Source organism: Pontibacter sp. YIM B11418, from assembly GCF_059278805.1.
Map to the genome: position 1 here is coordinate 1 of NZ_JCAEMH010000006.1, position 57,671 is coordinate 57,671.

Genomic DNA, 57,671 nt, shown 5'->3' on the forward strand with positions numbered 1-57,671 from the left:
TAGCCCCAACAAGTAGTTCAGGGGCAAGCCTCTTCCGACTTAAAACCCATAACGCGTCGCCCGGTTCCGTGCAACCACGGCTTCATTGTGGGCACTCCGTACCCAACGAAGCCTTAGTTGTTAGCTTTGGTACTTTCAACTAGTGAACAGGCGCGTGCTTTATTCAAAATCCCATATGACGCACTACAAATCATTTGAAACCGAGCGCCTGCTGCTGATACCTACTTCGGAAGAGGATGCGGCTTTTATGTATGAGCTGCTCAACAGCCCGACCTGGATCAGGTATATAGGGGACCGGAACGTGCGGTCTGTAGAGGAGGCGGCCACCTACATTCGCAACAAAGTAACTGCCCAACTAGAGCGGCTTGGGTATGCGAATTACACTGTCATCCGGAAATCAGATCGGGAAAAACTAGGTGTTTGCGGACTCTATGACCGCGAGGGGCTCGATGGGATTGACATTGGCTTTGCGTTTCTGCCGCAGCACGAGAAGAAGGGGTATGCGCTTGAGGCTGCCCTGGAAGTAAAGCGGGCCGGTATAGAGGAGTTCGGCGTTTCTCAGATGAAGGCAATCACATCAAAAGACAACGTGGCATCACAAAAGCTGCTGGAGAAACTCGGCCTCAGGTATAGCAAACAGGTACAGTTACCTAACGATCCGGAAGAGTTGCTGTTGTATGAGCTAAAGGTCGATAATCTGACGCTTCACCCGAAAGAATGAGTATTTCCAACTTGAATCAATCCTATACCGCCGCAGGTTGGCATCTATCATAGCAGATACCCACTTGTTAACGCTGGTATAAAACAAAAAAACCGGCCTTCAAGCCGGTTTTTTTATATCCAGAGGTAATCGCGCGGATTAGCCTTTGATCACTTCAGTTTCCTGCACAAGGTCAGTTGCCGGGGCGTTCTGCTCGGACACCTCAACGCTGGCAAAGTTGTAGGCTGGGCAGTATGTCTTGCAGGAAGTCATACCCAGTGCCAGGATGAATGCGCCGAATGCTGCTAATTTCTTCATGGTAAAATATTTAAATAAACGATGGTAAACCAAAAATACAATTTTTACTATAAATGCAAAACAGTATACGCAAATTTAACGACCGTAGCCTTAAATTTCGTATCCCAATATGTTCAGCATCGACTCATAGGTCTGTTCTGGCGCAAATTGCCAGCTTTTGAGCGTACCGTCTTCCTCTCGATCCACCAGAATGTGCTGCGGCGAAGGGATCAGGCAGTGCTTAATGCCGCCGTACCCACTCAGCTGCTCCTGGTAAGCACCCGTATGGAAGAAGCCAATATACAGCGGCTTATTATCCTTCGGTACTTTCGGCAGGAACACCTGGAACGAGTGCATCTCTGAGTTATAGTAATCCTGGCTGTCGCACGTCATGCCGCCCAGCTGTATTTTGCGGTACTCCTTGTCCCAATGGTTGATCGCCAGAAGCGGCCAGCGCTGGTTCAATGCCCAGGCGTCCGGCAGGTTTGTGATAAACGAACCATCGATCATGTACCATAGTTCCTTGTCGTTCTGGAGTTTCTCATCCAGAATAGAGTAAATGTTGGCCGCGCTTTCGCCTACCGTAAAGATGCCGAACTCCGTGAAAATGTTTGGCTCCGGCACACCCTCCTCCTGGCAGATGCGCTTGATGGTGCGCAGGATCTCCTCAGTCATGTACTGGTAGTTGTAGTCCGCCTGAATGGAGGTTTTGATCGGGAAGCCACCGCCGATGTCGATGGTGTCAAGCTCCGGGCATACCTTCTTGAGCTCGCAGTACTTGTGCACAAAGCGGCTCAACTCCGACCAGTAGTAGGAAGTGTCCTTTATACCTGTACTGATGAAGTAGTGCAGCATTTTGAGCTCGAAGCGGTCGTCTGGTTTGATCTGCTGCTCATACAGGTCGATCACGTCGTTGTAGCGCACACCCAGGCGCGAGGTATAGAACTGAAATTTCGGCTCTTCGTCAGAGGCGAGACGCATACCTACCTTGGTCTTCACTTTTACGTGCTCCTTGTAGTAGTCAATCTCACCGATGTGGTCGAGTATCGGCATGCAGTTCACAAAGCCATCGTTGATGAACTCCGTGATCCACTCTCGGTAGCGCTGGCGTTTAAAGCCGTTGCAGATGATGTACGTGTTCTTATCGATTTTGCCCTTTTTGTAAAGTGCCTTCACGATCTGCATATCGTAACCAGAAGAGGTTTCGATGTGGATGTCGTTTTTAAGCGCCTCCTCCATTACAAAAGAGAAGTGCGAGGCCTTGGTGCAGTAGCAGTAGGTATAAGTACCCTTGTAGTCGAGCTTCTGAATACCGTCGTTGAACAGACGTTTCGCCTTCTGTATCTGCGAACTAATCTTGGGCAGGTATGTTAGTTTTAATGGAGTACCATACTGTTTGATCAGGTCCATCAGCGGGATGCCATTGAAAAACAATTCATTGTTCTCCACGGTAAACTCGTCTGTAGGAAAGTCAAAAGTCTGGTGAATCAGGTCGGTGTATTTATCCATTCTGGTGCTTGTGGGCTTAAGAAAACATGCAATATTGTTCGTTATTTACCATCTTTGCAAAAACTTTGTTTAAATTATAAGAATCGTTCAGTTATTTATTCCTATCACGCTCATTAAAGCGCGAAAATAAATGGAGTAGAAGAGCGGTGCGTGTGCATATTTGTTTTGCTCGCCGCGGCATGGGCAGGTCCTTTTTATCCTGCTTTCTTCGCCATCCTGAAATGATCCTTGTAACGAGAATTAGGCGCTTAACCTCCGGGGGTTGAAGCCCTTTATCTTAGACAAATTTTTTAACAAAATGCCAGGTAGCGGTAAGGGCGTCTTCTTTTGACAGTGAAATATTCTTTCAAAACTAAAGATACCCGAACTTGATTCAGGAGTAGTAGAGAGACGGCAGCCAGGGAGAAGAAAATGCTGAGGAGTCCAGGCTGAATAACTTTAGACCACCAATTTGCCTATGAAAAAGATTAAACTGATAGAAGTACGCTCAGAACTTGGCGCAGGCACGCGCGGAGCCAATATGGGGATAGACGCACTACGGGTAGCCTGTTTGGACAAGGGTTGCGATTATTTCAAGCGCTTCAACTCTATCAGTGTGCCTGACCTGAACTATACCCTGTTCGAGAAGGACCTTTTTCCGAATGCGCACCGCATCGACAGCATCCTGGCTGTGCAGAAAAACATTGCCAGTGCCGTAGTGCAAACGCTGGAGCTGGACATGTTCCCCCTGGTGCTTTCCGGTGACCACTCCAATGCGCACGGCACCATAGCAGGTATAAAAGCCGCCTATCCCGACAAGACCCTGGGTGTGATTTGGATAGACGCGCACGCCGACATCCACTCGCCCTATACCTCGCCTTCGGGCAACGTGCACGGCATGCCGCTAGCCATGGCCCTGAACATCGACAACCTGGAGCGCCAGATAAACGACCCCGAGCAGGAAACGATCTTTTTCTGGAATTCGCTTAAGAAACTGGGCTTCGACGGCCCGAAACTCAAGCCGGAGCACCTGGTCTACATTGTGGTGCGAGACACAGAGGAGCCGGAGGATTATCTCATTCAAAAGTACGGCATCAAGAATTTTACCTATGCCGAGTTTGCCCAGAAAGGGCCGGAGCAGGTGGCCGCCGAAGCGCTGGATCGACTGCGCGACTGCGACATCATCTACGTGTCGTTCGACGTGGACAGCCTTGACTCGAAGTTTTCGAAAGGAACAGGTACGCCAGTGGAAGTAGGCCTGACAGTGGAAGAAGCACAGCGGCTCAACTACCACCTGCTGCAGGACTCGCGCATTGTGTGCTACGAGATGACCGAGATAAATCCGACACTCGACACCGAAAACACCATGGCCGAGAACGCCTTCGATATACTGGAGACCGCCACCGACGCCATTTTACACCGGGAATTTAATAAAACAGCTATACATTAATCTACTTAATGCAACTTCAAAACGCCATCAGCCAGCGCATCAGCCAAGCATTGGAAGCTTTGTTCGGCCTTACCGTTGACGCTTCTACCATTAGTCTGCAGCCTACCCGCAAGGAGTTTTCCGGCAGCTTCACCTTTGTAACTTTCCCATACACCAAACAGGCCGGCAAAGGCCTGGAGCAGATCGGGGAGGCACTTGGTGCCTACCTGAAAGAACATGCAGAAGAGGTGAAGAATTACAACGTGGTAAAAGGCTTCCTGAACCTCGAGATTGAAGAGCAGGTATGGGTGCGCCTGTTCCGCGACCTGATGACCAACCCGAGCCACGGCCAGGCATCGGACTCCGATAAAAAAGTGATGGTGGAATACTCTTCGCCAAACACGAACAAGCCGTTGCACCTGGGCCACCTGCGCAATAACTTCCTGGGCTACTCCGTGTCTGAAATCATGAAGGCCAATGGTCACCACGTGATGAAGGCCAACCTGGTGAATGACCGCGGCATCCACATCTGCAAATCGATGCTGGCGTACCAAATGTTTGGCAATGGCGAGACACCGCAAAGCAGCGGCATCAAAGGCGACCATCTAGCTGGCAAGTACTATGTGCTGTTCGATAAAGCCTACAAAGAGCAGATCGACGAATTGGTGGCGCAGGGTATGGACAAAGAGGAAGCTAAGAAAAAAGCCCCTTTGATACTGGAAGCCCAAACCATGCTGCAAAAGTGGGAGCAAGGCGACGACGAAGTGGTATCGCTTTGGAAGACCATGAACAGCTGGGTATACGAAGGCTTCGACGCGACCTACCGCAACATCGGCGTCGATTTTGATAAATTCTACTACGAGTCCGAGACCTATACCCTGGGCAAAGAGCGTGTAGAGGAAGGTCTGCAGAAAGGCGTGTTCTTCAAGAAGCCGGACGGCTCGGTGTGGGTTGACCTGACTGATGAAGGGCTGGACGAGAAGCTGCTGCTCCGCTCAGATGGTACCTCCGTTTACATCACCCAGGACATGGGTACAGCTGAGTTGAAGCACAATGACTTCCCGTACGACCAGTCCATCTACGTAGTGGCCGACGAGCAGAACTACCACTTCCAGGTGCTGAAGGCGGTACTCAAGAAACTGGGCAAGCCATATGCCGAAGGCATCTATCACCTGTCTTACGGTATGGTGGATCTGCCGTCCGGCAAAATGAAATCAAGAGAAGGTACCGTTGTGGATGCCGACGAACTGGTGCAGGAGATGATCGACACCGCCCGTCAGCAGACCGAGGAACTGGGCAAGATCGAAGGTTTTACGCCGGAAGAGGCTGCTAAACTTTATCATACCCTGGCGATGGGAGCCCTGAAATACTTCCTGCTCAAAGTAGACCCGAAGAAGCGTATGCTTTTCAACCCGCAGGAGTCAATTGATTTCCGTGGTAATACCGGTCCGTTTGTGCAGTACACGCACGCCCGTATTTCGGCCATCTTGCGTAAGGCTGGGGAAATGGGCCTCGCCGTTGATGCCGCCTCGTTTGGCGACTTCAAAAACCTGCACGAAGCAGAACAGGAAGTGATCACGCTACTGGTAGGTTATCCGGAAGTGGTGCAGGAGGCAGGCAAGCTGTATGCCCCATCTGTGATCGCGAACTATGCCTACGAACTGGCCAAAGCTTACAACCGTTTCTACCAGGAGATCTCCATCTTCAACGAAACCGATGAGCAGGCCCGTAACTTCCGCATCGCTCTCTCAGCCATGGTAGCCCGCTTCGTGCGCGAAAGCATGAGCCTGCTGGGGATTGAAGTACCGGAGCGGATGTAAGGTAGAGGTATAGTTAATAAAAGTATGGCACATGTAGCGGTCATCTCCTGCTACTCTTTCAGAGGAGACACTCAATATGCGCGAATCATCACTGAAGCACGTATTTAGGAAAGTCCCCCTTTGAAGGGGGCAGGGGGATGACAATCGTGCATCGATAAAATTTTGTACCATGCCGCATAACAGCCACTACAACCAACAACTTAAACCACTTGCCAAAGCTCTCCGCAAGGATTCAACAAAAGCAGAGGTAAGGTTGTGGTGTGAGGTGTTAAGCAAAGGCAAAACAGGCTACACTTTCTTACGGCAGAGACCAGTCGGGCAATATATTGCCGACTTTATGTGCAAAGAACTAAATCTAGTTATTGAAGTTGACGGCTATTCGCATAACTTTAAACCGAAAGAGGACGAAGAGCGGGATAAGGTATTAATTGAACTAGGTTACTCTATCCTTCGCTTTCATGATGAAGAGGTGATGAAAGATTTACCTAATGTCCAAAGAGTGATTGATGCTTACATAGAGGACCTGCAGAAGTAGGTCATCCCCCAGCCCCCTTCGAAGGGGGACTTTTTCTCTAGCCCGATTTCATAATTGTTTAATAACAATAGCAAGACAAACCGGTTAAGCCACAAATACCCAGATCTTAAGCAAAACTAAAATGAAGCGCATCGCACAACTTTTGACAGTATGCCTTGTATTAGGTGTATCGACAGCCTGCACAGGCGGATCATCCAACACAAACCAGGAAAAAGATATGGCAACAGAAACTAACCAGACGGCACAGGCCAACGGCTTCTACACTTTCAAAATAGAGAGCCTGGAAGGGAAGGAGATTGACTTCTCGAAGTTCAAAGGCAAGAAAGTGCTGGTAGTGAATACTGCCTCAGAGTGTGGCTATACCCCGCAGTACGCCGATCTGCAAAAGCTGCATGAGACGCATGGCGACAAGGTGGTGATCCTGGGTTTCCCGGCAAACAACTTTGGTGGCCAGGAGCCAGGTTCCGAAGAAGAAATCGCAGCCTTCTGCCAGAAAAACTATGGTGTGACCTTCCAGATGATGGAGAAGGTATCGGTGAAAGGAGGTGACCAACACCCGCTCTACCAGTGGCTGGCTAAAAACAGTCCGAACAATGACGAGCCGGGCTGGAACTTCAGCAAATACCTGATCGATGAGAACGGCAAAGTAGTCGCCTTTTTCCCATCCAAGGTGAAGCCGATGGGAGAGGAGATCCTGGCAGCCATTCAGAAGTAATGTGACAGGTATAGCCTGCGGGGCTATACCTGATTTTATAGCAAATACCTTGAATACAACACAACACATCCCGCAGAATCCAGGTCTGGTAAAGGCCTGGATTTCCGCTTTTAGGCCGCGCACGCTACCGTTGGCTTTTTCCTGTATCGGTATGGGCGGTTTTATGGCCGCTGCCTACGGATCTTTCGACGCCATGGTAGTAGGCCTGTGCGTACTCACGACGCTCTTTTTACAAATACTCTCCAACCTGGCCAACGACTACGGTGACTCTATACACGGCGCCGATAGTGAACACCGCGAAGGGCCGAAACGGGCAGTACAATCGGGCATTATTAAATCGGGGCAGATGAAGAAGGGTATGGCCGTGTTCAGTTTGCTCTCGCTGGTAACAGGCTTACTGCTGCTCTGGGTGGCTTTCGGAAAGGAAGGAATTTACCTGTTTTTGATCTTCCTTGGATTGGGCCTGGCCTCTATCTGGGCGGCTATCAACTACACGGCAGGTTCCAACCCTTACGGCTACGCCGGGCTGGGTGACGTGTTTGTATTCATCTTCTTTGGCCTGGTGGGCGTGCTGGGTACCTTTTTCCTGCAGACTCGGGAGCTGGAGCCGCTGGTGATACTTCCGGCAATGGTTTGCGGATTCTTCTCAATGGCGGTACTCAATGTGAACAACATCCGGGACATTAACTCGGATGTACTGGCTGGCAAGCGCTCTATACCTGTGCGGATCGGCCCGCAGCGTGCGCGCATTTACCACATCATTTTGCTGGTGTGCGGTGTGGCGAGTGCTTTTGCCTATGTGCTGTTCCACTTCTACAGCGCCTGGCAGTTCCTGTTTGTGCTGGCCCTTCCGCTGCTGATATCGAACGGTGTGAATGTATGGCGCAAACAGACATCTGCCGAACTGGACCCCTACCTGAAACAAATGGCCATCACCACGATGCTCTTTGTGCTGCTCTTCGGCTTAGGACAAGTGTTGTAGCAAAATGCCTTGGCGGCTATACCTGCCATACCTTGCGCACACTGCTTCCGTAAAGAGGTATTTACCTTTTTAATCTTGATTACATGGAAAAACGCAAGCTTGGCAATTCTGATCTTGAAATTGCGCCCCTGGTTTTTGGTGGAAATGTGTTTGGCTGGACGGCCGACGAGCAAACCTCTTTCCAACTGCTGGATGCCTTTGTGGAGGCCGGATTTAACTGCATCGATACAGCTAACTCGTACTCTTCCTGGGTGCCGGGCAATAAGGGTGGTGAGTCTGAAACCATCATTGGTAACTGGCTGAAGCAGCGCGGAGGCCGGGAGCAGATCATCATTGCCACTAAAGTCGGGGCCAAGTTGGAAGGGAAGGGCGGCCTGGGCAAAGACTACATCCGGCAACAAGTGGAGGCTTCCCTCAAACGACTCCAGACTGATTACGTTGACCTTTACCAGTCTCATTACGACGATCCGGAAACACCCATTGAAGAAACGCTGGAAGCCTATTCTAAACTGATGCAGGAGGGAAAAGTGCGCGCGATCGGCGCGTCCAACTTCAGCGGCGAGCGGTTGGAGCAGGCGCTGAAGGCAAGTGAGCAGAACAACCTGCCACGTTACGAGAGCTTTCAGCCGGAATACAACCTCTACGATCGCGAAGTCTACGAAAAAGAGATAGAGCCGATCTGTTGCCGATATGGTCTGGGTGTGATCAACTATTACGCGCTGGCCAGCGGTTTCCTGACAGGCAAGTATCGTTCTGAGGCGGATTTGAGACAAAGCCCGCGAGGCCATGGGGTGAAAAACTACCTCAATGAACGTGGATTTCGTATTCTGCAGGCGCTGGATGAAGTGGCCGAGCAGTACAGCACATCGCCGGCCAGCGTTTCGCTTGCCTGGCTAATGGCGCGGCCCAGTATAACGGCTCCTATTGCCAGTGCTACTAAACTTGGGCAACTGGAGGATTTGGTGAAAGCAGCCGGACTTAGACTGGATCAAACCGCCATTAAAAAGCTGGATGAGGCGAGTTCCTATTAAATTGAAGCACAGGCATAGTCATAAAACAGCAAGGGCCGCTTTTTTAGCGGCCCTTGCTGTTTTATGACTATATCAGAAGGATAAATAGTTACCATTTAGCTCGTTTCATCCAGAGTAAGCAGGCTTAAATCTTACTGTCATTCTGTCCATAAACTTGGTTGAAATAGAGGAGCCCAACCCCCGGGAGGTTAGGCCTACACTATTTGCGACCAAGATCCTTACAGGATGAAAAAAAACTGAATGAAGAGTCCCCGCGGTTGCTGGAGGATGTTTGACAATTTAGGCCATTCTATTTAAACAGGTATATCTGCTCGCTCCCACACAAATAATAAGCGATAGGTATAGCTTGAAATGTAAATAGATGGATCAGCTGGCCAGTAATTCGCTGCTCTTTATGCGCCTGCCACCTTTTTCAAGCAGGTCTTTTCGGGCTGCTTCGTAGCCTTCCGGGCTGATGGCGCGAATGGCGTCTTCCAGCACAAACGTGTCAAAGCCTTCGTCCAAGGCATCTTTGGCGGAGTAGTACACGCAGTAGTCGGCAGCCAAGCCTGCCAGGTATAGCTGGGTCACGCCTTTGCCGCGCAGGTAGTCGGCCAGCCCGGTGGACTTGAGGCGCCCGTTGTCATAAAAGCCGCTGTAGCTGTCAATCTCGGGGTTGGTTCCTTTCCGGAAAATCGCTTCTATTTTATTTACTTCGAGGGCAGGGGCCAGGTCGGCACCAGCAGTACCTTGCAGGCAGTGGTCAGGCCAAAGCACTTGTGGCAGCCCAAGTAACTCAGTCGTCTCGTATGGTTTCTTTCCTTCGTGGTTGGAGGCAAAGCTCTTGTGGTTACCCGGATGCCAGTCCTGTGTCGCCACGATTAAGTCAAAATGGTCTTGGATCTGGTTTACAATCGGGATGATCTGATCGCCTTCCGGCACACCCAGCGCACCGCCGGGAAGGAAATCGTTCTGTATATCAATCAGGAGTAATGCCTTCATAATTAAGCTATCAGGTATAGGGATCCGCTAAAATAGCAAATTTGGGTGAATTTAAAGCCCTTCCGTCATGTTAGCCAGCGGCGGCTTGTGGTTCTCCTGGTATATCTCAAAGTAGACGGTGTCGCCAATCGACTCTACCACATTGGCCTGTTTGATCACATCCTGGTAGGTATCGTAACAGTTCAGCGCCTTCTTCATGATCTCTATGTCCTCAGGCCGCAGTTTTACTTCACAATCGATCAGGTCGGGGTTGCTGTGCTTCATCAGGAATTTGCCGGATTGCAGCGGTTGTTCTGTTTTGTTGGGCAGGGTCAGGAAGGCCAGCCTTTTTAGGTAATCGACCCCACTATCTTTCAGCTCCAGGTATACCCGCTTGACCACGGCATGCATCACCAGGTGGTCGTGAAAACCGCTCACCCCGTGCACCGGGTACGACACGATCACCTGCGGTTCCAGCTGACGGATATGCGCTTCCACTACCTTTTCAATCTCACGCGGGTCCATCTCTGCCAGTTTACCGTCGGGCAGATTGAGCACGGTCATACCTGTGAGGCCCAGCACTTGTTCTACCGCCAGCATCTCCTTATACCTGACGTTCCCCATTTCTTCAACGCTTAGGCCTAGCTCGTGCCGCACCTTGGTAGCACCACCCTTGGTGAGAGTAAGCAGGTATACCTGGTGGCCTTGCTCCAACTGCTGCCACATGACAGGGGCCGGACCGAACGACTCGTCGTCTGGATGGGGGAAAATGTAGACGATGCGCATGGAGGCAATCGTTTTATGTACAGAGTACTTAAACGTGCAAAAGCGCAGGCATGGCTGGAAATGGTTGCCTAGGTGAGACCAGGAGCCACCTCATAGAGCGGCTCCCGGAACTCACCTAACAAAATCTTAGTTTGCACCGCTTCCGCCTTGTTGCTCACCACCTTTCACATCATCGTTTTTGATGCCACGTTTCTTGCGGGCAATGTCACCCTTCAGCTTGCCGAAGCGGTAGTTGAAGCCCAGACTGTAGCGACGCATTAAGAAGATATTCTCCTGGTTCTGGGTGAAGCGCGGGTCGTTGATCTCATTCAGGGAACGGCGGTTTTTCTGGAATGGGCTGTTCACTGAGAAGCTGATCGTTGCCTTGTTGTCTTTCAGGAACTGCTTGTTCACCGAAATACTGTTCCATACATACCCGGCCGAGCGACCCTGCAGCAGGATGCGCGAAGAGTAATAACCTATGTTGCCGCTTGCGCGCCAGCCTTTCTCGAAGCGGTAGCTCGAGTAGCCAAACACATTGTAGGTGAAGCCCTCGTTGTTCTGAGGCAAGCCGCCGATCACGCTGCTCAGTTTCACATAGTTGGTCGTGGAGTTCAGGTTGATGCTCAGCTTTTTAAACAGGGTGGTGTTGCCGCTCAAAGAGAAACCGTATGTCTGGTTGCGGCCGATGTTGCCATAGGTAGTGCGGGCCACCGTATCAGCTCCAAGCGTGGTGTAGCTCTGGATGGAGTTGTTCGTGAAATTATAGAAGATGCTCGCGTTGATGGACGTCCCTTTCACGAAGGTGTTATAGGCCAGGTTAAACACATTGTTCGTGGCCGGGTCCAGTTTCGGGTTACCGAAGCTGATGTTGAGGGGGTCGATCTGGTTTACGTACGGGTTGAGGTAGTAGAGGCTCGGTCGCTCGATGCGCTGGGTATAGGACAGGCGCATGGTGCTCGTTCCCTTCAACTTGCGCGACAGGGTGATGTTCGGGATCAGGTTGAAATAGTCTGGAGTAGCCACCGTGCCGGATGACTTGAAGTTGGCGTCCAGCTTGGTCTCTTCCAGACGGGCACCGGTTTTCAGGCCCCAGTCGCCTTTTTTGAGGCTCAGCGAGGTATAAGCCGCATAGATGTCCTGACGGTACTCAAAATTATTGCTCAGGTTCGGATCAACGACAAAGTTGCCCGTCTCCGGGTCACGGTTGCTGTAAAAGTAGTCGCTGCTGTTGAGTCGGAAGATCGTTTTCACGCCCAGTTCAAGCGTGTGCTTTTTGATCGGCTGGACGTAGTCGGCCTGCATGGTGTGTTCCACGGAGCTGCCGTCATTATCCGTCTGGCTTATCTGACCGTTGAAGTTGAGCACCGGGTCCAGGATGAAATCAGAGCCACTGCCGTTGCCACTGTTGCTTAAACGGTACGAAAGCGTGAACAGCTGGTCTTTGCTTTTCTTGAACGTACGCTGGTAATCCGCTCCAAAGTCGCTGCCCTTCCATCTGAAATCGCCATTGTTGAGACGGGTATAAGCCTGTGACAGCGCTCCGGTGGCATCGAACAGCTCGACACGCTGCGTCAGGAGGCTATTGCCTGTGTTCAGGTTCATGCCAAAGTTAGCCGTGAATAGGTTGAGCGTGTCCATTTCATAGCTGAACTCGCCGCTGGCGTACTGGTAAGTGTTATCGTTTCGGCTTTCACCCATCTGCTCCAGTACGGTTTGGCGTATCTTGTCTTCTCTGTACAGATTGTTGCTATTTGCGGGACTGTTATAGGTGCCTGTTCCAAAGTAGCCGGAAAAGCCTGCTTTGCCAGCTTTTACCGTCAGGTAGCCGCCAACGTTCGTTCCTTTGGGGGTAGAAGCCTGCACATTCACCGAGCCGTTATAGCCGCCAATGTTTTTCTTATGCGTGATGATGTTGATAATGCCGCCCACGCCCTCAGCCTCGTACTTCGAAGGCGGGTTGGTGATCACTTCGATGCTTTTGATGGTGTTGGCCGGCATGCTTCTGAACACATCCTTCGGGCTGCGAACAAACAGCGAGGAGGTTTTGCCGTTGACAAGCACGCGGTAGTTACTGTTGCCGTTCAGTTTGATGTTGTCTTCCGCATCCAGACTCAGCAGCGGTACCTTGCGCAGCATGTCCAGCGCCGTCATGGTCTGGCTTTCGGGGTCAGCATCTACATTGTAGGTAATTTTGTCGATGTCCTGCTCTACCAGTAGCTTTTCCGTCACGATCTGCACTTCCTTCAGTTGCCTGGCCGATGACACAAGCGACAGTTTGCCCAGATCGATGGTGGTGCCGGTAAAGGCCGGGATTGGCAACACTTTGGTTTTGTAGCCTACATAAGAGAGAACCAGCTGGTACTGCTTCAGTTCCAGGGCTGTCAGTTCAAAGGCGCCGTTGTCTTTTGTGAAAGTGCTCTTGACGGCCTGGTTTTTTCCCGCTTCCTGCACCACCACTGTCACATAGTCCAGCTTAGCCTGTGTCGCAGAATCGGCTACTATACCTTTGATGGTGCCCGTTGGTAATGGAGTTTGGGCAAAAGCTGTGCATGTCAGGCACCAGAGCAGCGCCAGCAGTAAAGTTTGTTTCATTATAGAGTAAAATTGATTGGATGACACGATCATTACCATTAGGTTGTTCCAGCTTGCCTCAACACTTTGCTTCAGCCTGAACTGAAAACAGTTAACGTGGAGCTTAATGGTAACGATAAGAAAGGTATTAAATAATATATATTAATCTGTGAATATTATACAAAAGCCCGTTTTCTATAGATGAAAATAAGTGATGCTGCTGACGGAACTGCACATTTAACAGAAAGGGCCACCCCGGTAGGAGTGGCCCTTTCTGTTTAGTTATTGTCTTGCGGAACCGGTGGGTTGCTGTTCTGCGGGTTTGCGTTGCCCGGTTTGTTTCGATTTCGGTTCCGGTTGCGACTCTTGTTGCGGTTTGGTTTCTGGTCGCCTTCCTGTCCATTTGCTGTAGGAGCAGCCTTCTCTGTTTTTGGCTGCGGGTTGGCTGCTTTTATCGGTCGGCTATTTCCATCAGGTCGCGGCGCTGTACCTTCCGGCTTTGGTCCTCTGCGTCGGTTGCGATCTCCGCCACCGCCTGCGCCCGAACGCTGGCCACCGCCCTGTCTGGCACCTGCGGATCGTCCGCCGCCCTTTCCTCCGCGGCCAAAATCACGGCGTGTCGGATCGAAAACCGGCGCTGCGCCGAAACCTTCCGGAAGTGGCAGTTTCGGAAGGTCGCGCTCGATGAGCTGCTCTACCTTGCGCACGCGGTACATGTCGTTCTCGTTCACAAACGTAATGGCCATACCTGTAGAGGCGGCACGGGCCGTACGGCCCACACGGTGCACGTAGTCCTCGGCATCCTGCGGCATGTCGAAGTTCAGTACATGGCTCAGACTGTCGATGTCTATACCTCTGGAGAGGATATCGGTCGCCACCAGAATCTTGTATTTTTTGTTTTTGAAGCCTTGCAACGCCTTCTCGCGTTCATCCTGTGTCAGGTCCGAGCTTATACCTTCTGCCGGGAAGCCCATCTTTTGCAGGGAGCGCACGATCTGGTTCACGTTCGACTTGCGGGACGTGAAGATGATCATGTTGGACACTTCCAACTCACGGATCAGGTGCTCCAGCAAAGGAAGTTTCTGATTGTCGTAGGTCAGGTACAGGCGCTGGTCTATCCCTTCGGCAGGCTTTGAAATAGCCAGGTTGATCTCTTCAGGCTGTTGCAGGATCTGCTGTGACAAGTCGCGTATTTTCTTCGGCATAGTAGCCGAGAAAAGGAGCGTCTGGCGCTCGGCAGGCAAGGCACGCACAATCTTCAGGATATCATCCATAAAGCCCATGTCCAGCATCTTGTCAGCCTCGTCGAGCACCAGGTACTTCAGTTGATCCAGTCTTACATAGCCCAATGCCATGTGCGACATCAGACGACCCGGCGTGGCGATGATGATATCAGCACCACCGGTGAGGGCGCGCTTCTGCTGCTCCCACTCATCGCCTTTACTGCCACCGTAGATGGCGATAGAACTTACCGGGGCGAAATAGCCCAGGCCTTCCACTTGTTCATCTATCTGCTTTGCCAGTTCGCGTGTAGGAACCAGGATCAGGGTGCTGGTGAAATCGTAGTTGGCGTGCGAAATACGATCGATCAGCGGCAGCAGGTAGGCGGCTGTCTTGCCAGTACCTGTCTGAGCGCAGGCAATAATATCCTTCTGCTCCAATATAAGCGGGATGGCCTGCTGCTGTACCGGGGTCGGGGTATTGTAGCCCATCGACTCAATTCCGGTGATCACGTCTTCGTGAAGGTTGAATGAACGAAAATCCAAAGTTATCTCCTTAAAATTATTTTTATGGCCTAGCGGCCTTTAAACCGCATTTATAGGGGTAAAGATACGATTATTATACCTTATTTAAGAAAAATTTAAAAGTTGATGTTATTTATATTGAAAATTATATTAATATTGCATCGTCAATCAGTAGAGAATATAACGATACACTTAAAAAGTTGACACAGCATTCAAAAAGTTAAAAACATTAGAAAATTGCTATATAGATAGAATGCTTTAAATTAGAGTAAAAATCAAGAATACTTTTTTACATTATAGTACTTAAATAATATTTAATTTTATTTACATAGATTTTTTTATATTAATGCCGAAACATTTGATTAAGTGAGGCGTAAACAAGCTCAAAGTGATATAATCAATCATCTTAAAACATATAAAAGAAAGATTTATTTAAAATTAAAATGAAAAAAGCTATACAAGAATCTCCGAACTTCTATCTTCTACTGGGTGTAAACATCATCAACGCTATCTTTATTTTGATATAGCACACCTCCTGATCGGAACCTAATTACAAAAAATAGCAAAAATATACAGGCAGCTCTTCCTCGGAAGGGCTGCTTTTTTTATGCCCTTTTTGATAGCTTTGTTTGCAGAGCGGCAGCTTGAGGTAATTATGCTCTATACCTATACCAATACCTATACCTATACCTGTACCTGATGAAGATGGCAGAACCTGTGTTTAAAGATTTGCTGGTACTCGAACTGGCCAGTGTGCTGGCGGGGCCGAGTGTAGGACAGTTTTTTGCGGAACTGGGCGCTACCGTGGTTAAACTGGAAAACGCGGGAACCGGCGGTGATGTAACGCGTACCTGGAAACTGGCAGGGGAGCAGGGAGGTCAAGACGCGTCGGCTTACTTCTCAGCGGCAAACTGGGGAAAGCTTTCCATTGGGCTCGATATCACCCAGCCACAGGCGCTGGAGGCCGTGCACAAACTGGCTGCCAAAGTGGATGTGGTCATTGCCAGCTATAAGCCCGGAGACGCGGAGAAACTACGGGTAGACTACCGCACTCTGGCTCAGCTAAACCCCAGGCTGATTTACGGGCACATTACCGGCTACGGCCAGGAAGACCAGCGGGCGGGCTACGATGCCGTGATCCAGGCAGAGAGTGGCTTTATGCACATGAACGGTACACCGGACAGTCCGCCCACCAAATTGCCCGTGGCGCTGATGGATATCCTGGCGGCACACCAGCTCAAGGAAGGCATCCTGACAGCGCTTTTGCAGCGGGAGCGTACCGGCAAGGGCAGCTATGTGCAGGTTTCGCTATTTGATGCGGCCGTATCGGCACTGGCCAATCAGGGAACGAATTACCTGGTGGCGGGGCACAGTCCGCAGCGCATGGGATCGGAGCATCCCAACATTGTGCCTTACGGCAATGTGTATACCTGCAGAGACGATCTGCAGTTGGTGCTTGCCATAGGCGACGACCGGCAGTTCAGGCGCCTGTGCCAGGTATTAGGAGATGCTTCCCTGGCCGATAACCCCGACTTTGCTACCAATGGTGCAAGAGTGCGGAACAGGAGCGCGGTGAACCAGCAACTGAAGCAGCTGATCAGTCAGCAAGAGCGCGATGGATTGCTGGGAGAGCTGCACAGGCTGCATGTGCCGGCTGGCGCCGTCAACAGCGTGCCCGAAGTATTTGAGCAGCCGCAGGCCAGGCGGATGCTACTTACCCAACCCAATGGCCCGAGCGGTATCAGGCAGGTAGCCTTTGTGATGGAAGGGACGACAGCTGAAACTGTAACGCCTCCACCTGCCTTCGCGCAGCACCAGGCCCAGGTGCTCGGGATGCTGGAAAATCCTGGGCATTGAGACGGGCACTCATACATCAGCAACCAAACTACTAGCTTGTACTTGTTTGGCAGGCCAAAAAGTGAGCAGAATAACTATTTCTAAAGGATTTGAGTAAAAAACACAGCACCCGAGAAAAAGCAAGTATGAAAGATAGACTCGACGATATAATACAAGGACTGCAGCAAAAATCTGCCACAAAGCAGGCTATTTACCGCAATACGTACCAAACCTTTACCCGCATGAAGGAGCTCTCGCAGGAAATTGTGGACGAGCTCACCAACCGGATCACAACGCATAATGCCGACGTGGTGATCGAATACAAGGCCATCAGCGACCTGGAGTTTCAGATCAAATTCTCTGGCGACCTGCTTGTGTTTGTGATGCACTCCAACATTATCACCTTCCCGGACGATTACGAGATCATGCGCAACGACTACGTGGACGAAGACTTCCGCCGGCGCTTCTTCGGGCACATCATGGCTTACAACTTCATGGCCGATACTATTAAGTATAACCGCCTCGACGACCCGGGTTACCTGGTGGGCCGCATGCTGATTAACATCGAGAACCACTTTGTGATAGAAGGGGTGAAGCAAATGGATTTACCTTCGGACCGCATTGCCCGCAACGTGATCAGCGACGACAAGCTGCGCCTGATCGTGGAGAGCGCTATGGTCGCGGCTGTGAACAACGACCTGATGGGTCAGGATGTGTCGGATATTGAGCGCATCACCTATAAGCAGAAACTCGAAAACTCCCAGCTGTCAAAGCCACGCAAACTGGGCTTCATGATCAGCCACGAGCTTACGCATTAGCCGTCAGGTATAGCCAAGTAAGCCCCGCCTGCGGTAGGTAAATTATACCTGCCGCAGGCGGGGCTTACATTTAAAGCTAAGTTGTAGCGACCAAGGCATCCTGGGTGCGCAGCCTCTGAAGGGCTGCCTCAACTGCTGGCAGACTCTCGAGCAATTGCTCAAAGCTGTGGATGCAGAAGTACTGGCTCTGGAAAGTCTCTTTTATATAAGCCGTGTCCAGAATGTGGTTCACATCAAAATCAAGCTTCACGCTTTCATCCGATACAGACAGGTTGCTCTCGCCTACAGACGAAAGGATGCCGGCCCCGTAAATCTGCGCCTTCTGGCCCGGCTTACGGAACAAGCCGAACTCAATGGTATACCAGTAGATGCGCGTGAGGCGGTCAATGATATCTGGACGGTCGAGGTGGGTGAGGGCTAGCTCGGAAAGTTTGGCCAAAAACTCGCAGTACACCGGAATGGTGAGCAGCGGTACGTGGCCAAATACGTCATGGAACATATCGGGCTCCTCGAGGTAATCAAGCTGGTCCATGCGGCGCACCCAAACCGTGGCCGGAAAGCGCTTACTGGCGATCAACTGAAAGAACAGGGCATCGTCGACAATGCCGGGCGCTGCCACCACTTCAAACCCTGTCAGTGGCTTGAGTTTTTGATTGATTTCGTTGAAATCAGGTATACGGTCGCGGCTGAAACCGACTTTATCAAGCCCCTCCATAAACTCAGGTATAGCTTTGCCGGGAAGATTGTGCAACTGGCGGTCGTAGAGGATGGCCCATACCTGGTGGTTCTCGGAGGTGTAGCTGCTGTAGTTCTGTGTCAGGTTCATGGCTGTCATATGGTTTGATTTTAAATTTTTGGAATAGGTATAAATGAAAAAAGCAGAGCTTTCGCTCTGCTTCAGTTTTATCAGTTCAGGTATGCCAGTTGGCTTTTTTCCTGTTTAGGTGCGGTTTATGAGTCGCCTGATTGCCTGAGAGAGCGCAGTAGAGCAGTGGTAATAATAACCGTAGCAATAATAGGCGGCACGATAGCAATCAGCGGAAACAGCATGCAGCAGCGCAGTGCCGAGTGGCAAAGGCAATGAGAGGGTCGCTATGGCTGCTGGTGTATGCATTTATCTTTTGATGGTTGCAATTAGAGTATTCTTGAGCGTAAACGCAAATTATTCTGCCGGGTTTATTGAATTTTTGAGATCACCCCGGCGGCTTGCCTGAACTTTTGCGGGATGCGTATACCTAGGTATAGGATTTTATGTTCTTTTATTTGTGTCAGGTATGGACGCACTCCCGGCATTTTTGAAGCGATGGCAGGCAGGTTGGCAGCAGATGTTGCTGATCTTGTCTGGTACGGCGCTGCTCTGTTCCTGTGCCGCATCCGGCGCGGGGGGAGGGGCCGGTGGGCTACGCTCCGAGAATGTGATCATCCTGGTGATCGACGGGGTGCGCTATTCTGAGACCTGGGGAGCCGTGCCGGGCCTTATACCGAACATGTCGCAAAAGATGGTGCCGCAGGGTACCTTTTGCAACAACTTCCGGAACGAAGGATACACCTACACCAACTCCGGCCATACCGCCATCACGACAGGTATAAACCAGCCCATCGATAACTACGGCGCCGAACTTCCCGCTAATCCCTCCCTGTTCCAGGTATGGCTCAAGCAGACGGGCAAACCCGCCACTGCAGCCTGGATCGTTTCAAGCAAAGACAAGCTGGATATTTTGGGCAACACCCTGAACCCCGACTGGCACAACCAGGCACTGCCCTCGCTCAACTGTGGCGTCAGCGGACCTGGCAGTGGCTACCGTGCCGACTCCCTGACTTTGATTGAGGTGCTGAAGGTGCTAAAAACCAATCGGCCCAATCTGATGCTGATCAACTTTATGGAGCCCGATGGCTATGCCCATGCCGGCAACTGGGAGCACTACCTGCGCGGTATTTCCCGCGGCGACCGCTATGCGAAGCAACTGTGGGACTTCCTCCAGAAAGACAAACATTACCGCAAAAAAACGACCCTGCTCATTACCACAGACCACGGCCGTCATCTGGATACGGTGGATGGCGGCTTCGTAGACCACGGGGATGATTGTGAGGGCTGCCGACGCATTTACTTACTGGCGCTTGGACCTGACTTCCGGAAGGGCGGATTTGTGGAGACCAAGTATACGCTGGTGGATATTTCGGCCACAGTGGCCCCGATGATAGGTATAGCCTTCCCGCAATCGGAAGGTATGGTCATGAAAGAACTGTTTACGCGTCGCAGTTTGCGCAGACTGCCAGTGGCCACCGTGCCTGTTCCCTGATGGCTATACAAGACTAAACTGGTTATAGCTTTTATCTGATTTGTGTTGCTACGGGCTGCATCGTTTATTCTCCTGTTCAATGGCAGCTTCCCGAAATTTTGAAGAGTTTAGGTATAAGCTATACCTGCTGGTGTGGGCTGTCGTGCTGTGTCTGCCGTTGCAGGGTATGGCACAAGTATACTCAACCAAAAATCCGGGTATAGCAGATCAGCAACACGAACAAGCGGCGAAACCAAAAGACATTTTTTCGGAGGATTCGCTACTCAAATTTACGCTCGTAGTGAATTACCAGAAGTTGCTGAAAGACCGTGGTGAGGAAAGAAAGTATCATACAGCCACCCTTTCGTACACTAATACGACGGGTGCTGTGGTGAAGGTACCGCTTAAGGTGATGGTGCGGGGCAACCGCCGCCGCGATGCCAGTGTTTGTCGATTCCCCCCGCTCATGCTCAACCTGATCCGCAAGCAAATGCCAAAGGGTTCTATCTTCGAAGGGCAGAACAAGTTAAAACTGGTGACGCACTGCATCGACGACGATTATGTGATCAAGGAGTACCTCGTCTACAAGGTATACAACATTCTGGCGGAGGAGAGTTTTCGGGTGCGCTTGTGCCAGGTGACCTATCAAGACAGTACCGGACGACGGAAAGAGGAAGTGCGCTATGCCTTTCTGATAGAAGATGACAAAGCCATGGCCAAACGTACTCGCCTGAAGCTTATACCTGGTAAGAGGATCATCGGGATGGCCCACATGGAGCAGAAAGGCATGGCCCGGCTGGCGCTCTTTCAGTACATGATCGGCAACACTGACTGGTCGGTGCCCTACCGCCACAACATCGAGCTACTAGCGCCTGACTCCCTCTCCGCACCCATTCCCGTGCCTTTCGACTTCGACTACGCAGGTATAGTAGGCGCCCCTTATGCTTCACCGCCGCCTGAGCTGGGTATAAAGTCAACAAAGCAGCGCCTGTACCGGGCGTACGAATTTCCAGAGAACATGCATCGGGAAATGGTCAATACCTTTAATTCCTACCGCACCCCGATTTACGCGGTATACAGGCAGTGTGAGCCTTTGAGCAAGTCAGGTTTGCGGCAATCGCTCAGTTACCTGGATAGTTTTTACGAGATCATCAACCACCCGCGCAAGTTCGAGCGGGAAATCGTGAAGGTGGGGGAGCGCAACCAGAAAGCGTACGTAACGGTGAGAGGCCTGAAATGAAATCGCCGAAACAGACAAGCTGCTTCGGCGATTTTAAGGTATAGCAATGATGCGAATTACATGATTTCAGACAGTTCGAGCCAGCGCATTTCTTTTTCCTCCAGTTGCTCGTTCAACTGCTCCAGTTCTTTGGCCCAGGCGTTCAACTGCCCATGGTCAGTGGTGGTACCAGCGTTCATGGTCTCTATCAGTTCTGTTCTGCGGGACTCCAAGCGAGGCATTTCCTTTTCCAACTCTTCAAATTCCTTTTTCTCCTGGTAAGTCGGTTTGCGCTTGCCTTCTGGCTTCTCCTGTTTCTGCTCGATAACGGGAGCTGCTGGTTTTGTCTCCTGCACCACTTTTTCCTGCTCTTTCAGCCATTCGCGGTAGTCGGTGTAGTTGCCCGGGAAGTTGCGGATCTTGCCTTCTCCCTCGAACACAAACAGGTGCTCCACCAGGCGGTCCATGAAATAACGGTCGTGCGACACCATCAGCAGACAGCCGCCGAAGTTGAGCAGGAAGTCCTCCAGAATGTTGAGTGTGATGATGTCGAGGTCGTTGGTAGGCTCGTCGAGAATCAGGAAGTTAGGGTTCTTGATCAGCACGCGCAGCAACTGCAGACGACGCTTTTCGCCACCGCTCAGTTTGCTCACAAAGGTATACTGCTGTGCCGGCGGAAACTGGAAATGCTGCAAAAACTGACTCGCTGTGATCACTTCGCCATTGGCCATCTCCACCACTTCAGCAATTTCCTTCACGATATCGATCACGCGCTGGTCTTCCTTAAAAGTCAGCTCGTCCTGGGTATAGTAACCAAATACGGTGGTCTGGCCGGCGTCGATGGTGCCGCTGTCGGGTTGCAGTTTGCCGGTGAGCATGTTCAGGAATGTAGACTTGCCGGCACCGTTTGGGCCTACGACACCAATGCGGTCTTTCTTCTTAAACACATAGGAGAAATCGTCTACGATCTTCTTATCGCCAAAAGACTTCGAGATATGGTCTACTTCAATGATCTTCCCGCCCTGTCGGGTGGTCTTCACGGAGAGCTCTAGTTGTGGACCACTCACTTTCTTTGCTGCTTTTTCTTTCAGTTCCTCAAAGGCATCTACTCTATACTTGGCTTTGGTGCCACGGGCCTTAGGCTGCCGACGGATCCAGTCAAGCTCTTTGCGCATCAGGTTACGCGCCTTCTCGGTTTCCGCTGCGACCATTTCCTCGCGGGAGGCTTTTTTCCCCACAAAATAACTGTAGTTGCCTTTGTAGGTATAGAGTTCGCCGTTGTCGAGTTCAGCGATTTCGTTGGCCACTTTGTCGAGGAAGTAACGGTCGTGCGTAACCATCAGCAGGGTGGTGTTTTGGGTAGAGAGCAAGCCCTCGAGCCACTCAATGGTATCCAGGTCCAGGTGGTTGGTAGGCTCGTCGAGAATCAGCATACTCGGCTCTTCGATCAGCACGCGTGCCATAGCCACACGCTTACGCTGTCCGCCTGAAAGGTGCTTGATTTGCTTCTCCAGGTCGTGTATACCTAGTTTGGAGAGGATCTGCTTTACTTTGATCTCGAAATCCCAGGCCTGCAGTTCGTCCATGCGCTCCATCAGGTGCTGCATGACTTCCGCGCTGGTGTCAGGGTGGGAAATGGCCACCTCGTAGTCGCGTATGGTATCGAGCACTTCGCCTTGTCCGCCAAAAATGGTCTGCTGTACAGTTAGCTCTTCGTCGAACTCCGGGTTCTGGCCCAAAAAGCCGATAGTGACTTCTTTGCGCACGCTCACGCTTCCTTCGTCGGGAGGCAATTTGCCTGCCAGCACATTCAGCAGGGTGGTTTTGCCAGAGCCGTTCACGCCCACAAGCGCTACTCGCTGCCCCTGGCTAATGCCAAAGTTCAGGTTTTTGAAAAGCCAGCGTTCGCCAAAGCTTTTCGATATATTATCTGCGGATAGGTAATTCATAAGGCAAATTTAGGCATTTCTGTGCTATGCAACAGGCAAAATAAAACAGGCCGACCTGGTATAGTCAGCCTGTTGGTTTACACATGGTTTATGTGGCTTATTTTAAAGGATCTTCGTGCGCTACATGGGTCTTGTACGCTCTGCTTGGCGTACGATGCGTTGTCAACGAAGCCAGCATCGAGAACACACCGAAAATCAGGTGCGGTTCATATACCCGGTCAGCGAACCCGAACAGCCAGGGCGATAGGGCTAAGATGACACCTATACCAAAGTCCATCATCAGGTGGGACTGCATCGGGATCTTTCTCACCAGTCCCATTTCAAAATCTGTGAAGATCGTTTGTAGGAGCACAATCGCACCGATGATAACGGGTACCCAGGTCTCGGCACCACCGGCGGCAAAGTCAAACAGCCAGGGCGATGCAATAAGCAGGATACCGTATAAATAGTCCAATATTCCGTGAAAACGGGTTGGGATAAAACGCATTATTACCTCCTTTCTTATTGTTTTACAAGGTATAATATACGTTTCAGTAAAAGCAGTGTTTGATATATAGTAGAGAAATAGTTCAATTTACTGATCTGTCATCACCAAGGTACGGGCCACATAATCGTGCAGTGCCTGCCTGCGACGCTGGAACTGAATGAGCACAAAGCCCAGCAACAGGGGTAGTGCTGAAAGGATGCGGGAAAAATAGCGCACATTCGCCTGCAGAAGCGTAATGCGCTTGCCACGCAAGTCAGTCACTTTGAGCCCTAAGGTATACTTGCCGATCGTTGCCTGCTTTGGAGACGCCTCCAGCAAGGTATAGTAGAGCCAGTGCAGCACCGGGAAGTAGAGGCTGTAAAAGAACAGCTGCAGCACCGCCTCGAACTCCAGTAAGCTGACGCCCCCGTCAAAAACCACCTGCTTCCATGTATTAAATTGCAGCGAATACTCGGCCATAGAATAAATTATGATCGAATACCAGAACACTAGTATGGTCGTATCGATGAGGAACGCCACAAAGCGACTCATAAAACTACCATACAGGGGAGCGCGTTTCACCACAGGTGAAGCGGAAGACATGATGAATGCAGAGTCAGTTATAGCTGTTGGCATAAGGGTTAGGCTAAAAGGTGGATAATCTGCTTTATCCGCTCAGTTGATAAAGCCAACGTGGAGATATGTTCAGCTACTTTAGAACTAAAATAGCAACTCTCTTTAAGTAAAGTACTTAAATATAAGCAACTAAAGTTTATTTACAAAATATATTGTAAAAATAATATTTAACGTTTTTATTGAGTATGTCAGGTTGTTTCTTAACTCAATTATAAGTTTGAAAAATTCAATGTGAAATACATATTGAGTGAATGATCTTAAAACGATGGTGAACAACTTATTTTGCCGGTTTTAGCATAACTTAGCACCGTATGGGAGATAGAATAAACGCATACCCGATCGGGGTCTTTGACAGTGGTATAGGCGGGCTTACGGTAGCGCAGGCGATCGTGGCCGAACTGCCGCGGGAGAGGCTGGTATACTTTGGCGACACGGCGCACTTACCCTACGGCGATAAGTCAACAGCTGCAATCCAGGCCTATGCCGTCAAAATATGTGATCTGCTGCTCCGGCAGCACTGCAAAGTGATTTTGATTGCGTGCAACTCGGCTTCAGCGGCTGCTTACGAGCTGGTGAAGGAATACGTAGGCAGCAAGGCACGCGTGCTAAACGTGATAGATCCGGTGGTAGAGCATATCGGCAAGACTTACGCGGGCAAGACCATAGGTCTTATCGGCACGAAGCAAACCGTCAACTCGAATGTATACCTCAAAAAGGTTGATGCGCTGGATCTGAATATTACGCTGAAGTCACACGCTACGCCGCTGCTCGCTGCTATGATTGAAGAAGGCTTTTTCAACGATTCTATCTCTGAGAATGTGATTCATACCTACCTGTCAGCTCCGGAACTGCAAGGTATAGAGGCGCTTATTTTAGGATGTACCCATTACCCACTTATCAAAAAACAGATTGCAAACTACTACCAAGGCAAAGTGGATGTGCTCGACGCCAGCCAGATCGTAGCGAAACACGTCCGCAGGTTTCTGGAAGCCAATGATCTGGTGTCCGAGGAGCTGCTCGGCGATCATGCTTTCTATGTGTCGGATTTCACCAGGTCGTTCGAAGAAAGCACCCGCATTTTCTTTAAGCGAAAAGTGCACCTGGAGCATTATCCGCTGTGGGAGTAGGGAAGTTTAGGGATTGGGGATTTTAAGAGTTAGAGAGTTGTGATGGAGTGACTTTATACCTTAATGTCGATCGAGACTGTACCCAATTGCCATCATGCAGGTAAATTTCCTTTTAGAAGCGCCATTTCATCCTGAGAAATCACGCTCAAACTCACTGTTATTCTGTAAAGAAACTTGTCTGATGGGAGGTTAAGCCTATGCTATTTACTACCAAGCTCCCTTCAGGATGACAAAAAAGATAGAACGAAATGAACCTGCTTCTCAGAGGTGTAGGGGTGGGTTAATCGAGCGCCCAACAATTTAACCACTCAACAATTCAACCATCAATCCCAAATCCCATTCTTCCAGAAATCCCGTAAAAAGTGTACCTTTATACTGCAACCGAGAAAATCTTATGAAAAAGCGATATTTGACCGTAGGGGACTTTAAGCGAAATGCCTTTATTGTGGCCGCTGCCGCTACGATGGGGTTGACCAGCTGCGACTCCAACACACAGAAGAACGACGAATGGAATGCCGGTACTGAAGTGCCAGCGCCAGATGGTGTCGTAACAGAGCTGACTGAAGAAGCGCCAGACCAGTGGAAGATCACCGACGAGCGTACCACGGCGCCCGGCCACAGCATGGCTATCCTGAAGTACAACGACGGCCGTGTGGACACGCTGCAGGGTTTGGCGCTTGAAAATCAGATGAAAGACCTGGCTAACAACCAGCAGCAGTACAACCAAGGGAGTGGTTTTGGAATGGGCAATGTGTTGTGGTGGAGCGCGATGGGCTATATGGCCGGTCGCATGATGTCACCGAGACCTGCCTACTATGCTAACCCCGGCGTGATGAACAACACCGCCGCCTGGCGCCAGAACGTGCAGACGTACCGTCAGCAGTCTACAGCGCCGCGCACAGGCCAGCGTGGCTACTTCCGTGGACGCAGCAGCGGAGCGGGCGCTTAAACTGACCAAAGCAAGCATAGACTTCTCTTAGGGAATCATCATACAGGTATAGCTTTATACATCGTGCAGGCTGTCCCTTACTCTGAAGGTATCAGTATGAGCCGCTTTGCTTGTGCTGATACCTTCTTTTGTGTTTCAATCTATTAGATCAAAGCATTTCATGTCAGAAAATTCGAAGACGAGCATACAGATAAAAGCCCATAAAGGGGATGTGGAGAAGGCCGTACGCGGACTGGGCTGGGAGTGGTGCGTGGAAGACGGATGCGCCAATTACGTGCCTGGCGAAGCGGTGGTCATCACAGAGGACGAGGCCGAAGAATTGCTCGATGCCGCCAGCTCACTCCATAACATGATGGTACAGGCGATCCCGAAAGATCTTCCGGATGCTTTCCTGAAAGTGCTGGGTATACCGGAGAATTTGTGGCAACTGGTGCGCCTGTCCTGGAACGACGATCGTCAGGTGCATCTGTATGGACGATTTGACCTGGCTATGACGCCGGAAGGCCCCAAAATGCTGGAATTTAACGCCGATACTGCCACCTCTATACCTGAAACGGCTGTGGTGCAATGGGCCAGTCTGGCCGCTGCCGGAAAAAATGATGCGCTGCAATATTCAGGTCTGTACGAAGCCCTGGTGGAGCAACTCAAGGTATGGCGCGAGCGCAACGAGGATTTAGCGCCGGCCTTGCTGGTTACTTATATAGGAGCCAGTGCCGAGGACGAAGCCAACTGCTCCGTTATCACACAGGCTGCTAACGAAGCCGGTTTTGAGGCTCACTTATGCCCGATCGAGGATGTGACTTTCACAGCGGAAGGTGAGGAAAAAGGCGTATGGGCGCAGATAGAGCAAGATCAATGGCGACACTTCCCGTTTCTGTTCAAGCTTCTGCCCTGGGAGGAGATTGCCTGGGAAGAACCTGAGCTTCTGAAGACCCTTACCTTGCTTGCCCGTTCCCGCACCATCACGATTGCCAACCCCGCCTATACCTTGTTGTTTCAGAGCAAAGGCATGCTGGCCTGGCTATGGAAAGCGTTCCCGTACCACCCGCTCTTGCTGGAGGCAGACATTGAGCCGCTGACGGGTAAGTACATCAAAAAGCCGTACTTCGGTCGTGAAGGGCAGAGTGTGGAAGTCGTAGACCGTGGGCGCGTGACCAAAGTGCGGGGCGAATATGATCAGCAGCAACAGGTATACCAGCGCTGGTGCGAACTGCCCGAAGACAGCAAAGGATATCAGTACCAGGCCGGTGTATTCTGGTCCGGTGAAGGAGCCGCCATCGGTTTCCGCCGCGAAAAGGGCATTATTACCAACCTTTCGCAGTTTGTGCCACATCTGGTAGAAGGTTAATATTTCTTAAAATTTAAAAGGTATAGCAATGTCAATAGACTCAGAAGAGGATCTGGAAGGTATAAAAAAGGTGAGTAAAGCGGTGGCTCTTACCTTGAAGCAAATGCGCGAGTATGCCAAACCAGGTATGACGACGAAGGAACTGGACGACTTCGGCTATCAGATATTGCAGTCCTATAAGGCGCAGTCGGCACCGAAAGTCACCTATGATTTTCCCGGCTATACCTGCATCAGCATCAACAACGAAGCGGCGCACGGTATACCGTCCGAAAAAACAGTGCTCAAAGATGGCGACCTGGTAAACATTGATGTATCTGCTGAGCTTGATGGCTATTATGCTGACAATGGCGGTTCTTTTATCCTGGGAGAAGACATCAACGGCTTGGGTAAATTAGTGGACACATCACTTACTGCGCTGTACAAGGCGCTGAAGGAAATAAAAGGTGGCAAAAAAATAGCTGAGATTGGCCGTATTATAGAGACAGAAGCAAAGAAAAATGGCTTTAAAGTGATCAAGAACCTGGTTGGCCATGGCGTGGGACGCAGTCTGCACGAAGAACCGCACGAAATTGCCTGCTTCTATGACAAGTACGAGACACGCAGGTTCCGTAAAAACACCGTGGTAGCCGTAGAAACCTTTATCTCGACCAAAGGAAGTTATGTGCACGAGAAAGGCGACGGTTGGACACTATTGGCTGATTCGGGTGCTTACGTAGCACAACACGAGCACACGATCCTGATCACAGACGGAGAGCCGATCATTCTGACAGCCGCTAATGGCATTTAACTGAGTGGTGTGCTTGGCACATTAACACATTAAAAACTACCTTTGCGCGTTCCTAAACCCTAACTGCTTATGCTCGCCTTTCTGCTGACACTTATGCTCCTGCTGGGTATCGTCATTGTGCTGGCGTACGCAGAGCGCAAGGTGGCTGCTTTTATGCAAGACCGCATGGGGCCAACCGAGGCTGGTCCTTATGGTTCGCTGCAGTCGGTGCTGGACGTGCTGAAGCTGTTACAGAAAGAGGATATTGTGCCCGCAGCAGCCGATAAGAAACTGTTTAAGCTGGCTCCGATCCTGATATTCGCTGCCGTTTTTGCAGGCTTTGCTGTCATACCTTTCACCCCGGATCTTATACCTGCAGGTATAGGCATCGGCGTTTTTTACCTGCTTGCTATCATCTCACTTGACGTGGTGGGTTTGCTTATGGCCGGCTGGGGCTCTAACAACAAGTACGCTATGCTGGGTGCCATGCGCTCCGTGGCTCAGATTGTGTCGTATGAAATACCAGCCGGATTGGCTATTCTTTCTGTTGTGATGATCTGCCAATCACTTGATTTTCAGGAAATAAGCTACCAGCAAGGTGTCCTGCTGAACCGTTTCCCCGGACTTGAGTTCGAAGCGAACTGGCTCTTTGGCATCGAAGCTTTAGGTATAAATACTACTAACATCGGCGGTATCACGACCTGGAACATTTTCAGGGCTCCAATTTTACTGGTAGCATTTGTGATCTATTTCATCGCATCATTGGCTGAGAGTAATCGTGCGCCGTTTGATATACCAGAGGCAGAATCTGAACTGGTCGCGGGTTTTCACGTGGAGTACTCAGGTTTCCGGTTTGCAGTCCTGTTTCTGGCGGAGTATAGTATGATGGTGTTGGTGAGTCTGGTGGCAGTCATTCTCTTTCTGGGGAGCTGGAACACGCCTCTGCCAAACCTGACCGCGCTGAAGTTTGCTAACTGGACAACCGGCACGGTAGGGGAGTTGTCAGGTATACTATGGGGTGGCTTCTGGCTGCTCAGCAAAACCTTTGTGTTGCTTTTCCTGCAGTTGCAAATCCGTTGGACCTATCCGCGCTTGCGTGTAGACCAGCTCATGCACCTGTGCTGGAAAGTGCTGACGCCTGTAGCTTTAGGCATCGTGTTGCTGGCTGGCATCTGGCGGCTGTTGATGGTGTAAGTTTATAAATTAAAGAGTTTAGGAATTTAAAGTATTGGGTAACTTCCGTTACTGCTTGGAAAGGGTAGAGGTTGGTTTTCAACTTCAGCCCGTATATCTAAAATATGGAAAGATCGTCTGTTACACGTAAAACCGGTTTCTGGGAGGTGGTGAAGTCGCTGCTGAGCGGCTTGCGACTGACCTGGCGGCATTTCCGGAATGCGGACAAGCGGCGTGCGCCTGTGCCGGTAATGGACGATAATTACTTCAATCAGCCCGAGGGACTGGTTACACTTACCTATCCTTATGAGGCTATACCTGTTCCGGAGAACGGCCGTTACCGTCTGCACAACGAGATCGACGATTGCATTGTATGTGACCTTTGTGCTAAGATCTGTCCTGTAAACTGTATCACTATTGAATCGGTGAAGGCCACAGAGGAAATCGGGATGACGTCTGACGGCACCAAAAAACGCCTCTACGCACCTATTTTTGATATTGATATGGCCAAGTGTTGCTACTGCGGCCTTTGCACTACCGTCTGCCCAACCGATTGCCTGACCATGACGCCTGTGTATGATTTCGCTGAAGTGGATATCAAAAATATGATCTACCACTTTACGGATCTCACACCCGAGCAGGCAGAAGAGAAAAAGCAGCTATTGGCCAAACAACAGGAAGAAATGGCCGCCGCCAAAGCAGCTGCACTGGCAGCGAGGAAGCAACAAAACTAATTGAAAGTTTACTGTTAACTGATCACTGATATAGATGTTGTTCTACATTTTCGCAACGGTAGCCATAGTTTCGGGAGCCTACATGGTGCTAACGCGCAACCTGCTGTACGCCGGTTTTTCGTTGCTGCTCACTTTGCTGAGCATTGCCGCCATCTACGTGCTGCTTTTCGCTGATTTTGTAGCCGTTACGCAGCTGATGGTATACGTAGGCGGTGTGCTCGTGCTGATTCTTTTTGGCATCATGCTCAGCAGCCGGGTACACGATAAGTCAGTAATGTCCGAAAATACGAATGTAGGATGGGGCGTTGCGATCTCTATGCTCACACTGATCGGGTTAAGTTATACCATCTGGCAGGCAAGTTTCAGTTCGCTTCCATGGATTCAACAGGCTGATACTAATGTATTGGCTGGACAAAAGAGTACCGTGCAGCTTATCGGTATAAAACTGATGACCGACTTTGTGCTGCCTTTCGAAATAGCCTCACTATTGTTGCTTATTGCACTTATGGGAGCCGCTTACATCGCCACTGAAAAACAGAAGGTATAATGTTAACTCAGATTCCATTAGAACATATTCTGCTGCTGAGCGCTGTCTTGTTTACGATTGGCGTCCTGGCTGTCATTACCAAGCGACATGCGGTGGTGGTGCTGATGGGTATAGAATTGATCTTCAATGCAGCAAATCTCAACCTGGTTGCCTTCAGCCGTCACGATCCCCAACTGCTGCAGGGCCAGTTATTCTCCTTATTCGTTATCCTGGTCGCCGCTGCCGAAGCTGCCGTAGCGCTTGCCATTGTGCTGAAGGTATACCAGCATTTCAAAACAGCGAACCTTAATGAGATTGTGAGTAAGGAGGGATAGGAGCAGCATTTCTAATCTTATCTTCCCTAGCGATTCTAGCTGTCTACGCTGCGCTGTCTACTAAATTTCTCCCTTCTCTAGTCTGAATTCTAGCCTTTCCTTGTAAGGTTCTACCTGTTGATAATCAGGTCATTGACCTTGCTTATTTCATTGTTTTAACATTGTTTGGATTTTCAAAACAATAATCTCCCCTTTTTGAACTTTAGGTATACAATTAAGAGTTAGTGTAAATATTCTTGAATAAAGCAGTTTTACTATAGGGATTTACAACTATACTTTTAGCCATTACATGAAAACAATTATTGCCCGAGCCGCAAAGTCTGCGGTAATGGGAGTGCTGTGGATCACAGCAGGTTTTGCTATACCTGTTCAAGCGCAGGCAATAGAGATGGGTCAGTTTATGACCACTTATACCCAAGACTTTAACACACTGCCTGGAGTAGCAGGTACTTATCAATGGGGCATCAGAGCTTTCTTGCCAGATGGTTGGACGATCCAACGGTCTAAGCCTAATGACATTATTGTCGTTAATAATGGCTCTTTCAATAAAGGAGATTTGTACAGTTATGGCCATGATGGAGCAGCTGACAGAGCACTCGGTGGTATAGCCTCGACAAATTCAGGTGAGTTTACTTACAACTTATTGCTGCAAAACACTTCTGGGAAGACCATTACTGCTTTAGACATTGCCTATGTTGGTGAGCAATGGCGGAGTGGGACCATTAATACAGATGTACAAAAGCTATTATTTACTTATGCAATAGCTGAATATCCCTCATCATTTAATTTGTCTACAAAAGCTAGTACTTCAGGATGGACCAATGTGCCATCCTTGCAGTTCAATAGCCCTGTTAATAAAAGTGATGCGGGACACGTTAATGGCAACCTGCCTAAAAACAGAAAAGAATTTAGCTATACTCTGCCCGAGGCTATACCTGATGGATACTATCTCATGCTGCGCTGGTACGATCCTGATGAACTTGAGCAAGACCATGGCCTGGCCATTGATGATGTGAAAGTTACCTGGAATTTCGAACCTAATTATGTCCCACTACCTGTTGAGCTTACCAAGTTTACTGCCCGAACAACTGGCAAAGCTGTCGAGCTGAACTGGACAACGGCCTCTGAACAGGATAGCAAGCATTTCGAAATAGAGCGGAGTGCTGATGCCAGGAACTTCACAACTCAGGGCATTGTAAATGCGAAAGGCACGACGAGCTTAACTACAAACTATACCTTTCACGACCGTGAACCATTAGTAGGCACTTCCTATTACCGGCTCAAGCAAGTTGACGAAGATCTGACTTATACCTACACCAGTGTAATAGCAGTTTCTAATCAGCAGGCGAAGTCCGCTACGCTATACCCGACGCTTGCCCAACAGGAACTTAAAGTGGAGCTGCCGCTAGCTCACTTAACTTACGATGCGGCTGTGTATGATAAAATGGGGCGTGTGGTGTTGCGCCAAAGCCTAAAGGGTTATATCCACTCACTGGATGTCAGCCGCCTGAGGCATGGGAACTATACTTTGGTGCTCTTGAATGAAATGGGGGAGAAGCAGGCATTACGATTTCTGAAGAGATAGCTATACCTGAAGTTAGCTATACCTGCCACAGGTAAAAAAGCAGAAGGGCCAGCTAGAAATAGCTGGCCCTTCTGCTCTGTATAAGCTGCTGTTTTGTTAAACGGAGAAGCTGTCGCCGCAACCGCAGGTACGGGAAGCGTTCGGGTTGTTGAAGTAAAAGCCCTTGCCATTCAGGCCGTCCGAAAAGTCAAGTTCGGTGCCCGCCAGGTATAGGAAGCTCTTCATGTCTACCACTACCTTAATGCCTTTATCCTCAAACTCCTGGTCCATCGGCTTTACTTCGTCATCGAAGTCTAGGTTGTAGGAGAGACCGGAACAACCACCTCCGGCTACAGATGCGCGCAGGCGAAACGTATCGTCGAGCTGAGCATCCTGCTTCAGCCTCAATACTTTCTCTTTTGCTTTATCTGATACTGTTATCATAACATTTCTTTCTTTAAGATACCGGATTCAGCACCACACTGAAAACAGTAATCGTGTTCATGTCGCGGCCAAAGTATAATTTGTCGAGTGCCTCGTACATATTACGGGCCCGGAAGTAAGACGTATTCAACTCTTTATCTCCATGGGCCATCCACTGCACGGTATACGGACTCTCTTTTGCTTTATAACTCTGCACGTAGTCCCACATCTTACGGAGCGCATCCACTCTGTCGTACCCTATTTCTGTATGGAACAGAAACGACTGCAGGTGGCGCGGGTTAACCGTAATCAGGTCCAGACGCACTTTGTTATTCATCGGTCGGAATTCGAAAAGCAGACTGTCACCGCTTAAGCCTAAGTGGTTCTCAATCTGCTTTTGAATGCGTGCACTTTCTACATGCACCTCTGTCGTTGACTCCATGCGCGAGTCCGGGTCTTAGTGGTGAGACTTCGGCATTTCCAGTGCTGGAAGGCCGTTCTTTACTCTGTAGTCGTTGATGGCAGATTTAATCGCATCTTCAGCCAGCACAGAGCAGTGAATTTTCACCGGAGGCAAAGCCAGTTCTTCCACAATATCCATGTTGTCGATAGAAAGGGCCTCGTCAACAGACTTACCTTTCAGCCACTCGGTAGCCAGCGACGAAGAAGCGATAGCAGAACCACAACCGAATGTCTTGAACTTCGCGTCAGTGATGATCTGGTTTTCGTCTACTTCAATCTGGAGGCGCATAACGTCACCGCACTCAGGTGCACCTACAAGGCCAGTACCCACGTTGTTCTTCGCCTTGTCAAGCGTACCAACGTTGCGTGGGTTGTTATAATGGTCGATTACTTTATCTGAATAAGCCATAGCTGTATTTAATTACTAGTTAATAATGATGAATGACTAATATATACCGAGTAATTATTCATTACTCTATACATTATTAATTAAAATCTTAATGTTCCGCCCACTCAATGGAGTTCAGGTCGATGCCTTCTTTGAACATCTCCCAAAGTGGCGACATCTCACGCAGTTTGGCAACAGCCTCTTTCACGTGGTTGATGGCGAAATCAATTTCTTCTTCTGTTGTAAAGCGGCTCAAACCGAAACGCAGCGAAGAATGTGCAAGGTCATCACTTAGTCCTAACGCTTTTAACACGTAAGAAGGTTCTAAAGATGCTGAGGTACAGGCAGAACCCGAAGAAACAGCGATATCTTTCACACCCATCATCAAACCTTCGCCCTCAACATACTTGAAGGAAATGTTGGTTACGTGCGGCAGACGGTGCTCGCGCGAACCGTTTACATAGGATTCCTCAATTGTCAGAAGCTCTTTCTCAAGTCTGTCACGCATAGCTGAAAGACGGGCTGTGTCTTTCTCCATATCCTGCTGGGCAATCTCGCAAGCCTTACCCAGACCAACTATACCTGGTACGTTCAGCGTACCTGAGCGCATGCCGCGTTCGTGTCCGCCACCGTCCATCTGGGCAGTTACTTTTACACGTGGGTTTTTGCGACGTACGTACAGAGCGCCAACGCCTTTCGGACCGTACATTTTGTGGCCAGAGAAAGCCATCAGGTCGATGCCGTCAGCTTCAACGTCCACCGGAATTTTGCCTACCGCCTGCGTAGCATCTGTGAAGAACAGCACACCACGCTTCTTGGCGATTCTAGAGATCTCACGAATTGGCTGAATTACACCCACTTCGTTGTTACCATACATGATCGAAATCAGGATGGTCTTGTCTGTAATGGCTTCTTCAAGTTGCTGCAGGTCAATCAGACCCTCGGCATTTACAGGCAGGTATGTTACCTTGCCACCGATTTTTTCGATGTGCTTGCAGGTATCTAGTACCGCTTTGTGCTCGGTAGTAGTTGTGATGATGTGGTTACCCTTCGAAGCGTACATCTCAAACACCCCTTTTATAGCGAGGTTATCAGACTCGGTCGCGCCCGAAGTGAAGATGATTTCTTTAGGTGAACAGTTGATAAGTGAGGCGATTTGCTCACGGGCATAGTCAACAGCCTCTTCGGCATGCCAGCCAAATGCGTGGTTACGGGAAGCGGCATTGCCAAACTTGCCAGTGAAGTACGGCATCATGGCCTCCAGCACGCGCGGGTCAAGCGGTGTCGTGGCGTTGTTGTCCAAGTATATCGGGAATGTTAGCATATCACTATTTTTTTATCTCTTTTAATCCTGTCTGATTAACAGTTGTAAGAAATTATTAGTTTTGAATCCCTGCAAAATTAACAAAAAAAGCTTACTTAGACTAATTACAAATTGAAAATGGTAAACGTAGAACATATAGGTATAGCAGTTAAAAATTTTAGCGAGGCAAATGCCCTGTATTTTAAACTGCTGGGCGTAGAGCCCTATAAAACAGAGTTTGTGGAGTCAGAGGCGGTAAACACCTCTTTCTTCAAGGTGGGCGGCACTAAAATAGAGCTTTTGGAGGGCACAACGCCTGATAGCGCCATCAGTAAGTTCATCGAAAAGCGCGGTGAAGGTATACACCACATCGCCTTTGAAGTGGACGATATACTTGCTGAAATGGAGAGACTGAGAGGCGAAGGCTTTACGCTACTGAACGAAACGCCCAAAAAAGGAGCCGACAATAAGTTGGTTTGCTTTGTGCACCCCAAAAGCGCCAATGGTGTGCTGATAGAACTGACGCAGGAGATTAAGTAAATGGTTGAATGGCTGCATTGTTAAATTGTTGAGCTCAGCTATAATTTCTATTTGAGTGTAAACTCTTAGAGGAACAACCATTTAACAATAAAACAATTTAACCATTAAAACTATGAATCACTTACTGAAAGCGATACAGGCAGCAGAAGATGAGTTGCTGGTTGGCAACGTCATTTTATACCCGACCGATACGGTATGGGGAATCGGTTGTGATGCTGAGAATGCCACAGCCGTTAAAAAGATCTTTAGGATAAAGGAGCGGGAGGAGTCCAAATCGATGATCGTGCTGGTGAGCGACGTGGAAATGCTGCGCCGCTACGTGCGCGATGTTCCGGAGGACTTTGAAAAACTGGTCGAGTCACAAAAGCGGCCGACCACCTTTGTCCTGACTGGTGCGCAAAATCTGCCCCAAGAGCTGATCGCCGAAGATGGCAGCATCGGCATGCGCATCACAAAAGACGAGTTTTGCCATCGGCTGATGCAGCAGATCGGTCGCCCGCTGGTGTCTACATCGGCCAATGTGAGCGGTGAAGTTGCTCCGAAGGCTTTCTCCGAAATCTCTGACACGATCAAGGAGCGAGTTGATTACATCGCGCAATGGCGGCAAGACGAAGACGTGGAAACACGTCCCTCACGTATCATCAAGATTGATAAAAACGGTAAACAGACGGTTATTCGGGAGTAGGGCAGGTATAGCTGGTGCCGGGACAAAGGCTATACCTGTTTTCGCAACGTCAAAGAAAATTTGCCCGCGCTCTGAATTTATCTCATTATTTTTGCGCCTCGGGCCTGCGGTTCTGTAATGCCCGAGGTTTTGATTTTTCTGAATGGATACAATAAAATTACCAGAGCACCCCATATTTGATACTGTGGCCGCGGCCGCTGCGGAAACAGGTGTTGACGCTTATGTGATTGGGGGCTTTGTGCGTGATTTGGTCCTGAAAAGGCCTTCTAAAGATATTGACGTGGTATGCGTGGGTAATGGCATTGCGCTGGCCGAGCGCGTGTCGCATAAGCTGCCGCACAAGCCGAAGGTGTCGGTTTTCAAGAACTTTGGTACGGCCATGCTGCGCTCCGGAGAATGGGAAGTGGAGTTTGTGGGAGCCCGGAAGGAGTCTTACATGGAGCATTCCCGTAAGCCGGAGGTAGAAACCGGTACGCTGGAAGATGACCTGAAACGCCGCGACTTCACCATAAACGCCCTAGGTATAAGCTTGAACGAGAGCACCTACGGTCAACTGATCGATCGCTTTGATGGGCTGAAGGATATGAAGCGCAAAATCATCCGTACGCCGCTGGAGCCAGGCATTACGTTCTCTGACGACCCGCTGCGCATGATGCGTGCCATCCGTTTTGCCTCCCAGCTTAGCTTCGACATCGCCCCCGAAACCTTCGATGCCATTATCGACAACAAGGAGCGCATCAGGATCGTGTCGCAGGAGCGTATTACCGATGAACTGAACAAGATCGTTCTCTCGCCGAAGCCTTCCTATGGTTTCAAATTGCTTTTTGCCTCCGGTCTTTTGCAGTTGATCTTCCCAAAAATGGCAGAATTGCAGGGAGTGGAGACCGTAAAAGGCAATTCACATAAAGACAACTTCTACCATACCTTGCAGGTGCTCGATAATGTGGCCGAGGTATCGGATGACCTGTGGCTACGGTGGTCGGCCATTTTGCACGACATTGCCAAACCCGATACCAAACGCTACCACGAAAAAGTGGGCTGGACCTTTCATGGCCACGAGGAGCGCGGCGCCCGCATGGTGCCCAAGCTCTTCAAAGACCTGAAACTGCCGCTAAACGAGCACATGAAATTCGTGCAGAAGCTGGTTCGCCTGCACCTACGCCCCATTGCTCTTGTAAAAGACACCGTGACGGACTCGGCTATCCGCAGACTCCTGTTTGAGGCTGGCGACGACATTGAGGCGCTGATGAAACTGTGCCGCGCCGACATCACTTCCAAAAACGACAGCAAGGTGAAGCGTTATCTGCAGAATTTCGACAAGGTGGAGAAACGCCTGGTAGAGGTGGAGGAGAGCGACAAACTGCGCAATTTCCAGCCGGTGATCACGGGTGAGATCATCATGGAGACTTTCGACCTGAAACCTTCCAAAACGGTAGGGGAGTTGAAGGAAGCCCTGACAGAGGCAATACTGGAGGGAACTGTCAAAAATGAGTTTGGCGAAGCCTTCGCTTTCCTCCTCAAGAAGGGGGAAGAACTGGGACTTCGCCAGGTAAACTCACCAAACAGCTAAGCAAACAAATTATTAAGGTATAGCACCTGCGATAGGGTATAAAGTTTTATTTTGTACTAAGTGGCAGGTATGGAAACAGTGCGGGCTGGTAAGCTTACTTGTCCGCAGGATGGTCGGCGAAGCAAGCTAAGAATTACGAATTGAGACCAAATCAAGTACTGTTTTTAATTAATGATGGCATGGGATGATTTATTCGTACATCTGAAAACTCACCATGCTGCTGGTTTTAGCTATGCCATAATTTTCTTCATCCCGGAAATTCACCACACCAGATTTTATTGGTTCCTTATCCTCTCGAAGTTCTTGTGCTAGCTTTCCAATTTCTCGGGCAATCTGTTTTTTTTTGCTGGAGAGAAATCATCAAATTTTGGGTCAATAAGCGATACAGTAAGTTCATTATTGTTTTTGATGTTGATTTCTACTTCGTCGGTCTCATATTTAGCTGAGATAGATTTTTTTAGACGATCCATATAGTTGAATTCTCCGGTCATTTCTGAACAGCCGAGTAAGCCGATTAGCAGAGTCGTCAGGACTACGAGAATGTATTTTCTCATTTTTATGGTTTAGATTTATCAGGAAATATTTAATAAAGCTTGCGCCCAACAGGTGTATGGCAGGTATAAAAAAGGGATAAGCCAAACGACTTATCCCTTTTTTGTAAATTTACTACAGGCGTGACACCTTGCTGGCGCCTGATACATCAGTTACTACATTGCTAGGATTGCCTTTGTAGCGCACTTTGCTGGCACCTGCGGCATCGGCTCGCAGCGTATTGGTGGCATTCACGTCGGCAGAACAGGCACCAACAGCTTCTATCTCCACAGTATTAGCAACCAGCCGTGTAGCGTCCAACTTGCTGGCTCCTGCAATATCCATGTCCACGTTATCGGCGCGGCCTGAAAAGGTGCTTTTAGAGGCTCCCGCGATATCAGCTTTCAAACGGCCCACATTTACATCCACGAAAGCCTGCGTAGCACCTGTCAAGCCGAGGCTCAGGTTAGATGCCTTGATGTGCCCGATATCCGCCTTGATGGCACCGTTCAGGTCAAGGCTGCGTAGCTCAGGCACGGTGATCTGAATCAGTACTAGCTTCTGTTTTTCAAAAAGCTTGATGGTGCGGTCCTCATGCTCCACTACTAGTTCGCTGCCGTCTTTTCTAACTTCGAGCTTTTTCAGGTCGTCGGCGTCACCGCTGGCTGTTACGCTATAGTTACTGCCTTGCGTAATCTGCACGTGGTAGGCACCATTTACCGTGATGGCATCGAAGTCGCTGAAGTCGTAGGTCTGTTTGTTCGAGCTATACTCCGCTTCATCCATCAGCACACTTCCGCCTGCGCCCATGGTGGCAGCGGCATTGTAAGTGAAATCGCTGTCGGCTACATCGAGCGTGTCAGAGGCGCAAGTGATGCAGCTTAGGAGGTTACCTTTTACCTGCCAGAGGTTGCGTAGGGTCTTCTCACGGCTATACTCTTCTTCGAAAGCGCTACTTGGCACCATGCGTAGGAAGTTGTTGGTCAGGCGCAGTTGTTTGTCCTGCGGTATCAGCAAGGTTACGTCCATGCGCTGGCTACGGTAGGCTGCTCCGGAGGCAAACTCAAAGCTGTCATCAAAACGGATCGTAGAGTCGGTCTGCACCACGCGGTAAGTCACCATGCGGGCGTTTTGCTGTGCTTCGGCTTCAGTTTTTCCTTTGGCCTGCAGGCGTTGCTGCACCTCCAGGTTAGAGCCAGTGTGGCCCTGCACATCAAAGTAGATGCGGTTTTCATAAGACGAATTCGTGTTATACCCATCCAGGGTGATGGTAGGGTACGGTCCTACCGGGAAAGACTGCGTGGTAACCACTTCGCCCGAGCGACGGAAGTTTTCGGCGTGCGCCGCGATAAAGGCTATCATGGTGAACAAGCTGATCAGCCAGATACCGAACAATGACCAGCCTACTAATGGACGCATAAAGAAGCGTTTCGCCAAAAGACCGATGGCCAGTAGAATCAGGAACAGAATAGGTATAAGTCCTACAAAAAAACCAGCCACCAGTCCGAGCCGGGGAAAGCCCTCCAAAAGCACGGAGGCCGGAAAATCACCCATCATGAACGCGGAATCACCATCTACTATACCTAGCGTCACAAACAGGGAAGTGAAAAGCGCTACAGTCAGGCCAAGTGAAATAACCAACAGGGTTATACCTGCAGCTATTCTTACCAGCGTAATCAGGACACCAAGTATAGGTCCAAGGCCACGACCGAGCCAGTTAATCACCTGCGAGATGATGCGAAATGGCAGCAACAATACTTTGGCGGCCGTACTTTCCTCACCGTTCTGGTCTTTTATGTTCAGGTTTTCCTTGAGCGTGTGCTCAATACTGGCCAGCGTAACGGGGTTGCCCTGCATTTGCATACGCTCTGTTAGGCTGGCCGCCTCCGGGACCGCTACCCAGAGGATGATGTAGGCCAATATACCAAAGCCACCCGCAAAAATCAGGGCCAGGAACAGGATGCGGATAACGGCCACATCCACACCGAAATACTTGGCGATGCCGCTTGCCACACCCGCCAGTTTTTTGTCATCGGGGTCGCGGAAGAGCTTTTTCACCGTGATTTCAGGCAGTGAGTAGTTCACAGGCAGCGCAATCCAGAGAATGATGTAGAGAATCAGACCGAAAGAACCTGAGATACCCTTCGTGATCGGGGTGCCTATTACCAGGAACACGAAGATCAAGCGGATCCACACCGGGTCTGCGTTCAGGTAGTTGGCTATACCCGCTGCTACACCACTCACTACTTTGCGGCTCACATCGCGGTACAGGCGTCTGGGTCTGAATGCTGTAGCGGCTGCGGCGGCACCTCCGGCCTCGGCAAACTCGGGCTCAGGAGCACCGGCGCTATAGGCTTTTCTGGCGTGCGACATTTCCTCTTCCATCGGCTCCAGTATCTCAAAGTCGGTCACCTCACCCATCTGAGCAACCAGGGACTGCACGTCTTCTAGCGTGATCACCTGTTTGCCCGGAGAAAGGCGCGTTGAAAAGATCTCCGCGATACGTGCTTCGATATCAGCGACAATCTCTTCGTGGCCTTCGTAGCTCGAAAAGTAGTTGCGGATAGAAGAAAGGTAGCGGCTCAGTTGCTCATACCCATCCTCCTCGATGTGGAAGATGATGCCTTGCAGGTTGATATTTATGTTCTTTTTCATGATTGCTGCGCTTTCTTGTTTTGCATGATGAATTCGGTGGAAGCTACCAGTTCGCCCCATGTATCCCGGAGTTGTTCCAGAAATGTGCGACCGGTCTCGGTCAGTGTATAGTACTTGCGGGGAGGCCCAGAGGTAGATTCGACCCAACTGTAGTCGAGAAGCCCCGCATTCTTGAGGCGAGTAAGGAGAGGATAAAGGGTTCCCTCCACTACTATCATCTTGGCAGCTGTCAGCTCCTCCAACATATCGGACGCATATACCTCACCACGAGCGATAATCTCCAGGATGCAGAATTCCAGAATTCCCTTCCGCATCTGCACTTGTGTGTTTTCTACTTTCATGATGATTCCGTTTAATGTTGAAGCAAAGATATTAAAAGGTACTATGTAACGCAAGGTACTGTGTAAAAATAATTACGAAACTTTTTCCAAAGGGTTTAAGTGGTAGCTAATTGTGGATAAAAATGATTATTTTTGGATGCGAAAAAATGTCGCTTAAAGTCAACTAATTCAGTTTCTGAAGTGTTAGGAGGCAAATTGACATACCTGGAGAGCGGTAAATTTTTTTTTACAACCGAGCAAATAAATTCTTTTTAAGACCACTGAAGTGACAGTATACCTGTGCCTATGAACAGATTTACCCTTTCTATATTTATTGTCGTGTTGTGTTTTGTGGGTGGGGCCGTGTGTGCGCAGGTATCCACGCCGAAGTACAGCAACGAGTTTTTGAACATTGGCGTAGGAGCCAGGTCGCTCGGTATGGGCAATGTGCAGGTCGCTTTTGCAGACGATGCCACGGCTGGCTTCTGGAACCCGGCCGGTCTTGTGCAGCTCCCAAACAGGTATAACATCTCCCTGATGCACTCCGAGCTATTCGCAGGTATAGCCAAAAACGACTTCGGCAGCTTTGCCATGCCCATCGACTCGAGCAGTGCGCTGGCCGTTTCAGTTATCCGCCTCGGGGTAGATGATATTGTGGACACCCGCCGTCTGCAGAACGAGTATGGCTACATTCAGTACGACAGCATCCGATTCTTCTCTGTGGCCGACTATGCCGTACTCCTTTCCTATGCCCGCAAGAGCAATTTGATTGAAGGCCTAACACTGGGTGTGAATGCCAAGATTATCTACCGCAATGTAGGCGAGTTTGCCAATGCCTGGGGTTTTGGTTTTGATGCAGGCGCGCAGTTGCGTCGCGGCACCTGGCAGTTTGGCGTCATGGCCAAAGATGTAACAACCACCTTCACTGCCTGGACCCACAACGTAGAGGCGCTGGAGGCCACCTACCAACAAACCGGCAACGACCTGCCCGAAAGTACAGCCGAACTCACGCTTCCTCGTCTGGTGCTCGGAGCCGCTAAGAACTTCACTTTCTCTGACAAGATCACAGGTATACTGGCCACTGATGTTGATTTTACTTTCGATGGCCGACGCAATGTGCTCCTCAAATCCGACTTTGCCTCCGTGGACCCGCATGTGGGGATGGAGCTAGCCTATGCCCGAACCGTGTTTATGCGCGGCGGCCTGAATAACTACCAGCAATTCCGGAATTTTGACGGGGGCATGTCTTCTAAAGTGCAGCCCAACTTTGGGGTAGGTTTCGAGAACAATGGATTGAACATCGATTTGGCTATGTCACGCATCAACGGAAGCGATGGTAATACGGCCAATGCTGCGGGTCTTTACTCCATTATCATTTCGCTTGGTTATTCTTTCAATTAAAGACATACGGTTTCAAGTTTTTTCAGCCGATGAATATAAACAGACTCTTCCAACAGTTTTTACTCGTTAGCGTGCTGGCATTCGGTCTGCAGGCAGCGGCGCAAGCCCAGTCACCGACACCTTACGGCAACGAGTGGATTGACTACAACAAAACCTACTACAAACTCAAGGTAGTTAACACAGGTCTCCACCGCCTCAGTCACGGCTTCCTGGATAGCCTTGGGCTGGCCGGCACCAACCCGCAACATTTCCAGCTTTTCAGAAGAGGCAAAGAAGTTGCCATTCACGTAGCCGGCGAAACTGATGGCCGTCTGGACTCCCAAGACTTCATTGAGTTCTATGGTGAGCGAAACGATGGTAGACTAGACCAGGATTTGTATAAGAATCCAGCCCATCAGCCGCACCAGTTATATAGTCTATACACAGATACCGCTGCTTACTTCCTGACAGTGAATCCAGCCGGCAGTAAGCGCATGCAGCAGGTGAATCCTTCACCTGCAGGGAAGACGCCGGAGCCGTATGTATTGCGGAAGGTGACGCAGTATTTTGTGGATCGGTATTATGATGGGAAAATTTATGGAACACCAAAAGCGCAACTTGCCTGGATGGATACAGGAGAAGGTTATTCTGCAACTGGTAGTGCCAGTGCAAAGAGCTACAATATTACTTCTGTAACTAACTTAGTCACAACAGGACCAAAACCGTTTGCTCAATTTAATTTGATGGGTATAAATGGTGAGACGCAGACAGGAATAATAAATGTGGTGCCGTCTACAGGAGGAGCAAAACAAGTATCATCCTTTATGTTCGGTGCATATGGTCATCAGCATATTAATGGACAGATTGAATTTTCTGATGTCCTAGCCGATGGTAGAGTTACTTTTCAAGTAGTTCCAAACTCAGTCCAAAAAAGTAATGTTAGTATGTCCAACATACGATTAACATTTCCCCAAAGGCCAACCCTCGCGACAAACTCTGTTATATTCTTTACTGATTCTACGCGTGCAACAAACCCTTTTTACGAAATAGGAACTGCAACAGAAGGGGCGTTTGCTTATGATATATCAGATCCTTTCAATCCTATTCGAATTGAAGGTAATATAAGTGGGAGTGGGAAAGGATTCGTAATTCCAACAAACTCGGGTATTTCTCATAAAATACTTATTGCAAATACTGCTAAAGCGCTCAAAGCTGTTGGTAAGTCAGAATTATTACGCTTCCGTCAGATAGCACCCGCAGATCATAACTATATCATTGTTACGAATAAAAGGCTGATGAAAGTAGCTGCAGATACACAAAGGCCTGCACCGCTGGAATATGCATCCTATAGGGCTTCGCCAGCAGGAGGAGGTTATGATACTCTGATGGTGTATATGGATCAGATTGTTAACCAGTTTCATTACGGTGAATTTTCATCGAATGCTATTCGGAAATTCATGTCCTATATGCTTACATCAGAACGGCCTAAACACCTGTTCATCATAGGCAAGGGTATGAAATATGCTCATGGTGATTATAGATCTTTACGCGATTCACATTGGACAGGCACCCATAACAAGTATAGTTTTTATCATGTCGACGGCAGACATCCGAAAGTGCATGAAATGGATCTGGTTCCCACTGGTATGTTGCCAGCCTCTGATGTTTTCTTTACTGCTGATTTTAGAAACAACCGTTACGCACCCCGTGTGCCCACTGGGCGTCTTCCTGCTACAACTGCAGAAAACATTATTGCATACTTGAACAAAGTTAAGGAGCATGAAAGCTTACCTGATGGTTTGGAATGGCGAAAGAATATTCTTCATTTAGGTGGAGGGAATGAAGGACTGCAGTCCTCTACTTATAAAAATTATTTAAATAGCTATAAGGAGATAGCTGAGGGCGTGCATTTCGGTGGAAATGTTACTTCACAATTCTTGCATCAGGAATCAAGCAATTATCTGAATGTATCTTCTGAGGTCAATTCCGGCCTTTCTTTAATAACTTTTTTTGGTCATAGCTCTACAGAAGTGTCAGATCTTGAGATCGGCTTAGCCTCCTCTAATGTGCATGGGTATCGAAACAAAGGAAAGTACCCAGTGATATTAATGAATGGATGCTACAGCGGAGATGCATTTTTCTATAATAAAAATTCTTTTGGAGAAGATTGGTTGGTAACTCCAGATAGAGGTGCGGTGTCATTTATGGCAGAGTCATATATAGGAGGTGACTTGCCATTGCATAATTTTTCAGAAAGGTTTTATCAGATTGCCTTTGAGGATGCAACTTTTTATGGAAGTACTATTGGTAGTATACATGGTGAAACTATAAGGCGCTTTAACAATAGCTCCTCAAATTTGGATGATGTGCGCATAGCTACCATGACTCAAATGATTTTGCAAGGTGATCCGGCTGTTAGGCTTTATGCACCAAGCAAGCCAGACTATGCTTTTGAAAATAATACTTTTTCGGTTAGAGATCTGAATGGAGAAGTTGCTACTTCAGTTTCAGAACATTTTGTTATTAATGTCAACGGAATCAATTTTGGTAAGGCAATTTCAGATTCAATCAGTGTTAGTATACAGCGTATACTTCCTGATGGGAATGAGCTAGCACCATTTTCTGTAAAAGTTAAACCTATCTTTTACAAAGACCAGCTAAGACTTGCAGTTCCAAATGTAGATACAAAAGGAGCGGGTATGAATAAGTTTATAATAACTCTGGATAATATTAAACAGTTCGACGAGCTTAATGAAGACAATAACATAATTCAGGTTCAACACTTTTTACCGAGCTCAGGCATTTCCATTTTATCACCAATGGAGTATTCCATAGTAAGTGAACCTACTGTCAATTTGATGGTACAATCTACGCAGCTTCGTGCCGAACCCAAGGGGGTATACTTCGAATTAGATACAGTAAATACATTTAACTCTGGACTTAAAAGGAGCTTTCAGGCTGCTCCAGGTGCTTTACCGGCCTGGCGAGTTTCTTTGCCAATTCAAAATCCAGATACTGATAGCACGGTTTACTTCTGGCGTGCGAGGTTTGATAACTTTGCCAAAGGGGAAGATACGGTATGGGTAAGCAGTTCTTTTAGGTATATCAAAGGCAATACAGGAGGATGGTCGCAAAGCCAATCTGGGCAATTTACGAAGTCAGTACTTGATAAGACTGTAGTCGATAATAAATCAGGTTGGAATTTCTCTCCTCAGTTTAGTAACATAGAAATTCGAACAATTGGGGGCGATGTAAGGTTTAGGACACCTGATTTTGGAATTTTTATCAACAATGTAACGCGAGTTGATAATGCCTGCGGAGGGTTTATGAGTTCAGCGGCCCCAAGAATGTATTTTCTAGTGCTAGATAACCTTACATTGGAAGTTGTATCTGTTCCTGGATTTACACCTTGTAGATATATGGGTGGGCTTTATGAATTTGGAAACTTAAATACAGCCACGATACGTGCTACAGTGCAGAGATTTTTAGATGCTGTACCTCAGAATTACTATGTAATTGCAATGAGTGCCAATAGTGTTCCATTTGAACTGTTTTCCCCAGAGTTAAAAGCTGCATTTAACAAACTGGGCTCAAAGCTGATAAATGAAATTAAAACAGGTTATCCATTTGCAATGGTTGGGCAAAAAGGAGCTCCAATTGGCGCTGCTGAAGAGGCTACAGCTGACTTAACAAGTAATGTGTCTCCAATGGAGCAAGAACTCCGATTCATCCACCAGATTAGTTCATTTAATACTCGAGGCTCCATCACCTCTATCCTAATAGGTCCGGCCCTAAGTTGGGGCAGCTTGCACCATAACATCGAAAGGTATAAGGCTGGCAATGATAGCTACAAGTTGAGCTTATATGGTATTAACGCCGAAGGCAGCCGGGAACTGCTCAATGATAATATCACATCAAAATCATTCGACTTAAGTACTGTGAGCGCCGATCAATATCCAAAACTTCAACTGACGGCAAATTTGACCGACACAGAAGACCGGACAGCACCACAACTGAAGCAGTGGATGGTGTTTTACCAAGCTGCACCGGAAGGGGTCATACGTCCAGACTTGGTGGAGGTAAGCGATGAGATTATAGCACAACAAGCAAACCGGGGCCGTATTGAAATGCCAATGGCGTTTCAAAATGTGACGCCATATGCTTTCCGCGATTCGATTACGGTGGAGACAACACTGACCGGGGAAGGTATAGAGCCACGCGTATCGCGGTTTAAAATCGAGGCGCTTGAGGGTAACAAGACGGCCATGTTCGACTATACTATATCGACGCTCGAGCTGGACGGCAACTATAAGCTGACAGTGTTTGTAAACCCACAGTTGCAGCCTGAACAACAGTATCAGAATAACATTTATGAGGTGAATTTTGCGGTGAAGTCAAAGTTACACCCAATTATGGATGTGGCATTTGACGGAGTACACATTATGGATGGAGAACTCGTAGCGCCAAGCCCACTTATCAGCATTACCATGAAGGACGAGAACAAGCATGTTTATCTGGAAAATGCGGATGCGATGGAGGTTTACCTAACTAATAATATTACAAATGTATCAGTAGATGTAAGAGAATCTGCAAAGCCAAGCGAATTGCGTGTTTTCCCTGCCGACGAGAAAAATGATTTCCGTTTTGAATATAAGCCAGAGCGTTTAGAAAACGGTACCTATACCTTAGAGGTAAAAGGAAAAGATGCCACAGGAAAAGCCTCAGGTAATTCTTCATACAAGATCAATTTTGAGGTAGAGAACGAGTCTAAAATCACGAACTTCTATCCATATCCGAACCCATTCTCTTCGAAGACGCAATTTATCTTCACCCTGACTGGCGGTGTCATCCCAGATGATTTCAAAATCCAGATCATGACTGTGACGGGTAAAATTGTAAAGGAGATAATGCGGGAGGAAATCGGGCCGATACGCATTGGCAACAATAAGACGGAATATGCCTGGGATGGTACTGACACCTATGGAGACAAACTGGCCAATGGCGTATACCTGTACCGTGTGGTGATGCCAAAAGATACTGAGGAGATGAAGCACATCTGGAAGAAAGGAGATAAGGGGTTTGTGAATGGATATGGCAAGATTTATATTCTTCGTTAAAACATAACCCATTCTTACCAACAAGAAAAAAGGAGCGCCATAAAGCGCTCCTTTTTTTGCGGCTATACCTTGCGGCTATACCTTGCGGCTATACCTTGCGGCTATACCTTGCGGCTATACCTTGCGGCTATACCTTGCGGCTATACCTTGCGGCTATACCTTGCGGCTATACCTTGCGGCTATACCTTGCGGCGCAGCTCCTTAAAGGTATAAGCATACTTGTTCTTCTCGTCGGGCTGGTGGCTTTCCGAACTTACTTCCTGCCATTCCTCCTCCTTCAGCTCAGGGAAGAAAGTATCCCCATCAAAGGTATGGTGCACCTCCGTCAGGTATAGTGCATCGACAAAAGGAAGAGCTTGCTTATAGATTTCAGCACCGCCTACAATACTCACTTGCTCGCTATCCAACTCTTTGCCCTTTGCAATCGCCTCTTCCACTGAATTTACCACAATGCAGCCTTCCGCCTGATAATCCTCCTGATGTGTTACGATGATGGTGGTGCGGCCGGGGAGGGGCTTGCCAATGGACTCGAATGTTTTGCGGCCCATGATCATGGGGTGGCCCAAGGTTTTTTGTTTGAAGTGGCGCAGGTCGGCAGGCAAGTGCCATATCAACTGGTTGTCCTTCCCGATGACGTTGTTCTCGGCTATGGCGACGACAATGGCAATCATGCTTGTTCGGTTTTAAAGGTATAGCCCCTAAGTAAATCCTGTACGGGCATGCGCTTTTTGCCTTCCATCTGGAGGTCTAAAATAGACAGAGCACCTGTGGCTGTCTGCACATGCAGGTAGGTTTTGTTATCTGTCTTGATCTGGCCAGGTCCCAGGGTATAGGCTGTATCTAGCAGTACTTCGGTCTTGAAAATCTTAAACGTCTTCCCATCGAAGCGCGTCCAGGCGGCGGGGTAGGGGGAGAGTCCGCGGATGAAATTGCGTGCCTGATGAGCAGGCTGATTCCAGTTTATCTCGCAGGTTTCCTTGAAAATTTTGGGAGCATGCTTCGTTTCGGCAGTAGTTTGCTGCGGCTGTGGTTGTACGTCACTGCGCTCGATGGCCTGTACGGTTCGAACGGCCAACTCAGCGCCTTTGTATTTCAGCTTTTCGTACATGCTGCCGAAGTCATCTTCTTCTAAAATAGGCACGCGGTCCTGGAAAATCAGGTCACCGGTGTCGATTTCGTGCTTGAGAAAAAAGGAGGTAACGCCTGTTTCTTTCTCACCGTTGATGATGGCCCAGTTGATAGGCGCAGCGCCACGGTATTGCGGCAACAAGGAGCCGTGAATGTTGAAAGTTCCCAGCTCGGGCATCGCCCACACCACTTCCGGCAGCATCCGGAAAGCCACAATAATCTGCAGGTTGGCTTCGTAGCTGCGCAACTCATCCAGAAAAGCCTCTGACTTCAGGTTGGTCGGCTGCAACACAGGTATACCCTGCGATACGGCGTATTCCTTCACAGGAGATTGTTGTATCTTCTGGCCACGTCCTGCTGGTTTGTCAGGGGCGGTGATGACGGCTACTACCTTATAGTTATGTTCGACGAGTGCTTGCAAGGTAGGCACCGCAAAGTCAGGTGTACCCATAAACACAATGCGTAAATCGGGCATGGTTCTATTCAAAATCAGGGTATAGCAGATAGTTTTTGCGGAGCACCTTGTAGTCCGACAGGTTAGGTTCCCAGCTGGCTCTGATCTCCGTTTCGGTTTTGCCGGCAATCACTTGCTTGCGCAGTTCCGAGGTGCCTGCCAGTTTCTCAAAGAAGTTGTTGAAGAATTTCTCCTTGTTAGACGAGTTGTTGTACATCTCCAGTAGGTACTTCAGGGTAAAAGGCTGCGCGAACGACGGGTCAGTCAGATCCATGCCGTAGCACTTCACGCCCTTGTGCGGCGGGTCAGTAGCTCCTGGTGTGCTCACTGGTGTAAATGAGTAGTCTTTCTTCTGGTAGAATGGCGAGCCGATCACCTGGAAAGGAGTAGGCGTGCCGCGGCCCACGCTCACGTTCGTGCCTTCAAAGAAACAGATGGACGGGTATAGCGCAATGGACTGTGGGTTTGGCAGGTTTGGGGAAGGGCGAACAGGCAGCTCGTAGGCCATCGTGTGGTCGTAATTCTCCATTTTGATCACGGTCAGGTCGCAGCTTCTCTCGCCTTCCAGCCATTTTTCGCCGTTGATCATCTCGGCCAGTTCACCTACCGTCAGTCCGTGCACAATCGGAATAGGGTGCATACCTACAAAGGACTTGTGCTCCATCTCCAACACCGGGCCATCAACGTAATGACCGTTCGGGTTCGGGCGGTCCAATACGAGCATCTTTTTGCCATTTTCGGCGCAGGCTTCCATGGCGTAATGCATGGTGCTGATATAGGTATAGAAACGCGTACCCACATCCTGAATGTCAAACACGAGCACGTCGAGGTTTTGCATTTGGGCTTTCGAAGGCTTCTTGTTGCTGCCGTAAAGCGAGATTATTGGCAGGCCCGTTTTAGTGTCTTTCGCGTCTTTGATGTGCGCGCCAGCATCGGCCTCGCCACGGAAGCCGTGCTCAGGAGCAAAAATCGTGGTCACTTCCACGCCGCGGCTAATCAGGGTGTCCACCAGGTGGGTGTTGCCAATCACAGAGGTCTGGTTCACGACCATACCCACACGCTTGCCTTCGAGAAGCTTCAGGTAGCGGTCGAGTTGCTCGGCTCCCAGGGCCAGTGGTTTCTGGGCAGGCGCTTGGGCGATTTGTTCAGTGGCCGAAGCGTTTTGCTCAGCGGTAGTGGCAGGTGCCTGTTTCGGGGTGCAGCTGTTGAAGCTCAGCAACAGGGCACTGCAAAGTATAGCAAATGGTTGTGTCATCAGTGTTGGTTTTTCAGGGCCAGGTTTGGAGATTCGCTTACAAATACGAAAATTTAACAGGTTCTAAGTCAAAATTCATACCTATCTTTAAGGCAGTTTAGACGCAAGAGAGTGAACGTATCCAAATTCATATCTGATAAGATTTCCGAAGTACAGGCTGGTTCTTTCACCACGTCTGTGACAAAAATAGCAATTATAAGCATAGCTGCAGGCATTGCCATTATGATTGTGTCGTTTGCAATTCTGGAGGGCTTCCGTGATGAGATAAGAAATAAGATTTTCAGCTTCGGGTCGCACCTGCAAATCAGTAAGTACGATACCAACAATTCCTTCGAAGGCGCTCCTATCAGCACGGCTACAGGTATAAACAGTACCGAGGAAATAGCAGGTATACAGCACATTCAGGGCTTCGCCCGCAAAACGGCCATCATCAAGACTGAGGACGAGGTGCTGGGTGTGGTGATGAAAGGTGTGGGCGAAGACTACGACCTGAGCGCCATGCAGGGCAACTTAGACGAGGGCGGCGTGGTGACATTCTCGGACACAGCCTCTTCTAAAGACGTGATGCTCAGTCGGAAAATCGCCAATAAACTCAGGCTGAAAGTAGGCGATGAAGCTATTTTCTATTTCATCCAGAATCCGCCACGAGCCCGGAAACTCAAAGTAGCGGGTGTGTTCAATACCGGTTTGGAAGAGTTTGACGAAGTGTTCGTTATCGGTGACCTGCAACTGATCCGCGAGCTCAACAATTGGCCCGATACCCTAGTGGGCGGCGTGGAGATTTTGCTCAAGGACTTCAACCAGATAGACCAGGTGGCCGACCAGGTGTTTGACCAGATGAACTACGACCTGCAGCTCGAGAAAATAACCGACCGGCATGCCCAACTCTTCGACTGGCTGCAACTGTTGCGCAAGAATGTGATCATTTTCCTGGTGCTGATCATCTTTGTGGCTACTTTCAACATGGTGTCCACGGTGTTCATCATGATCATCGAGCGCATCAGCATGATTGGCGTTCTCAAAGCTATCGGTGCCACCGACGCCCAGATACGGAAGATCTTTTACTTCCGCGGCCTCAGCCTGACGCTCAAAGGGATGCTGTGGGGCAACGTCATCGGCTTGGGCTTCTGCGCCATCCAGTACTTTTTCCAGGTCATCCCCCTCGACCCCGAAAACTACTACATGGACACCGTTCCTATCAGCTGGAACTTCGGCATCATCATCGCCCTCAACGTGATTACGCTTGTGATGACCATGCTCGCCATTCTTATACCTGCCGCCATGGTCGCGCGCATTAAGCCTGTTCGGGCGATTAAGTTTGATTAGGGGGAGAGTATACTTTAGTAAAGACAATTAAATGGGCTGTAATAAATTGATTAAAGATTGGGGGCCTGAAGAGTTCTACAGATTTGATGTGCATGATCTTAGTAGTAAAGGTTTAAATGAAGAGACAGTAGATTTCTTATCAACTGTTGGCATACCTATATCAGCTGCACCATACCTGTCATTTGTAGGGGATCTAAAAAAGGAACTAAGGAGCGTCTTCGATACCTATGAAACTGGAGAAATTAGCCATAAATTCTTTTTAAGTATAGGTACTGATGGTGCTGATAATCCAATGTGTATAGATATCAAGAATGATTGTCAGATTGTTACCTTAAATCATGACGAGGGATTTGAGACAACATTCATGAACTCTTCAGTGTCTGAATTATTTCATTATTTAACACTGTTCAAGAGATTTATTGAAGATGTTGTTAGAGAAATGGTGAAGACGCATTTCTTGACGCAAACTTTACAGATTGGCAGTACAATGACTTAAAGAAGGCTATGGAAGCTGTAGACAGTAAAGCGCTAAAACCTAATACTTTTTGGGTGCAGGAGCTTGAAATATTATTGGGAAATAGAGAATACTACCAGAGCCAAAAATAAAAACGGCGGCCCATACCTGAGCTGCCGTTTCCATTATCAAAAATCTATACCTGCGGCACCGCCTTTGGAGTTTGCCCATTGCTGGCACCACCTACCATCTCTCTTCTTGGCACCGGCATCTGTATACCTTGTTCTTCAAAGGCTGCCTTGGCACGTTCGTTCATATCCCAGAAGAAAGCCCAATAATTCTCTTTTTCAACCCAAACTCTCACGCTCAAGGTGAGGGAGTGCTCGGCAAAATTGGTTACCACAATGGCAGGCGCTGGGTCAGGCAATACACGGTTGTCGGCTTGTATCAGATTCTGCAAAAGCTGACGCACCTTCCCAATGTCGTTGTTTACCGATACGGCAAAATTGAATTCCACACGGCGGGTTTTCTCGATAGTATAGTTCACCACCACACTGTTGGCCAGCGGACCATTAGGTATAAAAATCGTCTTGTTATCAGGCGTTTTCAACACCGTGTTGAAGATATTGATCATGTCCACGGTACCTCCTTGCCCCTGCGCTTCGATGTAGTCTCCTACACGGAAAGGCTTGATGGTGAGGATCAGCACCCCACCCGCAAAGTTGGCAAGGCTACCCTGCAGGGCCAAGCCGATGGCCAGACCGGCCGAGCCGAGTATGGCAATGAACGAGGTCATCTCAACACCCAACTGCGCAATCACCAGAATGATCAGCAACACGCGCAGGGCAACAGCCATTACACTCTTCAGGAACGGGCGCAACGAGACGTCCACGTCCTTCTTCACCATTAAATTATACACCAGGCGGTTGAGCCAGTTGATGACCCAAAGACCAACTAAAAGCGTGATTACGGCCACTACCAGGCGCATACCATACACCATCACAAAATTGGTGATGGTAGCGCTGTAAGCATCAAAATTGAAAAGGTCAGACATTCCGGTCAGATTTGAGTTCAAAAGAAAAACTCTGGCACCTTTGCGGGGTACCAGAGTTCAAATTTGGTCAATTTCTACAGCAAAGGCAAAACTAAGCCAAGTGGCGGCATTTCAGAATCAGGTTTGGATTCGGGCAAAGGCCTTCATATACAGCTTGTTCCGACAGTCGCGCCACACCCGGATAATCGCCATTTTTCCCATCCATCGAGCACATCACCTGAAAGTGCAGGTGCGGCGGCCAGTCGCCGTTCACCGGGTAGGGACCTACTTCGGCAATCTTGTCACCTTTTCGGACTTCCTTTCCAACTGACAATCCTTCCAGACAAGCACTGTTCAGGTGACCATACAAGGTATAGAACGTCACTCCTTCGAGCTCGTGTTCCAGAATGATAGTAGGGCCATAGTCGCCGAAGTTGGCGTTGTCGGCGAAGCTGTGCACCCTGCCGTCAAGCGGGGCGAACACGGCCGTGCCCGCGAGCAGCCACACATCTATACCTAAGTGCAGGTCGCGGCTTTCTTCGGCCACGTCGAAGTGCTGACTGCGGCGGTAGATGAAACGGTTTTCCATGTAGCCGCCCACGCCGAAGCTGGCGTTCCGTTCCTGCAGCATCTGGTTAACAGCAGTATTAAAAGCCTCTGTGTTGCGCAGGTCGGTTTGCTGCAACAGCTGGTTGGCAGCCGTAAAATCAAGACGGCACACATGTTTGCCGTTCAGGTCCGCATCGAGTACAGGCCCGAAGGCAACAGTGTGCCGTCTTAGAATATCGCTAAGTTTCTTTTCGGTATTCAGCATGTAGTTTAAGGCGGGGAATGTTCCGCCAGGCAAGTATAAGAAGAATTATGCTACTTCTTCAACATACTTGGAGAGTGTCTTCAGGCTTTTGGTCTTGCCAAAAAGCTCTTCGGACTTCTTGCTGTAAGCCTGCGCAGCTTCCTGCAGCGTGTCGAAGGTGCCGAGGTTGATGCGTTGCTTGTTATGGTGAATGATGGCGCGGTATTTCTGAGCCTCTTTGTGCACGCCGCGTACGCCCAGTTTGTTCTCAGTTTTGGCTGTGTTGCGCACAATCTTGCAAAGCGGAGCCCACTCCAGGTTTTCGAGGCGGCAGTCGAGCTTGTTGCCGTTTTTGAAGTGCACATAAAGCTTGATGTTGCTTTCCGGCTTCTCGATCAGCTGCTCGCCGATCATTTTGTGCAGGTAAATGGTTTCGTTGCGGTACTTACCGTTTTTCAGCGGCCAGTTCTTCTGGAAGAAGGCGTAACCGTTAGAGTGAATGCGCAGGTGCTTCAAAAAATCAATTTGCTGCAGGTAAGCATTGTTTTGAATATACTCGTAAGTACGGTCGTCCACCATTACGGTTTTTTCACAGTTTTTGAGAGTTAGTTTGTAGAGCATTGGTGTTTTCAGTAATTGTATGGTAAAGAACGGAATGCGGGGGCTGGTTAGTACCCGACTACAGTACTTGTATGTACTATGTTACAAATGTGCAGTTTTTTTTTCATCCTGCGTTCTTTCTGTTAATGATTTGGTTATAATACGTGATTCAGGAAATCGGTTTTAAAAATTACCTGAAATTTTCACTGAACAGGCCAGATTGTCGTAACTTTCAGTCTGAAACCATGTTTCCCTTTAATAGACTAGTATAAAAACGATATGAGTAGCCCTTATTTCATGCTGAAGGTCGTGGAAATAACCCGCGAAACATCAGATGCGATTACGATTCACTTAGAACATCCCGATAAAAAACCGATTCCATTCAAGGCAGGTCAGTTCCTGACACTTATCCTTCCGATAGACGGAAAGAAAGTCCGCCGTTCTTACTCACTGTGTTGCGCCCCGAACGAGGGCAGTAGACTTTCAGTAACTGTTAAACGTGTAGAAGGTGGTCTGGTTTCCAATTATTTGCTTGATAATCTGAAAGTTGGACAGGGAATTGAGGTGATGGAGCCGCTCGGAAATTTTAACCTTGTGCCGGAGGCGGACAAGAGCCGTCATATCATCCTTTTCGGGGCCGGCAGCGGCATTACACCACTGATGTCGATGCTCAAAGCAGCCCTGCGCGAGGAGCCCAACACGAAGGTGGCCTTGTTGTATGGCAACCGCGACGAAGACTCCGTTATCTTCAAACAGCAGCTACAAGAACTGCAGGTCGCCAACCCGGAGCGTCTGCGCGTGGAGTACATTTACAGCCAGCCTAAGCAGGCCTGTGACTACCGCGGCCGCATGAACCAAAGTGTGATCCTGAAAATACTCGAGCGACTGCAACTGTCCAAAACGACGGATGCGCTGTACTACATGTGCGGTCCTGATGGGATGATGGAGGAGGTGCGGAAGGCCCTGAACGTGCTGCACGTGCCTGCCGACCGTATTTTCCGGGAGAGCTTTGTGAGCAACAAATTGGTGGAGCAACAGGAGCACCAGCACCACGGCGACGTGTCTTCTTCGGACGATGACGGCGAAATCACGACCCAGACCGTGACCATCATTTACGAAGGAGCCGAGTACAGCGTGGTGGTGGAGCCGGATCAGACCATTCTCGAAGCTGCCCTGGATCAGGACGTGGATCTGCCCTACTCTTGCCAGGCGGGTCTATGCACCGCCTGTCGCGGCAAGTGTCTGAGCGGAAAAGTGCATCTGGACGAGCGCGAAGGGCTGTCAGATGCCGAGCTAGATGAGGGGTACGTGCTCAACTGTGTGGGCCATCCGTTAACCTCCAATGTGGTCATCGAAATAGGATAGAAAATATTTGTTATAAATCAGTTTAGCTGCACTATATTTTACATATATAGTGCAGCTTTTTTTTGCACTTTCAGGAGAAGTGTCTATATTACCTCTTCTTTACAGAACCATCTATGAGTAAAACAGAAGCTATGATACAAGTACCCGAACGAAAGAAGCGGGTTTACCTGTCCGAAGACTTTAAAATATATAATTGGGAAACCATACAGCCATATTTTGAAGAACTGAAAAGCCGTGCCATCAACTCGGTGGAGGAGCTGGAGAAGTGGATGAAAGACCGCAGTGAACTCGAGAGCGTGCTCTCCGAAGACCTTGGCTGGCGCTATATCCGCATGACCTGCGACACCCAGGACGAGGACATCACAAAGGCTTTCCAGTATTTCGTTTCAGAGATAGAACCCCAAATAGCCCCTTACGACCACGAGCTTAACCTGAAGTTGATGCATTCGCCTTATGTGAACGGGCTTGATAAAGACAATTACCGCATCTACCTGCGCGGTGTGGAGCGTGCGCTGGAGATTTTCCGGGAAGAGAACATTCCGCTCAATACCGAAATCAGCACCAAACAGCAACAGTACGCCGCCATAACAGGGGCCATGACCGTGACGCTGGACGGGGAGGAAATGACCCTGCAGCGCGCCGCCGACCGCCTGAAGCGCAATGAGCGTGAAGTGCGCGAGGAGGCGTGGCGTGCCATACAGGAGCGCCGCACACAGGACCGTCAGAAACTCGACGACCTATTCGACGAACTGCTGAAACTCCGCACGCAGGTGGCTAAAAACGCCGACTTCGACAACTTCCGCGACTACATGTTCGCCGCCATGGGCCGCTTCGACTATACCCCGCAGGATTGCTTTGATTTCCATCAGTCCATTGAGGAAACCATCGTGCCACTGCTGACAGGTATAGACCACGAACGCAAAGAGAAGCTAGGTATAGCCGACCTGCGCCCGTGGGACCTCGACGTGGACCCAAGCGGAAAAGCCCCGCTGGAGCCGTTCCACTCTGGTGAAGAGCTCCTGGAGAAGACGATACAGGTATTCTACAACCTCGATACTTACCTGGGCGACTGTCTGGCCACCATGCGCGAGATGGGCCACCTGGATCTGGAGTCGAGAAAAGG

At 49.3% G+C, this 57,671-nt stretch carries 54 protein-coding genes (1 of these 54 running past the window's edge); 30 read left to right on the top strand and 24 right to left on the bottom strand.

Annotated elements, in window-relative coordinates; translation table 11 throughout:
* Positions 1–175 precede the first annotated feature (175 nt).
* Positions 176–721 (top strand): GNAT family N-acetyltransferase, encoded by a 546-nt coding sequence (locus tag AC4QZR_RS14990; protein ID WP_494481655.1) that lies wholly within the window; start codon positions 176–178, stop codon positions 719–721.
* 138 nt (positions 722–859) lie between these two features.
* Here AC4QZR_RS14990 and AC4QZR_RS14995 read toward each other — a convergent pair whose 3' ends face one another.
* Positions 860–1,018 carry a hypothetical protein gene (locus AC4QZR_RS14995; RefSeq protein ID WP_155800585.1) on the bottom strand — a complete coding sequence of 53 codons (159 nt, stop codon included), beginning with the start codon at positions 1,016–1,018 and terminating at the stop codon, positions 860–862.
* Positions 1,019–1,108: 90 nt separating this feature from the next.
* Positions 1,109–2,506 (bottom strand): type III PLP-dependent enzyme domain-containing protein, encoded by a 1,398-nt coding sequence (locus tag AC4QZR_RS15000; RefSeq protein WP_188500327.1) that lies wholly within the window; start codon positions 2,504–2,506, stop codon positions 1,109–1,111.
* Between the two features lie 457 nt (positions 2,507–2,963).
* Between AC4QZR_RS15000 and rocF the strand changes: the two genes are divergently transcribed.
* The 6 genes from rocF (at position 2,964) to AC4QZR_RS15030 (ending at position 8,997) form a co-directional block, all read left to right on the top strand.
* On the top strand, positions 2,964–3,935 hold the full coding sequence (rocF, locus tag AC4QZR_RS15005) for an arginase (protein WP_494481656.1): 972 nt from the start codon (positions 2,964–2,966) through the stop codon (positions 3,933–3,935).
* Positions 3,936–3,943: 8 nt separating this feature from the next.
* Positions 3,944–5,734 (top strand): arginine--tRNA ligase, encoded by a 1,791-nt coding sequence (gene argS / locus AC4QZR_RS15010; protein ID WP_494481657.1) that lies wholly within the window; start codon positions 3,944–3,946, stop codon positions 5,732–5,734.
* Between the two features lie 169 nt (positions 5,735–5,903).
* Positions 5,904–6,269, top strand: coding sequence for an endonuclease domain-containing protein (locus AC4QZR_RS15015; protein ID WP_494481658.1), 366 nt, complete (start codon positions 5,904–5,906; stop codon positions 6,267–6,269).
* 121 nt (positions 6,270–6,390) lie between these two features.
* Complete coding sequence (locus AC4QZR_RS15020) at positions 6,391–6,984, top strand: glutathione peroxidase (protein ID WP_494481659.1); 594 nt, start codon at positions 6,391–6,393, stop codon at positions 6,982–6,984.
* A 49-nt stretch (positions 6,985–7,033) separates the two neighbouring features.
* Complete coding sequence (locus AC4QZR_RS15025; protein WP_494481660.1) at positions 7,034–7,966, top strand: 1,4-dihydroxy-2-naphthoate polyprenyltransferase; 933 nt, start codon at positions 7,034–7,036, stop codon at positions 7,964–7,966.
* An 83-nt stretch (positions 7,967–8,049) separates the two neighbouring features.
* Entirely contained in the window at positions 8,050–8,997 is a 948-nt protein-coding gene (locus AC4QZR_RS15030; protein WP_494481661.1) for an aldo/keto reductase, read from the top strand.
* A 366-nt stretch (positions 8,998–9,363) separates the two neighbouring features.
* Here the strand turns inward: AC4QZR_RS15030 and pncA are convergent, their stop codons facing one another.
* The 4 genes from pncA to AC4QZR_RS15050 form a co-directional block, all read right to left on the bottom strand.
* Positions 9,364–9,978 (bottom strand): bifunctional nicotinamidase/pyrazinamidase, encoded by a 615-nt coding sequence (gene pncA, locus AC4QZR_RS15035; RefSeq protein ID WP_494481662.1) that lies wholly within the window; start codon positions 9,976–9,978, stop codon positions 9,364–9,366.
* A 51-nt stretch (positions 9,979–10,029) separates the two neighbouring features.
* The gene (locus AC4QZR_RS15040; RefSeq protein WP_494481663.1) at positions 10,030–10,743 is read right to left on the bottom strand and encodes a PIG-L deacetylase family protein; all 714 of its coding nucleotides are present in this window, start codon (positions 10,741–10,743) and stop codon (positions 10,030–10,032) included.
* A gap of 126 nt (positions 10,744–10,869) precedes the next feature.
* Positions 10,870–13,317, bottom strand: coding sequence for a TonB-dependent receptor domain-containing protein (locus AC4QZR_RS15045; protein ID WP_494481664.1), 2,448 nt, complete (start codon positions 13,315–13,317; stop codon positions 10,870–10,872).
* A gap of 257 nt (positions 13,318–13,574) precedes the next feature.
* Positions 13,575–15,062: a DEAD/DEAH box helicase gene (locus tag AC4QZR_RS15050; RefSeq protein WP_494481665.1), complete on the bottom strand. Its 1,488-nt coding sequence runs from the start codon at positions 15,060–15,062 to the stop codon at positions 13,575–13,577.
* Positions 15,063–15,740: 678 nt separating this feature from the next.
* Between AC4QZR_RS15050 and AC4QZR_RS15055 the strand changes: the two genes are divergently transcribed.
* A complete protein-coding gene (locus AC4QZR_RS15055) occupies positions 15,741–16,898 on the top strand; it encodes a CaiB/BaiF CoA transferase family protein (RefSeq protein WP_494481666.1) in 1,158 nt (385 codons plus the stop codon).
* Between the two features lie 125 nt (positions 16,899–17,023).
* On the top strand, positions 17,024–17,695 hold the full coding sequence (locus AC4QZR_RS15060; protein WP_253406594.1) for a hypothetical protein: 672 nt from the start codon (positions 17,024–17,026) through the stop codon (positions 17,693–17,695).
* Between the two features lie 76 nt (positions 17,696–17,771).
* Here the strand turns inward: AC4QZR_RS15060 and AC4QZR_RS15065 are convergent, their stop codons facing one another.
* The gene (locus AC4QZR_RS15065; RefSeq protein ID WP_494481667.1) at positions 17,772–18,530 is read right to left on the bottom strand and encodes a phenylalanine 4-monooxygenase; all 759 of its coding nucleotides are present in this window, start codon (positions 18,528–18,530) and stop codon (positions 17,772–17,774) included.
* Positions 18,531–18,635: 105 nt separating this feature from the next.
* The gene (locus AC4QZR_RS15070; protein WP_494481668.1) at positions 18,636–18,809 is read right to left on the bottom strand and encodes a hypothetical protein; all 174 of its coding nucleotides are present in this window, start codon (positions 18,807–18,809) and stop codon (positions 18,636–18,638) included.
* A 160-nt stretch (positions 18,810–18,969) separates the two neighbouring features.
* On the opposite strand from AC4QZR_RS15070, the gene AC4QZR_RS15075 reads away from it, so the two are divergent.
* Both AC4QZR_RS15075 and AC4QZR_RS15080 read left to right on the top strand, forming a co-directional pair.
* Positions 18,970–19,995 (top strand): alkaline phosphatase family protein, encoded by a 1,026-nt coding sequence (locus tag AC4QZR_RS15075; RefSeq protein WP_494481669.1) that lies wholly within the window; start codon positions 18,970–18,972, stop codon positions 19,993–19,995.
* A 79-nt stretch (positions 19,996–20,074) separates the two neighbouring features.
* Positions 20,075–21,214: a hypothetical protein gene (locus AC4QZR_RS15080; protein ID WP_494481670.1), complete on the top strand. Its 1,140-nt coding sequence runs from the start codon at positions 20,075–20,077 to the stop codon at positions 21,212–21,214.
* A gap of 56 nt (positions 21,215–21,270) precedes the next feature.
* Here AC4QZR_RS15080 and AC4QZR_RS15085 read toward each other — a convergent pair whose 3' ends face one another.
* The 3 genes from AC4QZR_RS15085 to AC4QZR_RS15095 all read right to left on the bottom strand — a co-directional run bounded on the left by AC4QZR_RS15085 (position 21,271) and on the right by AC4QZR_RS15095 (position 24,244).
* On the bottom strand, positions 21,271–23,142 hold the full coding sequence (locus tag AC4QZR_RS15085) for an ABC-F family ATP-binding cassette domain-containing protein (RefSeq protein ID WP_494481671.1): 1,872 nt from the start codon (positions 23,140–23,142) through the stop codon (positions 21,271–21,273).
* A 97-nt stretch (positions 23,143–23,239) separates the two neighbouring features.
* On the bottom strand, positions 23,240–23,596 hold the full coding sequence (locus AC4QZR_RS15090; RefSeq protein WP_494481672.1) for an SPW repeat protein: 357 nt from the start codon (positions 23,594–23,596) through the stop codon (positions 23,240–23,242).
* A 120-nt stretch (positions 23,597–23,716) separates the two neighbouring features.
* Positions 23,717–24,244: an RDD family protein gene (locus AC4QZR_RS15095; protein ID WP_494481673.1), complete on the bottom strand. Its 528-nt coding sequence runs from the start codon at positions 24,242–24,244 to the stop codon at positions 23,717–23,719.
* A 311-nt stretch (positions 24,245–24,555) separates the two neighbouring features.
* On the opposite strand from AC4QZR_RS15095, the gene murI reads away from it, so the two are divergent.
* The 9 genes from murI (at position 24,556) to AC4QZR_RS15140 (ending at position 32,787) form a co-directional block, all read left to right on the top strand.
* On the top strand, positions 24,556–25,371 hold the full coding sequence (gene murI, locus AC4QZR_RS15100; protein WP_494481674.1) for a glutamate racemase: 816 nt from the start codon (positions 24,556–24,558) through the stop codon (positions 25,369–25,371).
* Positions 25,372–25,765: 394 nt separating this feature from the next.
* Positions 25,766–26,320 (top strand): Cj0371 family chemotaxis-regulating polar lipoprotein, encoded by a 555-nt coding sequence (locus AC4QZR_RS15105; protein ID WP_494481675.1) that lies wholly within the window; start codon positions 25,766–25,768, stop codon positions 26,318–26,320.
* Between the two features lie 160 nt (positions 26,321–26,480).
* Positions 26,481–27,668, top strand: a complete 1,188-nt coding sequence (locus AC4QZR_RS15110; RefSeq protein ID WP_494481676.1) for a glutathionylspermidine synthase family protein — start codon at positions 26,481–26,483, stop codon at positions 27,666–27,668.
* Between the two features lie 28 nt (positions 27,669–27,696).
* A complete protein-coding gene (gene map, locus AC4QZR_RS15115) occupies positions 27,697–28,455 on the top strand; it encodes a type I methionyl aminopeptidase (protein ID WP_494481677.1) in 759 nt (252 codons plus the stop codon).
* A 69-nt stretch (positions 28,456–28,524) separates the two neighbouring features.
* Positions 28,525–29,628, top strand: a complete 1,104-nt coding sequence (locus tag AC4QZR_RS15120) for a complex I subunit 1/NuoH family protein (protein WP_494481678.1) — start codon at positions 28,525–28,527, stop codon at positions 29,626–29,628.
* A gap of 104 nt (positions 29,629–29,732) precedes the next feature.
* Positions 29,733–30,341, top strand: coding sequence for a NuoI/complex I 23 kDa subunit family protein (locus tag AC4QZR_RS15125; protein WP_494481679.1), 609 nt, complete (start codon positions 29,733–29,735; stop codon positions 30,339–30,341).
* A 34-nt stretch (positions 30,342–30,375) separates the two neighbouring features.
* Positions 30,376–30,888: an NADH-quinone oxidoreductase subunit J family protein gene (locus tag AC4QZR_RS15130; protein ID WP_494481680.1), complete on the top strand. Its 513-nt coding sequence runs from the start codon at positions 30,376–30,378 to the stop codon at positions 30,886–30,888.
* Positions 30,888–31,202: an NADH-quinone oxidoreductase subunit NuoK gene (nuoK, locus tag AC4QZR_RS15135; RefSeq protein ID WP_494481681.1), complete on the top strand. Its 315-nt coding sequence runs from the start codon at positions 30,888–30,890 to the stop codon at positions 31,200–31,202. The genes AC4QZR_RS15130 and nuoK overlap by 1 nt, the downstream gene beginning before the upstream one ends.
* Before the next feature lie 289 nt (positions 31,203–31,491).
* A complete protein-coding gene (locus tag AC4QZR_RS15140) occupies positions 31,492–32,787 on the top strand; it encodes a T9SS type A sorting domain-containing protein (RefSeq protein ID WP_494481682.1) in 1,296 nt (431 codons plus the stop codon).
* A 96-nt stretch (positions 32,788–32,883) separates the two neighbouring features.
* On the opposite strand, the gene AC4QZR_RS15145 is transcribed toward AC4QZR_RS15140, so the two are convergent.
* The 4 genes from AC4QZR_RS15145 to AC4QZR_RS15160 all read right to left on the bottom strand — a co-directional run bounded on the left by AC4QZR_RS15145 (position 32,884) and on the right by AC4QZR_RS15160 (position 35,363).
* Complete coding sequence (locus AC4QZR_RS15145; RefSeq protein WP_018478385.1) at positions 32,884–33,210, bottom strand: HesB/IscA family protein; 327 nt, start codon at positions 33,208–33,210, stop codon at positions 32,884–32,886.
* Positions 33,211–33,223: 13 nt separating this feature from the next.
* Positions 33,224–33,631 carry a hypothetical protein gene (locus AC4QZR_RS15150; RefSeq protein ID WP_253406611.1) on the bottom strand — a complete coding sequence of 136 codons (408 nt, stop codon included), beginning with the start codon at positions 33,629–33,631 and terminating at the stop codon, positions 33,224–33,226.
* Between the two features lie 15 nt (positions 33,632–33,646).
* Positions 33,647–34,060: a Fe-S cluster assembly scaffold IscU gene (gene iscU, locus AC4QZR_RS15155; RefSeq protein ID WP_018478387.1), complete on the bottom strand. Its 414-nt coding sequence runs from the start codon at positions 34,058–34,060 to the stop codon at positions 33,647–33,649.
* Positions 34,061–34,148: 88 nt separating this feature from the next.
* Positions 34,149–35,363 (bottom strand): IscS subfamily cysteine desulfurase, encoded by a 1,215-nt coding sequence (locus AC4QZR_RS15160; RefSeq protein WP_253406612.1) that lies wholly within the window; start codon positions 35,361–35,363, stop codon positions 34,149–34,151.
* Between the two features lie 117 nt (positions 35,364–35,480).
* On the opposite strand from AC4QZR_RS15160, the gene mce reads away from it, so the two are divergent.
* The 3 genes from mce (at position 35,481) to AC4QZR_RS15175 (ending at position 38,137) form a co-directional block, all read left to right on the top strand.
* A complete protein-coding gene (gene mce / locus AC4QZR_RS15165; protein WP_494481683.1) occupies positions 35,481–35,882 on the top strand; it encodes a methylmalonyl-CoA epimerase in 402 nt (133 codons plus the stop codon).
* A 112-nt stretch (positions 35,883–35,994) separates the two neighbouring features.
* Positions 35,995–36,567 carry an L-threonylcarbamoyladenylate synthase gene (locus AC4QZR_RS15170; protein ID WP_494481684.1) on the top strand — a complete coding sequence of 191 codons (573 nt, stop codon included), beginning with the start codon at positions 35,995–35,997 and terminating at the stop codon, positions 36,565–36,567.
* A gap of 142 nt (positions 36,568–36,709) precedes the next feature.
* On the top strand, positions 36,710–38,137 hold the full coding sequence (locus AC4QZR_RS15175; protein WP_494481685.1) for a CCA tRNA nucleotidyltransferase: 1,428 nt from the start codon (positions 36,710–36,712) through the stop codon (positions 38,135–38,137).
* A 308-nt stretch (positions 38,138–38,445) separates the two neighbouring features.
* On the opposite strand, the gene AC4QZR_RS15180 is transcribed toward AC4QZR_RS15175, so the two are convergent.
* The 3 genes from AC4QZR_RS15180 to AC4QZR_RS15190 all read right to left on the bottom strand — a co-directional run bounded on the left by AC4QZR_RS15180 (position 38,446) and on the right by AC4QZR_RS15190 (position 41,664).
* Positions 38,446–38,691 (bottom strand): hypothetical protein, encoded by a 246-nt coding sequence (locus tag AC4QZR_RS15180; RefSeq protein WP_494481686.1) that lies wholly within the window; start codon positions 38,689–38,691, stop codon positions 38,446–38,448.
* Positions 38,692–38,803: 112 nt separating this feature from the next.
* On the bottom strand, positions 38,804–41,323 hold the full coding sequence (locus AC4QZR_RS15185; RefSeq protein ID WP_494481687.1) for a GIN domain-containing protein: 2,520 nt from the start codon (positions 41,321–41,323) through the stop codon (positions 38,804–38,806).
* Positions 41,320–41,664, bottom strand: coding sequence for a PadR family transcriptional regulator (locus AC4QZR_RS15190; RefSeq protein WP_253406618.1), 345 nt, complete (start codon positions 41,662–41,664; stop codon positions 41,320–41,322). Before AC4QZR_RS15190 ends, AC4QZR_RS15185 begins: the two co-directional genes overlap by 4 nt.
* A 285-nt stretch (positions 41,665–41,949) precedes the next feature.
* Here AC4QZR_RS15190 and AC4QZR_RS15195 point away from each other — a divergent pair, with 285 nt between their 5' ends.
* From AC4QZR_RS15195 to AC4QZR_RS15205, 3 genes are all read left to right on the top strand, one after another.
* A complete protein-coding gene (locus AC4QZR_RS15195; protein WP_494481688.1) occupies positions 41,950–43,044 on the top strand; it encodes a putative type IX sorting system protein PorV2 in 1,095 nt (364 codons plus the stop codon).
* A gap of 29 nt (positions 43,045–43,073) precedes the next feature.
* Positions 43,074–48,140, top strand: a complete 5,067-nt coding sequence (gene porU2 / locus AC4QZR_RS15200; RefSeq protein WP_494481689.1) for a putative type IX secretion system sortase PorU2 — start codon at positions 43,074–43,076, stop codon at positions 48,138–48,140.
* A gap of 69 nt (positions 48,141–48,209) precedes the next feature.
* Positions 48,210–48,353 (top strand): hypothetical protein, encoded by a 144-nt coding sequence (locus AC4QZR_RS15205; protein ID WP_494481690.1) that lies wholly within the window; start codon positions 48,210–48,212, stop codon positions 48,351–48,353.
* Here AC4QZR_RS15205 and AC4QZR_RS15210 read toward each other — a convergent pair.
* From AC4QZR_RS15210 to AC4QZR_RS15220, 3 genes are read right to left on the bottom strand one after another with little or no spacing between them, the layout of a single operon-like run.
* Positions 48,320–48,811 carry a dihydrofolate reductase gene (locus AC4QZR_RS15210; protein ID WP_494481691.1) on the bottom strand — a complete coding sequence of 164 codons (492 nt, stop codon included), beginning with the start codon at positions 48,809–48,811 and terminating at the stop codon, positions 48,320–48,322. The two genes, AC4QZR_RS15205 and AC4QZR_RS15210, sit on opposite strands and share 34 nt — an antisense overlap.
* Positions 48,808–49,743: a methionyl-tRNA formyltransferase gene (gene fmt / locus AC4QZR_RS15215; RefSeq protein ID WP_494481692.1), complete on the bottom strand. Its 936-nt coding sequence runs from the start codon at positions 49,741–49,743 to the stop codon at positions 48,808–48,810. The genes AC4QZR_RS15210 and fmt overlap by 4 nt, the downstream gene beginning before the upstream one ends.
* A gap of 4 nt (positions 49,744–49,747) precedes the next feature.
* A complete protein-coding gene (locus AC4QZR_RS15220) occupies positions 49,748–50,977 on the bottom strand; it encodes an exo-beta-N-acetylmuramidase NamZ family protein (RefSeq protein WP_494481693.1) in 1,230 nt (409 codons plus the stop codon).
* 111 nt (positions 50,978–51,088) lie between these two features.
* Here AC4QZR_RS15220 and AC4QZR_RS15225 point away from each other — a divergent pair, with 111 nt between their 5' ends.
* The gene (locus AC4QZR_RS15225) at positions 51,089–52,303 is read left to right on the top strand and encodes an ABC transporter permease (RefSeq protein WP_494481694.1); all 1,215 of its coding nucleotides are present in this window, start codon (positions 51,089–51,091) and stop codon (positions 52,301–52,303) included.
* A gap of 31 nt (positions 52,304–52,334) precedes the next feature.
* Positions 52,335–52,799, top strand: coding sequence for an SUKH-4 family immunity protein (locus tag AC4QZR_RS15230; protein ID WP_494481695.1), 465 nt, complete (start codon positions 52,335–52,337; stop codon positions 52,797–52,799).
* Between the two features lie 154 nt (positions 52,800–52,953).
* Here the strand turns inward: AC4QZR_RS15230 and AC4QZR_RS15235 are convergent, their stop codons facing one another.
* The 3 genes from AC4QZR_RS15235 to AC4QZR_RS15245 form a co-directional block, all read right to left on the bottom strand.
* On the bottom strand, positions 52,954–53,811 hold the full coding sequence (locus AC4QZR_RS15235) for a mechanosensitive ion channel family protein (protein WP_494481696.1): 858 nt from the start codon (positions 53,809–53,811) through the stop codon (positions 52,954–52,956).
* Positions 53,812–53,902: 91 nt separating this feature from the next.
* Positions 53,903–54,604 carry a peptidoglycan DD-metalloendopeptidase family protein gene (locus tag AC4QZR_RS15240; protein WP_494481697.1) on the bottom strand — a complete coding sequence of 234 codons (702 nt, stop codon included), beginning with the start codon at positions 54,602–54,604 and terminating at the stop codon, positions 53,903–53,905.
* A 45-nt stretch (positions 54,605–54,649) separates the two neighbouring features.
* The gene (locus AC4QZR_RS15245; protein WP_253405077.1) at positions 54,650–55,204 is read right to left on the bottom strand and encodes an HNH endonuclease; all 555 of its coding nucleotides are present in this window, start codon (positions 55,202–55,204) and stop codon (positions 54,650–54,652) included.
* A gap of 258 nt (positions 55,205–55,462) precedes the next feature.
* Between AC4QZR_RS15245 and AC4QZR_RS15250 the strand changes: the two genes are divergently transcribed.
* Together AC4QZR_RS15250 and AC4QZR_RS15255 are read left to right on the top strand one after the other, a co-directional pair.
* Complete coding sequence (locus AC4QZR_RS15250; protein ID WP_494481698.1) at positions 55,463–56,548, top strand: 2Fe-2S iron-sulfur cluster-binding protein; 1,086 nt, start codon at positions 55,463–55,465, stop codon at positions 56,546–56,548.
* A gap of 131 nt (positions 56,549–56,679) precedes the next feature.
* A protein-coding gene (locus AC4QZR_RS15255) for a M3 family oligoendopeptidase (protein ID WP_494481699.1) crosses the window boundary here: on the top strand, positions 56,680–57,671 show its 5' portion. The gene runs 721 nt beyond the window's last position; the window shows 992 of its 1,713 coding nt (coding positions 1–992); its start codon is at positions 56,680–56,682; the stop codon falls past the right edge of the window.

Bases quoted from the DNA above. Each gene is read 5' to 3' on its own strand.
- AC4QZR_RS15110 (WP_494481676.1), top strand. From the start codon at position 26,481: ATGTCAGAAAATTCGAAGACGAGCATACAGATAAAAGCCCATAAAGGG.
- AC4QZR_RS15180 (WP_494481686.1), bottom strand. From the start codon at position 38,691: ATGAGAAAATACATTCTCGTAGTCCTGACGACTCTGCTAATCGGCTTA.
- AC4QZR_RS15235 (WP_494481696.1), bottom strand. From the start codon at position 53,811: ATGTCTGACCTTTTCAATTTTGATGCTTACAGCGCTACCATCACCAAT.
- AC4QZR_RS15150 (WP_253406611.1), bottom strand. From the start codon at position 33,631: ATGGAGTCAACGACAGAGGTGCATGTAGAAAGTGCACGCATTCAAAAG.
- AC4QZR_RS15175 (WP_494481685.1), top strand. From the start codon at position 36,710: ATGGATACAATAAAATTACCAGAGCACCCCATATTTGATACTGTGGCC.
- AC4QZR_RS15105 (WP_494481675.1), top strand. From the start codon at position 25,766: ATGAAAAAGCGATATTTGACCGTAGGGGACTTTAAGCGAAATGCCTTT.
- iscU (WP_018478387.1), bottom strand. From the start codon at position 34,060: ATGGCTTATTCAGATAAAGTAATCGACCATTATAACAACCCACGCAAC.
- AC4QZR_RS15240 (WP_494481697.1), bottom strand. From the start codon at position 54,604: ATGCTGAATACCGAAAAGAAACTTAGCGATATTCTAAGACGGCACACT.
- AC4QZR_RS15130 (WP_494481680.1), top strand. From the start codon at position 30,376: ATGTTGTTCTACATTTTCGCAACGGTAGCCATAGTTTCGGGAGCCTAC.
- AC4QZR_RS15145 (WP_018478385.1), bottom strand. From the start codon at position 33,210: ATGATAACAGTATCAGATAAAGCAAAAGAGAAAGTATTGAGGCTGAAG.
- AC4QZR_RS15045 (WP_494481664.1), bottom strand. From the start codon at position 13,317: ATGAAACAAACTTTACTGCTGGCGCTGCTCTGGTGCCTGACATGCACA.
- AC4QZR_RS15170 (WP_494481684.1), top strand. From the start codon at position 35,995: ATGAATCACTTACTGAAAGCGATACAGGCAGCAGAAGATGAGTTGCTG.
- AC4QZR_RS15085 (WP_494481671.1), bottom strand. From the start codon at position 23,142: ATGAATTACCTATCCGCAGATAATATATCGAAAAGCTTTGGCGAACGC.
- AC4QZR_RS14990 (WP_494481655.1), top strand. From the start codon at position 176: ATGACGCACTACAAATCATTTGAAACCGAGCGCCTGCTGCTGATACCT.
- porU2 (WP_494481689.1), top strand. From the start codon at position 43,074: ATGAATATAAACAGACTCTTCCAACAGTTTTTACTCGTTAGCGTGCTG.
- AC4QZR_RS15220 (WP_494481693.1), bottom strand. From the start codon at position 50,977: ATGACACAACCATTTGCTATACTTTGCAGTGCCCTGTTGCTGAGCTTC.
- AC4QZR_RS15210 (WP_494481691.1), bottom strand. From the start codon at position 48,811: ATGATTGCCATTGTCGTCGCCATAGCCGAGAACAACGTCATCGGGAAG.
- AC4QZR_RS15015 (WP_494481658.1), top strand. From the start codon at position 5,904: ATGCCGCATAACAGCCACTACAACCAACAACTTAAACCACTTGCCAAA.
- fmt (WP_494481692.1), bottom strand. From the start codon at position 49,743: ATGCCCGATTTACGCATTGTGTTTATGGGTACACCTGACTTTGCGGTG.
- AC4QZR_RS15160 (WP_253406612.1), bottom strand. From the start codon at position 35,363: ATGCTAACATTCCCGATATACTTGGACAACAACGCCACGACACCGCTT.
- AC4QZR_RS15075 (WP_494481669.1), top strand. From the start codon at position 18,970: ATGGACGCACTCCCGGCATTTTTGAAGCGATGGCAGGCAGGTTGGCAG.
- rocF (WP_494481656.1), top strand. From the start codon at position 2,964: ATGAAAAAGATTAAACTGATAGAAGTACGCTCAGAACTTGGCGCAGGC.
- AC4QZR_RS15030 (WP_494481661.1), top strand. From the start codon at position 8,050: ATGGAAAAACGCAAGCTTGGCAATTCTGATCTTGAAATTGCGCCCCTG.
- AC4QZR_RS15070 (WP_494481668.1), bottom strand. From the start codon at position 18,809: ATGCATACACCAGCAGCCATAGCGACCCTCTCATTGCCTTTGCCACTC.
- AC4QZR_RS15245 (WP_253405077.1), bottom strand. From the start codon at position 55,204: ATGCTCTACAAACTAACTCTCAAAAACTGTGAAAAAACCGTAATGGTG.
- mce (WP_494481683.1), top strand. From the start codon at position 35,481: ATGGTAAACGTAGAACATATAGGTATAGCAGTTAAAAATTTTAGCGAG.
- AC4QZR_RS15140 (WP_494481682.1), top strand. From the start codon at position 31,492: ATGAAAACAATTATTGCCCGAGCCGCAAAGTCTGCGGTAATGGGAGTG.
- pncA (WP_494481662.1), bottom strand. From the start codon at position 9,978: ATGAAGGCATTACTCCTGATTGATATACAGAACGATTTCCTTCCCGGC.
- AC4QZR_RS15185 (WP_494481687.1), bottom strand. From the start codon at position 41,323: ATGAAAAAGAACATAAATATCAACCTGCAAGGCATCATCTTCCACATC.
- AC4QZR_RS15250 (WP_494481698.1), top strand. From the start codon at position 55,463: ATGAGTAGCCCTTATTTCATGCTGAAGGTCGTGGAAATAACCCGCGAA.
- AC4QZR_RS15195 (WP_494481688.1), top strand. From the start codon at position 41,950: ATGAACAGATTTACCCTTTCTATATTTATTGTCGTGTTGTGTTTTGTG.
- AC4QZR_RS15055 (WP_494481666.1), top strand. From the start codon at position 15,741: ATGAAGATGGCAGAACCTGTGTTTAAAGATTTGCTGGTACTCGAACTG.
- AC4QZR_RS15095 (WP_494481673.1), bottom strand. From the start codon at position 24,244: ATGCCAACAGCTATAACTGACTCTGCATTCATCATGTCTTCCGCTTCA.
- AC4QZR_RS15080 (WP_494481670.1), top strand. From the start codon at position 20,075: ATGGCAGCTTCCCGAAATTTTGAAGAGTTTAGGTATAAGCTATACCTG.
- argS (WP_494481657.1), top strand. From the start codon at position 3,944: ATGCAACTTCAAAACGCCATCAGCCAGCGCATCAGCCAAGCATTGGAA.
- nuoK (WP_494481681.1), top strand. From the start codon at position 30,888: ATGTTAACTCAGATTCCATTAGAACATATTCTGCTGCTGAGCGCTGTC.
- AC4QZR_RS15230 (WP_494481695.1), top strand. From the start codon at position 52,335: ATGGGCTGTAATAAATTGATTAAAGATTGGGGGCCTGAAGAGTTCTAC.
- AC4QZR_RS15020 (WP_494481659.1), top strand. From the start codon at position 6,391: ATGAAGCGCATCGCACAACTTTTGACAGTATGCCTTGTATTAGGTGTA.
- AC4QZR_RS15000 (WP_188500327.1), bottom strand. From the start codon at position 2,506: ATGGATAAATACACCGACCTGATTCACCAGACTTTTGACTTTCCTACA.
- AC4QZR_RS14995 (WP_155800585.1), bottom strand. From the start codon at position 1,018: ATGAAGAAATTAGCAGCATTCGGCGCATTCATCCTGGCACTGGGTATG.
- AC4QZR_RS15065 (WP_494481667.1), bottom strand. From the start codon at position 18,530: ATGACAGCCATGAACCTGACACAGAACTACAGCAGCTACACCTCCGAG.
- AC4QZR_RS15120 (WP_494481678.1), top strand. From the start codon at position 28,525: ATGCTCGCCTTTCTGCTGACACTTATGCTCCTGCTGGGTATCGTCATT.
- AC4QZR_RS15125 (WP_494481679.1), top strand. From the start codon at position 29,733: ATGGAAAGATCGTCTGTTACACGTAAAACCGGTTTCTGGGAGGTGGTG.
- map (WP_494481677.1), top strand. From the start codon at position 27,697: ATGTCAATAGACTCAGAAGAGGATCTGGAAGGTATAAAAAAGGTGAGT.
- murI (WP_494481674.1), top strand. From the start codon at position 24,556: ATGGGAGATAGAATAAACGCATACCCGATCGGGGTCTTTGACAGTGGT.
- AC4QZR_RS15060 (WP_253406594.1), top strand. From the start codon at position 17,024: ATGAAAGATAGACTCGACGATATAATACAAGGACTGCAGCAAAAATCT.
- AC4QZR_RS15040 (WP_494481663.1), bottom strand. From the start codon at position 10,743: ATGCGCATCGTCTACATTTTCCCCCATCCAGACGACGAGTCGTTCGGT.
- AC4QZR_RS15190 (WP_253406618.1), bottom strand. From the start codon at position 41,664: ATGAAAGTAGAAAACACACAAGTGCAGATGCGGAAGGGAATTCTGGAA.